Here is a 57,671-nt window from a genome sequence, read left to right as displayed (position 1 = left end):
AAAGTAAGCGGCGTACAATTAAACTACAAACTCGGCCCACGCCGCCCCGGTGATGTGGTAGCTATCTATGCCAATAACAGTAAAGCCAAAACTGATTTGGGTTGGGTACCCGGCTTAGGCATTGATGTAATGATGGACACCGCCTGGAAATGGGAATTAAAGCTCAAAAACGATGAAAATCTTTTTACCACCCAAATTGCTGGTTTAAATTAATTTTCTATTATCTTCGCCACCTCCCCAAAGTCCTCAACCCCAGGAACCACTATCCTTTTTAAAGTCGCCCGGTAAAATACTATTTATGGCAAAAAAACTTGTTTTGGCATTAAGTGCCTTTGTGATCATTATTGCGTTCTTCTCGGGGTGTAAAAAATTTGAGAAAGAAGGGCATATGCAGGAACCAGGTGTTGTAATCACTTTTGACGACGACAGGGTAGACAATTGGTTTGAATACTTACCAATGATGGACAGCCTGGGCGTAAAAGCTACCTTCTACATCTGCAAATACAATCGCTTTACAGCAGATCAGAAAAGAAAATTGGGCATCATAAGAAGCCACGGACACGAAATTGCCTTCCATACTACAAATCATTATAATATGGAAGATTATGTATATAAAAGCAGGCATACCATCGACGACCTCATGCGTTGCGAAGTAGAAGCAGGATTAAAGCTCATGAACCAGGATGGCTTTTATCCCACCACATTTGCCTATCCCTATGGCGCTCATAATGCAGTATTCGATAAAATGCTGATGCGGTATTTTAAAAGCGTAAGGGCGCTTAATGGTACACAGGACTTTTCCAAAAGCGTAGTACCCACTCAACATAACGACCTGCTTTATGGCCTGGGTATCGATAAAAGCAGCAAACGCAGCGATCCCGATATCATTAATGTATTGCAGTCTGCCAAAAATAATAACGCTTGTGTGGTTTTTGTATCTCACGACATTAACACCCCCAGTAAATTCAGCACTTCCTTACATAGGCTTATTCAAATATTTGAATTTGTAAAAAAGAACAACCTGAAATACTATACCGCATCAGAAATTTCTGACTAAATAATTCCTTGTGCAGTAATTAGCTAAAACAATGTGGGCAACTTTTTAAGTTGCCCATATTTTCAATCAAATCTTTCTTTTACTTTGCACTTCATTCTTATAAAATATTAAAAAGGTTTATTAATATGCTCAGTAAAATAGAGGTAACAGGTAACAAAGATACCCGTAGCGGTTTTGGAGATGGTATTCTGGAAGCTGCAAGAAAGAATCCCAACATCATTGCATTAACAGCCGATCTTTTGGGTTCAATGAAATTGAACGGATTTATTAAAGAATTTCCTGAACGTTTTGTGCAATGCGGTATTGCTGAAGCAAACATGATTGGTATTGCTGCTGGTTTAACTATCGGTGGTAAAATTCCTTATACTACTACCTTCGCCAACTTCTCTACCGGAAGGGTATACGATCAGATACGCCAGAGTGTTGCTTATAGTGGAAAGAACGTAAAGATCTGTGCCTCTCACGCCGGCCTTACGTTGGGCGAAGACGGTGCTACACACCAGATTTTAGAAGATATTGGCCTGATGAAAATGTTGCCGGGTATGACGGTGATAGTGCCTGCTGATTATAACCAGACTAAAGCAGCTACAAAAGCTATTGCAGATTATGAAGGACCGGTTTACCTGCGTTTTGGCCGCCCTGTATGGCCCATTTTTACTAAAGAAGAAGATTTTGTAATTGGTAAAGCACAGCAATTATCTGAAGGTACAGATGTAACCATTTTTGCCTGTGGCCACCTGGTTTGGAAAGCTATTGAGGCAGGAAAAATACTGGAAGAAAAAGGCATTAGTGTGGAAGTGATCAACATCCATACCATTAAACCATTGGATACAGAAGCGGTGTTAACTTCTATTAAAAAAACCAAATGTGCAGTTACTGCCGAAGAACATAATATTATTGGCGGATTAGGTGATAGCATTGCACAGGTAGCTGCCAAACATTTCCCCATACCCATTGAGTATGTTGGTACCAACGATACTTTTGGCGAAAGCGGAAAGCCAACTGAACTGCTTACAAAATACGGGTTAGATACACCGGATATTGTAGCTGCTGCAGAAAAAGTAATGGCACGTAAATAGGTGTCAGGACGGCTTCAAGCCGTCAGACACCTTTAAACAGGCGTCAGGACGGTTCAAAACCGTCAGAAGCCTTCCACCTGATTAAACTTTTATAGTAAAAACCAATCTTACCGATTGGTTTTTTTATTTTTACTGCCTCAAACCTTATATGGCTACACATTTAGATGACAAAGAACTGCTGCTTCAGTTTGCTGAACCGGCAACAAAGGAAAGGGCGTTTACCGCCATCATTAAAAAGTACCAGGAAAAACTATACTGGCATATCCGCCGTATGGTGGTAGAGCATGAAGATGCCAACGATGTACTGCAAAACATGTTCATCAAAGTATGGAAAGGACTGGAAAATTTCAGGGAAGATAGCCAGCTGTACACCTGGTTGTACCGGATTGCTACCAATGAGTCGCTCACTTTTATCGAACAACAGAAAAAAAGAAGTTCGGTTTCTTTGGGCGATGTGGAAAATGGCCTGAGCAACAAACTGAAAGCCAGCGAGCATTTTGATGCTAATAAACTGGAATGGAAACTACAGGTAGCTATTCAGCAGTTGCCTGAAAAACAAAAAGTTGTGTTTAGTTTGCGGTATTATGATGAGATGCCTTACGAAGAAATGAGCCGGGTTTTGGAAACCAGCGAGGGGGCCCTTAAAGCAAGCTATCACCATGCAGTAAAAAAGATTGAGGAATTTATACTGAATAATTAAACTTTTCATAACAAACAGCGTCTCAAACAGGAATGGAAAACAGCAAAGACATATGGAATGAATTAAATGCACTTAGCCCGGTAATTGCAGGGATGGAAAAAGTAAATGTGTTTACTGTTCCTGCAGGTTATTTTGAAAGCCTTGGCGCTACTGTTTTAATGAGTGTAAAGGAAGAAGAAGGGGATATTTTGGCTTCAATTAAAGCAACTTCTTCTATGCAGGTACCAGAAGGCTATTTTGAATCACTGGCCGGAAGTATTCTGAACAAGATAAAAGCAAACGATAGCGCAGCAACAGAATTAAATGAATTATCACCGCTGTTAGCTGGTATTGACAAGAGAAATGTATTTACAGTGCCACAAGGTTATTTTGAATCATTAGCCGGTAACGTTTTACATACAATAAATGCAGCCGATGATGTAGTTATAGAATTGAATGCATTATCACCAATGTTGCAGGGGCTGCAAACTAAAAATGTATTTACTGTACCGCAAGGTTATTTTGAATCATTATCAGCAGAAATTCTTACTAAAGTACAACCGCAGCAGGCTAAAGTGGTTACTATGCAAAGGCGCAGTACCAGCACTATTTTAAAATATGCAATTGCTGCAGTGTTTACAGGTGTAATGGCATTGGGGGTATATAAATTTACAAACAATAATGGCGGACCTGGTGAAGTTGCGCCTTTAACTGCTGCTAACCTTAAAGGGCTGGAAATTGCAAAGCAAAATACATTTGAAGAAGAATTTGCAAAAGTAAGTAATGACGATATCGCCAGTTTTTTGGCTAAAGATGGAGTGGATGTAGAAGCAGCTGTTGCGGTTAGCCAGATGCAGGATAAAGTAGATACTGAAGAAACAAAAAATACTGATAAAACAGAAAGCAATGAAATTGATGATTTGTTTAACCAGTTAGATAATAATACCCAGACGAATTAAATTTACAAAGATGAAAAAGATATTGTTTTTTTTAATGGTGGCATTTATGGGCATAAATACCGTTAATGCACAAACGCCAGAAGATCCGGATGCAGCAAAAAAGCAGGAAAAACTTCAGGCACTCTATGTAGCTTTTATAACAAACAAGTTGCAACTTTCCGAATCTGAAGCCCAGGCTTTCTGGCCTGTACACAACGAGTTTGACAAAGAGATCAAAGCCGTTGGGATGGATTTATCAGAATTAAAGCGGGAAGAATTAATTCTTAATATTAAAAAGAAATACGAACCCAGATTCACTAAAATATTGGCTGATCCAAAAAGAGTAGACAGGCTTTTTAAACTTAACGGAGAATTTAGGAAGAAGCTGGTGGAGCGCATGCGTAATCAGCAAAATGGTATTCCGCTAAGGCCTAAGCTAAGAAGAGGCGTTTAATTTTTAAGAGCATAATTATAATTGTAAAACTCCCGGTACGGGAGTTTTTTATTTGATTCAGGTATCATTAGTTGTAACTGCAAAATGCAAGGCTTTGCAGAAAATATTACGCCGTACTCAGGCCGTCCGTTATTAACTGCTGGCTACCCCGTTACAAGCTGGATTTTATGCTCTTTATAGCTGAAAATCAATTTCTTAAAATTATTCTGCCCTCTGCAACAATATACAGGATAAGATATCAGTTTATGTTGATAACATTAATTTGGATTAGGCATATCGAAAAACTATTTTTACCGCCATACTAACCTTCAAAACATTAAACCTGCTATGGAACTTGCTGTTCAATCCCACAACCGCTATTACTATGTAACTAACGGGCTTAAAATTATTTGCCTTGGCGTAATGCTGCTGCTTTTTACCGGAAGTTGTAATTATTTACACGATCAAAACCAGAAAGAGGAAAACGAAATGTACGATGGTCCTGAACTTGCGGCCAGGCAGGAATTTGAAAAAACAAAAGACCCTGCTACCGGAAAAGTGCCCCGGGAAAGATTATTGGCAGCGATTGAAACCACAAACGATCTTAAACAATTAAATAGCCAATCACTTATTGGAGGCTTATCCTGGATTGAAAGAGGGCCAAATAGTGATTTACCCGGCCCTTTTGGAAATGCCAGGCCAACGGGTGCCAGCACTGCCGGAAGAATCAGGGCAATGATGGTGGATTCTACCGATGCCACACATAAAACAGTTTGGGTAGGTGGTGTTGATGGCGGGCTTTGGAGAACATCCGACATTACCGCATCCCCGGCCACATGGGTATTAATTAATGATAACCTCAGTAATCTTGCCATTTCCGACATTTGCCAGGATCCCAGGCCCGGTTTTCAAAACATTATGTACTTCTGTACCGGGGAGTCTTACTTTAACATCGATGCGGTGAGAGGAAATGGGGTCTTTAAAAGTACCGATGGTGGTGCAACCTGGTCGTATTTAGCCAGTACCAGCACCTACACAAGTTGTACACGGATATTATGCGATTACCTTGGCAATATTTACCTGGCTACAAGAGGCTCAGGATTGTTACGGTCAACAGTAGCGAGTGGCGGTGCAGTATGGACAAATATCACACCAGCCGGCCTTGTATCGGATATATGCGATCTTGAGATCAGCTCAACCAGTGCAGCAGGCAGGCTTCATGTAGTGGCAGGCATTTTCAGTACCCAGGCGTATCGCTATACTGATATTCCTGTAACCGTTGCCGCCGGCACGTGGACGGCTCCCGCAGTTGCTTTTCCATCTTTTAATAACAGGGCTGAGATTTGCGTAAGCGGCAATACGCTTTATTCACTCGTTGCTGATGCCGGTAACCAGGTTCCTACCATATACAAATCTACCGACGGTGGAGCCAATTGGGCTGCCACCGGGGGGCAACCTGCTGTAGGATGGGCCAGCCAGCAAGGTTGGTATGCGCTGAGTGCTGCTATCGACCCTTCTTCAGGCGGTACAACATGTATAGTTGGGGGATTGGATACTTGGAAAACCACCAACGGCGGAACAAGCTGGACAAAAATTTCCAGCTGGGTTACCTCTACCGGGGGTTTTTATGTACATGCCGACCAGCACGATATTCAATGGTGGGACGGAGGTAATAAATTAATGTTTGGTTGTGATGGAGGTGCTTTTTTCTCATCCGATAAGGGAGTATCTATGAGTGACCGGAACAAGGGATTAAGAATTAAACAGTTTTTTTCCTGTGCTATACATCCTTCAACCACCAATTATTTCCTGGCCGGTGCACAGGATAATGGTGTGCACCAGTTCAGCAATGCGGGATTAAGCAGCACTGTTGAAGTAACGGGTGGAGATGGTGGTTACACCGCTATTGACCAGGATCAGCCCCAATACCAGTTTGGTTCTTATGTGTATAACCAATACCAGAGAAGTACCGATGGTGGTGCTACCTGGGCATCTGTAAACCTCAGCGCATCAACAGGGCAATTTATAAATCCATTCGATTATGATAATACAGCTAACATTATGTATTGTGGAGATGCAGCATCAAGTTACAGGCGCTGGACAGATCCACAAACCGGCAGTACATCCGCTGTTATAAATGTTTCCAATATGGCAGGAAGCGTTACCGCAGTAAGTGTATCACCTTACACCGCTAACCGGGTGTACTTTGGTACCAATAGTGGTAAAGTAATGCAGGTAGATGGTGCAAATACATTTGTATCCGCTTCAGCAGGTACCGATAGATCAACCGGGCTTCCGGGAGGCACTGTTTCCTGCATCAATTTTGGAACCAGCGATTTAAACCTGATGTGCTGCGAATCTAATTATGGTATCAATAATATATGGGTTTCTTCGGATGGTGGGGCAACATGGACAGCAATTGACGGCAATCTGCCGGATATGCCTGTACGCTGGTGTATGTTTTATCCCGGCAGCAATACAAAAGCATTCATTGCAACCGAAACCGGTGTATGGCAAACCGACCTGGTTAATGGCGCAAGTACAGTATGGAATGCCAATCCAACTTTCCCTTCCGTAAGAACAGATATGATAAAATACAGAAGCGCTGACCGTACCATTGCTGCAGCAACACATGGACGTGGATTGTGGACAGCAACCATTCCAACTGTTGCTACTCCGGATTTGTCATTTCAAACAGCTGCAGCATCTGCAACCGAATACACTACATTTAAAAGTGGTTGCCGTGGGTACACAGATTATACTTACTACATGGTTATTGCCAATTCACCTTCTGCTGCAGGAACAGTAACCCTGGCAGTGGCAGGCGGCGCTACTGCTACCAATGGTGTTGACTATGCAGTTACTACCAACGGAAATTTTGCAGCCCCCAGCATGACCCTCAATTTTGCCGGCGGATCTGGAACTGCACAACCCTTTACCATAAGAGTGTATGACGATGATGCAGTGGAAAGTGCCGAGTCATTTACGTTAAACTATACAGTTACCGGGGGAAATGCCCAGGCCGGTGTTGCTAACCAAACACTTGCTTTTACCATTAATGATAATGACGCAGCACCACTTACCTCTTCATCAAACACACAAACAGTGGGTACTTTAAGCAGTAATCTTGGCTCAGCACTGTTTAACAGCGCTTTGCAGAGTAAGCGGGTACAAATGCTTTATAAGGCATCTGAATTAACTTCTTTAGGCCTGGTTGCCGGTAATATTACTGCCATTCAGTTTTATATTGGTGTTAAAAACAGTACCAGGGCATTTACTAATTTAACCATAAAAATGGGAGGCACCACTACGGCTAATTTAGTAAATGGATCGGCCTTTGTTCAAAGTACAGCTATCGTAAAAAATCCATTTACGTACTCTACCGTATTAGGCTATAACAACTTTACTTTCGATGTTCCTTTTGCATGGAACGGAACAGATAATATTGCAGTAGAACTTTGTTATGATAATGGCACTGCGGATGGCACCCAGACTTCTGATCAAACCTATGGCTACTCAGATTGCGGTTCATGCCCGGCACTGGGTAATATGTTTTGGCAGGATGGTATTAATTGTTCAGGATCCTTCGGTTCGGTAAGTCTTTATTTTAATGATTTAAAACCAACAATTAAATTAACGCAAACCGTTACAGGCACACCTGTTTCCACCACCATCACCTCTAAAGTTGCCTACCTTGGCCCTAATGATGATGTACCATTCTATGATGCATCGGGCAATATCATGGCAAGGATAAAAAACAATACGGCATTCGATTATGGTTGTACAACTATTGATATCGACAGGGCAGGTACAGCCGCCACGGCTTTCTGGAATAATACGCCTGCAAATTACCTTACGAATAAATCTTTTAAGGTAACTCCAACAAATGCAAACCCAACCGGCAATTATGATATCACCTTGTATTACTCTGCTGCAGAAAAAGCGGGTTACGAAGCAGCAACGGGCCAGTCATGGACAGGTGTTTCTATGGTGAAGGCGGTAGGCCCCATCAGTGGTATAACCCCTGCTAACCAGCAGGTAAGTACTGTTACAGTAAACGGCGTGGTAACACAGGCCACATTTGGTTCGGATTATACCGTTAAAGCTACTTTCACTAATGGGTTTTCAGGATTTGCAGTAGGTAAACCCGGTGCACCTTTACCAATAACCCTGTTGTCATTTACCGGGTATGTAAAAGATAACTATGGTGTACTGGATTGGACGACCAGTAGTGAAAATAATAACAAAGGGTTTGACCTGGAGAAAAGTTATGACGGTATCAACTTTACAAAAATAGCTTTTGTTCCCGGCGCCGGTACTTCATCAACCTTACGGCAGTATCAATACCTGGATAAAACCAGGCTCAGCAACATTCAATATTACAGGTTAAAACAAATTGATTTTAATCAAAAAGAAGTGTATTCCGATATTGTGCTGCTGAAACTAACCGACAGGGATAACCTGGAATTGATAAGTGTAACCAACCCGTTCAATAATTCAATTAATATGATGTTCAGCAAACCCCTGTCAGGGTCGGTAGCTATAAAGTTATTTGACTTGGGTGGCAGGCTGATTTACTCTGATGTAAGGATGCCGGGCATTACACCATTACTTCAATTATCTGTACCGCCTTTATTTAGTGCCGGTACCTATATTCTGTCAATTGAAAACAGTAAACAACAATTTAACAGAGTTATTATAAAACAATAAGGCAATAGCGGTTTTATAAGAGGCCGGCTTAACGGGAATTGATTCCTGTTAAGCCGGTCTCTTTTATTTTGCTGTTTAAGTAAAAGTGAAGACACTCAGATAGAACGCAACATTGGTTCTGAATAAAGTAATAAAGTTTTTTGGCCGTAAAACCGCAACTGCCACCTGTAATGGGATGTTGGCAGCGTAACAAAAAAAAGGTTCAGAATTTTACTTCTGAACCTTTTGTTATAAGAGATCTATCTTGTTATTTGTATTGCGCTGATAAACCATTGGCCAGTTCAGCCACTTTCTTCAGTCCATCTTCAGGTAAATTACCTTTTTTAAAGTCGGCTAAAATTTCAGGGTATTTGTTTTCCATTTCCATTAAGAAATGTTCTTCAAAAGCCTTTACATTTTTTACAGCAACATTTTTCAATAATCCCTGTGTACCTAAATAAATGATTGCTACTTGTTTTTCTACACTGTAAGGGCTGTACTGTGCTTGTTTTAATACTTCCACATTTCTTGCACCTTTATCAATTACGTTCTTTGTAGCAGCATCAAGGTCACCACCAAATTTAGAGAAGGCTTCCAGCTCACGGTAAAGAGCCTGGTCCAGTTTAAGTGTACCAGCCACTTTTTTCATCGATTTGATCTGTGCATTACCACCCACACGGCTAACCGAGATACCTACGTTGATAGCCGGACGGATACCTGCGTTGAACAGGTTACCTTCCAGGAATATCTGTCCGTCGGTAATTGAAATTACGTTAGTAGGAATATATGCAGAAACGTCACCAGCCTGTGTTTCAATAATAGGTAAGGCAGTTAAAGAACCTCCGCCTTTTACCAGGTGTTTGATTGATGCAGGAAGGTCATTCATCTGCTGTGCGATATCATCTTTAGCAATAACTTTTGCAGCTCTTTCTAATAAACGGCTATGCAGGTAGAATACATCACCAGGATAAGCTTCACGTCCCGGTGGCCTTCTTAATAATAAAGACACCTCACGGTAAGCCACAGCCTGTTTAGAAAGATCATCATAGATGATCAGGGCTGGCCTGCCGGTATCACGGAAAAATTCCCCGATGGCAGCACCCGCAAATGGAGCGTAGAACTGTAACGGAGCAGGGTCAGAAGCAGAAGCTGCAACAATAGTAGTATAAGCCATAGCCCCGTTTTCTTCCAAAGTCTTCATAATACCGGCAATGGTAGAAGCTTTTTGTCCGATAGCTACATATATACAGTAAACAGGCTTACCTGCTGCGTAAAATTCTTTTTGATTGATGATGGTATCCACTGCAATAGCAGTTTTACCGGTCTGACGGTCACCGATGATTAACTCACGTTGTCCACGGCCAATAGGGATCATCGCATCAATAGCTTTGATACCGGTTTGTAAAGGTTCTTTCACCGGTTCACGGAAAATTACCCCCGGAGCCTTACGTTCCAGCGGCATTTCATACAATTCACCTTTAATAGGGCCTTTACCATCTATAGGTTCACCCAATGTATTAATAACACGGCCGCTCATACCTTCTCCTACTTTAATAGAAGCGATCTGGCCGGTACGTTTTACTTTATCACCTTCTTTAATTTCGCTGCTGTCACCCATCAATACCACACCCACATTATCTTCCTCAAGGTTAAGCGCAATTGCTTTTACGCCATTGTCAAATTCTACCAGCTCACCACTGCGTACATTGTTAAGGCCGTACACACGGGCAATACCATCACCCACCTGTAATACGGTTCCTACTTCTTCCAGGCTTGCAGAAGCATTGAAGTTGCTTAACTGCTGGCGAAGAATCGCCGAAATTTCATCCGGTTTAATTTCTACCATAAAATATCAATTAATGATTTATTATAAGAGCTTATTTTTTCAGGCTGCAAAGGTATGGTGTGATAGCGGGAATGTCAAAAAAAATGCTGTAATAAAAAATGCCCGGATCAAATACGGGTTTTCATTAAAAGCGGAAAAAAACAGGAATAACAGGTAAGCCAATATAATTCGGGTATAATACTATTAACCTGTACAGGTATTCAGGAGCAAGGCACAGGCCTGGCAAGGCCGGGGCAACGCCATGGTTACTCCGTAGCAAAGTCGTGGTTACTCCGTAGCAACGCCGTGGTGAAGCCGGTAGAACTTGCTGTTGCAGGCAATCCTGTTCTATAAAAAGTATAATGATACACTGCCGGCAACTGGTAACATGATCAATCATTGTAACCGGTGTTATGTAAGTTAAACAAAACCCCGGTATAAATAATATTAACCTGCAAAAATCAATGCCGGCATATCACAAAGACGCCGGAAATCCGCTTGATTTTTTTAATACGCAGTAGCAGTAAGGTTTTGCGCCGGCAGGATGAAATGTTTCTTTTCAAACAGCAAAAAATTATTGGTTCAATATACAAAATGATGTAATTTTCCATTTCTATTTTTGTTTGATAACATTTGTTTAACGCAAATTTTAAGTAGAATCCTGCCTTTTTCCCGGCAAAAACTAAAACTGTTTCAACCTGAAGATTTTAAACTATTAACTAAAACGATCACTAATTTCAAACTAACACAAACATTTATGAGAAAAATTTTCCTCTTTCTTATTCCGTTGCTGTTTAGTGTATTTTTTTCAAATGCACAATTAAACACTGCAGATGACAATGTTGCATTGCAATTGGTTAGCGCAAACAAAGCCTCGCTTGGTTTGTCCGATGCCGATCTTAGCAATGTAAAGGTGTCAAACACCTACCAGGATAATGCCTCCGGCATCAGAATGGTATACCTGCAGCAAACGTACAAAGGCATCCCGGTATACAACCAGATGCTGGTTTTAGCGTTTAAAAACAACAAGCTTATTTCCAATGCCGGTACTTTTAACCACAGCATGGAGAAATTTGCCAACGTTGCATCAGGCATTCCCGCAGTTTCTGCAGAAGGAGCTGTGCAGTCTGCTTTGTCAGACAGGAAATTAGTGCCAACCCAAATGGCAGTTCCATTGGGCAGAAAAGATAACGGTAACAAAATAGAGTTTAGTAATATGGGAATATCCCGTGAAAATATTACTGCTCAGTTATTGTGGGCACCGGTAGAGGAAACAAGAAATAATATCACCGCATTAAAAAAGATGAAGCTGGCCTGGCAGGTATATATTATACCTAAAACCACTTCAGATTACTGGTTAGTAAAAGTTGATGCAAGTGACAATAGTATTATTGGCATGGATAACCTTACCGTATATGATAACTGGGGTCGTCCGGAATTGCCACAGGAAACAGGGATCAACTATCCTGAGTTTACTAAAGATGTAACAAGGAATATATCAGGTAATAATGCTTTTGATTTTAAAAAGATCAATTCTTTAACAGAAGAATCTCCAAACAGCCCTACTATTGTTAACTCGGCCACATACAGGGTTATTCCTTTCCCTGCCGAAAGTCCGATACATCCAGGTGGTACACCGGCAACAAGAACAGATCCATGGACTGCTGCTCCGGGTAATCCAACCACTTTAAAATGGCATACTGGTGCTGCTTCTACTAACTACACCTATACCCGTGGTAATAACGTTTGGGCTTACCAGGATCAGGCTAACGCTAATACCGGTTCAGTAGCAACTTCAGCAAGCTCTACTACTACACCAGATCCTCTTACTTTTGATTTTGTACCCAACTTTACCGTTGCTCCTACACAGACAACACCGGTACAAAACCAGCAATTTAATATTACTAACCTGTTCTATTGGAATAACATTATTCATGATGTTATGTATATATATGGTTTTAACGAGGCTAGTGCTAACTTCCAGGATGATAACCAGGGAAGGGGTGGTGTTGGTAATGACCACGTAAATGCAGAAGCACAGGATGGTAGTGGTACCAACAACGCAAACTTCAGTACCCCTGCAGATGGTGGTAGCGGAAGAATGCAAATGTACCTGTGGACACTTTCCAGTCCGCAAAGAGATGGTGACGTTGATAATGGTATCATCACTCACGAACATGGCCATGGTATCAGTAACCGTTTTACCGGTGGTGGTATCGCTACTTGTTTGGGTAATGCTGAACAAATGGGTGAAGGATGGAGTGATTACTACTGTTTAATGTTTACACAGGACTGGTCAACTGCAACCCTTAACACCGGTTTCAACTCACCAAGAGGTATCGGTACTTATGCATTAAACCAGCCAATTACCGGCTTAGGTATACGTTCTCAAAAATATTGTACTGATTTTACAGTTAATAATAAAGTATACGCTGCTTCAATTCCTGCTGCTCCGCACGACAGGGGTGAAATATGGTGTGCTACTCTTTGGGATATGACATGGAATATCATTAACCAGAATGGTAGTATTAATGCCAACTTATACGATCTTGCCGGCGGCGGTGGTAATAATATAGCATTGAAACTGGTAACTGAAGGTTTAAGGTTACAGCAATGTAGCCCTGGATTTATCAGTGGCAGAAATGCAATATTACAGGCAGACCAGAACCTTTATGGTGGTCAGTATAACTGCGCCATCTGGGAAGCATTCAGAAGAAGAGGTATGGGAGCATTTGCTTCTGAGGGATCTACTAATAGCGTAACTGATCAGATTCCTGATTTTACTCCTCCGATTACTTTAGCAGCTACTCAAAATGGTACTGTTTCAGTTTCTGAAGGTCAGAATATCATTTATGCAAATAAAATAACTACCTGTTCTCCTATAGCCAATTATACAGCTACCGATACATTACCAACTAACGTTACTTATGTAAGTGGTGGTACTTATAATGCAGCAAACAGGGTGGTTAGCTTTAACGTTAGTCAGGCAGCTGGTACAACCAGTTATCCATTTACAGTTACAGCAAATGTGGGTAGTTATTTCCCTCCTGTAACATTATTGAATGAAACTGTTGCCGGTGCAACAATTCCTTCAACATGGACTACAACGGCAACACCAGGTAACGTTTGGTCTGTAGTTTCTACACAAAGCAGCAGTGCTCCAAATTCATTCTTTGTTGAAAACCTGGTAACTGCAGCTGATCAGAAATTAGAAACCACTTCAGCTATCGCTTTACCGGCTAACTCTTATCCAAGATTAACTTTTAAACATAGATATAACACAGAAGCCGGATGGGATGGCGGTGTAGTGGAAATAAGCACAAACGGCGGTGCTACATGGACTGATTTAGGTCCTAACATGACCAGTGGCGGTTATAATGGCGGCCTGGGTGCAGGTGTTGGTAACAACTTATCTGGCAGAGCTGCATTTACAGGCGCTAGTGTTGGCGCTGGTTTACCGGTTACAACTGTTATCGGCCTGGCCGCATATGCAGGTCAATCAGTAAAAATCAGGTTCAGGTTTGCATCTGATGATAATACTGCAGGTACAGGATCTCCTACAGGATGGTGGGTAGATGATATCGTTTTAGACGCTGTTGCAGCAGTTAACATGCGCACCAGCTTATTTAATGCATCAAATGTAAGGGTTTCATTTAAAGATACCGTTACATTGATCACTCCGCTTATTTTATGTTCTCCAAATATTAATTCACAACCAGTAAGTACTACGGTTTGTGCTAATTCAACTGCAAGCTTTAGTTGTGTTGCAACAGCTACAGGCGGTGTTACCTACCAATGGCAGGTAAGCACTAACGGTGGTGGTACATGGACAGATGTTCCTGGTGCTACAGCAAGTACTTATTCATTTACAGCTTTGCTGGCACAAAATGGTAACCTTTTCCGTTGCGTAGTTACAGGTTCTTGTAACCCTACGGCCACAAGTTTGTCTGCAACATTAAGTGTTGCCGCCGCATCTGTTGGTGGATCAGTTAGTCCTTCAAGCACTTCTGTTTGCGGAACTACTAACTCCGGTACAATAACTTTATCTGGTCACACAGGTGCTGTTATCCGTTGGGAATCTGCAACAGTATTGGCAGGTCCTTATACTGCAATAGCAAATACCACAACTACATTAACATTTACCAACCTTACTCAAACTACTTACTTCAGGGCAGTAGTTCAGGTACCTGGTTGTGTAGCAGTTAATTCAACAGTTGCCACAGTAACATTTAATGCATCGCTTCCATTGTCAATTGCCGCTGACCCGGGTACAACAATTTGTGCAGGCGATCCGGTAAGGTTAACAGCAAGTGAGCCAGGTGGCCCTGCAGTACCTTATACAATCACCACAACATTTGCCAACAACAATGCTTTTGGTATGGTTATTTTTAACTTTAAAAATAACAATCCATTCCCTGTTACTATTACAGGAATTGAAAGTATTGCCTCAGCCAGTGGTGCAAGTACAGCTACGCTTTACTACAAAACAACTCCAATTTCGGGTGCTCCAGGTGCAATATCTGCTGCTAACGGATGGAATGTGGCTGCAACAGGAGCCTACACTGCGGTAGCAAATACTACCACAACAACTCCACAGGTTTTCTTAACCGGTGCTACCTTAGTTATACCGGCAGGTGCAACCTATGGTCTTGGCGTAGAATCTAAAACTGCTGCCAATGTGGGTAATTTAAGATACAGTACAGTTGCTGCAGGTGTATATACTATATCTGCTGGTGGCTGCGACTTAATTACAGGTACCAATATTGGTTATGCAGGCGATATTTCACCGGCTGTATTGGGTAATACACCAAGAGGTTTTATCGGAAACGTTAACTTCACAGGTGTTTCAGTAGCTCCTATTACAACAGGTACATTCCTTTGGACTCCGGCAGCGGGCCTGAACTCTACAACAACTAACCCTGTTGCAGCTTCACCAGCCGCTACTACTACTTATACTGTGTTCCATGATAATGGTGCAGGATGTGTAAGACAAGCATCGATCACAATTAATGTTAACCAACTTCCAAAAGTTACCGCACAACCGGTTAATACTACAGTTTGTTCTGGTTTACCGGTAACATTTACAGTTGGTGCAACCGGCGCAGGTATTGCCTACCAATGGCAGGAAAGTACCAACGGCGGTGTTACATACACCAATTTAGTTAATGCAGCACCTTATTCCGGTGTTACAACAACTACATTAACTATCAGCCCCACAACCGGTGCAATGAACAATAACCGTTACCGTTGTGTAATTAGTGGAACTTGTCCTCCTAATGCCAACTCTAATGGTGCCATTTTAACTGTTGTAGCATTACCTGTGGTAACAGTTACACCAGCTTCAACTTGTGGTGGTGTGGCAGGTACTAACGGTACATTGTTAACAGCAAGTGGCGCAACCACGTACACATGGGCTCCTATAGCCGGCTTATATACAGATGCTACAGCCGTAACAGCTTATACCGGTACATCAACACCAATAGTTTATGCGGCTCCAACTGCATTTACTGCTTATACTGTATCTGGTACTAACGCAACTACCGGTTGTGTTGGAACTGCAGTGGCCCTGGTAAATTATACTCCACCAGCTCCTACAGTTACTCCCGCTTCTGTACTGATGTGCTTAGGCGATCCGGCTGTAAAACTGAAAAGTTCTTCTTCTCAATCATTTACAGGTACATTTACTTCAGGTACAGTTAATATTGTTATTCCTGACGGTCCGGCAATTCCGCCAGTACCAACAACATACCCGGCTACTACTTCAACTATTACAGTTGCAGGTATTCCGGCAGGTGCTACCATTGCCAACATCAGGGCTAAATTCAACATTACGCATGCTTATGTTGGTGATCTGGTGATGGTGTTAAAAGCTCCTAATGGCAGAATATTCAACCTGGATGCAATGCTTAATAAAACTAATAACCCGGGTGCTAATTTCACTAACACCGTTATCAGTTCTGCCGGCACTACTTTATTAAGTGCAGGTGCTGCTCCGTTTACTGCTACATTTAAACCAGATGCAGTGGGTGCAACTTTTGCCGCATTTGGCTTCACCTTCCCTGGTGGTCCTGTTGGCTTTATACCAGATGTTGCTACATTCAGTGGCTTATATTCTGTACCTAACGGTACCTGGACGCTTGCTGTATATGATGCAGGTGCTCCGGATGCAGGGGTATTAAATAACTGGTCTCTGGATATTGACTATATCGTTGGTGTACCTGCTACACCTGCCGTATGGACTCCGGCTGCAGGATTATTCTCTGATGCTTCTGCATCTACTCCTTATGTTGCTGGTACAGCTGTTGATTCAGTTTGGACAAAACCAACACCATCCGGCGTTTATACTTACCAGGCTACTGTAAAGAGTTTGCCTCCGGTTCCAAGTGTGCCTACAATGACCAACACGGCCACTACATTCTTTACTACACTTACATTTAATGTAAGAAACAATAACAATTATGCTGTTACATTAACTGATATTTCCAGTATGTGTAATGTTACAGGTGCCACCAACGTAGCTGCTTACTATAAAACAACAGCAGTGAATGGTTTGCCTGGCGCAATTACTACTGCTAATGGATGGAATCAGTTTGGTACGGGTACTATTACTTCAATAGGCTTCCCTAACGTTCAGCCATTCTTATCAGGTCTTACTTTAGTGATACCAGCCAATACTACCTACGGTATATTGGTGAGTGCAGCACTTCCTTCAGGAACAGGTAACCTGGTATTCAGTAATACCGGCACCCAACTTATCGGGTCTGCAGGTGGTTGCGATATTATTACCGGGTCTAACATTGGTTATACCGGTCCGGCAGTTCCGGGTGCTCCAACATTTAACCCTTACTACTTCATTGGTAGTATAAGTGTTGTACCAAATGTTACTGCTTGTACATCTCCATCAAGAACAGTGGTTGTTACGGTTAACCAACCTGTGGCGTTCACAACTCAACCTGTTGATGCAGCAGTTTGTACCGACAAAGTGGCCAGCTTTACAGCAGTTGCTACAGGCTCTTCAATTACACATAACTGGAGAGTAAGTACCGACAATGGTAATACATGGACCGATGTTGCTAACGGTGGTGTTTATGCAGGTGCTAAAACCACTACATTAACTATCACAGCTCCGCCGGTTTCTATGAGCGGATACCTGTACAAAGATTCAGTTAGCACAACACCATGTGCGCCGCTGTCATCTGTAAGGGCAAGATTAATAGTTAACCCATTACCAACAGTGGTACTATCAGCTTCTCCTTATAAGAAACTGTTCCCTGGTTTAACCACAACATTATTCTCTACAGTTACGCCGGCAGCAGCTACGTACACCTGGTTGAGGAATGGTGTTCAGGTACCGGGCGCATCAGCTAGTTCTTACCTGGTTACAGTTGACGCATTGGGTGACTATACTTTAAGAGTTACCGATATCAACGGATGTACCAATTTATCAAACCAGGTATCAATTACCGACTCTGCAAGTGGAAGGGTATTCATCTATCCTACACCAAACGGAGGATTGTTCCAGGTGAGGTACTACAGCATTATCAATAACACCAATTTACCACGTGGCATCAATGTTTACGATGCAAGAGGTAAAAGGGTTCTTACACAGTCTTATTCTATCTCTGCTCCTTATGCAAGGATGGATGTTGATTTGAGGAATCATGGTACTGGTGTTTATTGGATTGAAGTAGTAGATGTGGTAGGAAACCGTTTAGCAATGGGCAGAACGGAAGTTTTAAGATAGTCAACACATCTTAGTTAATAATTTTAAGTCCTCCCCAACTTTGTTGGGGGGGACTTTTTTTTATTCCGTTTTTGCAATTTTGGCAGTTATTTAAATGGGAATACTTTTTGACTAGCTAAAAGATAAAATCTATAAAAATGACACTGGGAATAATATTTATTTCTGTTGTATTTATGGTAATTGGTATGGCGGTTCAGTACAAGCTTAAAAGTAAATTTGCTGAATATGCAAAAGTACCTACCAGCACAGGAATGAGTGGAAAAGAGATTGCAGAAAAAATGCTTAAGCAAAATGGGATATATGATGTACAGGTGGTTTCTGTGGATGGTTTTTTATCAGATCACTATAACCCACTTAATAAAACGGTTAACCTTAGCCCCGACGTATTTGAAGGTAGAAACGTAGCCGCCGCATCGGTAGCAGCACATGAATGTGGCCATGCAGTGCAGCATGCAACAGCTTATTCTATGCTTATGTTGAGGAGCAGGCTGGTACCTGCAGTGCAGATCAGCAGTACTTTGTCGCAGTGGGTAATAATTGCAGGGCTTGGAATGTTTGGTTTTGGAGGTGGTAATACTACTGTTTTATTAATTGGCATTATCCTGTTTGCAGTAAGTACTTTGTTTTCACTGATTACATTACCTGTGGAATTTGATGCCTCTGCCAGGGCACTCAAATGGCTTGAAGCCTCCAACATTACCACAGCAGGCGAACATGATAAAGCTAAAGACGCATTGAAGTGGGCAGCACTCACCTATGTGGTTGCAGCCTTAGCTTCTATTGCCATGCTGGTGCAGTATATATTAATTTATCAGTCACGAAGCAGGGATTAAAAAGGGAGTTTGTATATAATCACTAATAACTATCAACTATATTTGTAACAACAATTAATCTAAAGCATATGAATTTTGGAAAAGAGTTTGAAAAATTTGCTGTAAAGCATAAAGGAATAAGCAGTAATGCATTGGATGGCTATATCAAACATAATGTAACCAACCTTACTCCTAATATTATTGAAGAGCGCCCGATGAACGTGGCTGTAATGGATGTATACAGCAGGTTGATGATGGATAGGATAATTTTCCTGGGATACCCTATTAGTGACGAAGTGGCAAACATTGTAACGGCACAGCTGCTTTTTTTGGAAAGCACTGACAGAACACGTGATATACAGATGTACATCAACAGCCCCGGCGGTAGTGTATATGCAGGCCTTGGTATGTATGATACCATGCAGTTTATTACGCCGGATATAGCTACAATATGCACAGGTATGGCGGCCAGTATGGGACAAGTATTGTTATGCGCAGGAGCAAAAGGAAAACGTACTGCACTTAAGCATAGCCGTATTATGATGCATCAGCCTAGTGCCGGCGCAGGCGGGCAGGCAACAGATATTGAAATTACTGTAAACGAAGTAAAAAAAATTAAACAGGAATTGTACGAAATAACTGCCTTCCATACCGGTCAGCCGGTTGAAAAAGTTGCGCTGGACAGTAACAGGGATTACTGGATGACGAGTGCCGAGGCCAAAGAGTACGGTATGGTAGATGAAGTACTGGTAATGAATCCAAGAAAGCAGAAAAAGGATAAATAATGCTGCGTACAATGTTGTAAGTACAGAACCAGGGTTTTATTAACTAACCTCTAAACACTAAACATCTAAACTTATTAAAAATGAATTTATACAACAGAACAATAAGAAACGAAGACGAAGAAGAAACACCAAAAGAATTGCCGGAAAACCCGATGGAGAAAATGATGAGTGGCTGGCAGTTTGATAAAAAATTTATTGAACAACGTAAGATATTTTTATGGGGTGTGGTAGATGATAAAAGTGCTAAAGATATTACTGCAAGATTGCTCTATCTTGAAGCTATTGATCCGGGAAAAGAGATCACCTTTTATATCAACAGCCCGGGCGGCATGGTGGTAAGCGGAATGGTAATTTATGATACCATGCAAATGATCAGCTCGCCGGTAAGTACCGTATGTATGGGTATGGCGGCAAGCATGGGTAGTATATTACTGAGTGGGGGCACAAAAGGACGTCGTTTTATTTTTCCTCATGGAGAAGTAATGATACACCAGCCGAGCGGCGGTGGACAGGGTACTAGTGCAGACCTGGAAATTATGGCAGAGCAGATTAGAAAGACCAAGCTGATGGGAGCCGAAATATTAGCAAAGAATTGCGGACAAACAGTTGAAAAAGTAATGAAAGACTTTGACAGGGATTACTGGATGGATGCCAAAGAATCTATTGCTTATGGCATTGTAGATGGCGTTATGGATAAATTATAATAACCTGGTAATATTTTCAGCACAACTGCTCCATAATTTATGGAGCAGTTTGCGTTTAGGTAAATGAATAAGTGGTAAAGCGCAAACAGTAAACTCTAAATTGTATTTTTACATTATGCAGTTCAACGAAATTATAAATGCAAAACTGAGCCAGGTAACTGATCGTCCTTTAATGAAGAAGGATATTTTTCCTGTAAGTGAAGGTTTGCAGGGCTACCTGCGCAATTATGGCAGAGATATTAAATTGCCGATTGTTTATAAAGATCTGTTGAACTATCGTTACGCCACTTCACTAAAAGATAAAAACGGAAAATTCACTCATTGGGAAAATGCAGTGTATGATCTGAAGGAAATGGAGTTTTTAAAAGAAGGATTGATAAAAACTTATGCCATTCTTAAAACAGAAGGCAACCTGAGCTTTATTAAACACCTGGATGTGGAACGTATTGACTTTTGTGAATTTGGTAACAGCGTACCATTCAGGATAAGGATTAAAAATAAAGTAAATGATAACTACGATCATTATTATGTAAAAGCTGCAGATGCATCCCGTATCTATGGTTTGGAACTGGAGCATTTGCTTTCTCCCAACCGCATTACTTTCCTGCATCATAAAAATACTTTGGTAGAAGAACATATACCCGGCATACCCGGAGATATTTTTTTGCAGGATTATATGCACTTACCTGAAACTAATAAGATACGCATTGCAAAAGAATTTGTAAAGTTCAACGAACGCTGCTTTGCAAGATTACTGGGAGACATGCGTAGCTATAATTTTGTGGTAGATATTACTCCCGATATTGAAGATTATCAATATCGCCTTAGGGCTATTGATTTTGACCAGCAGTGTTACGAAGGTAAGAAGAACCTTTACCTGCCGCAGTTTTACAAAGAGAATTTTGAATATGTGGAACTGGTATTAAAAAGCCTTAGCCCAGATGTGATTGAGCAATACCAAACCGAGGAAAGAACCACCATGGCATACCGGGTAATTGCCGGCCGTAAGCAGTTAATGGAATTGCTGAATATTATGATAAAGGACGAGTTATCAGAAAATTATAAAGTAAAAATTTTAAGAGATGAATTGAATGAGCATTTTCAGAATAACTATTTCTCCAAATGCAAAACCATGGGATCTATAGTGAAAAGGCAATTAAAGCAAATGCTGCAAAAGCACCTGAAACAAGTGCAGGGATTTTAAAGTGCAGTATTTTTTTGCTTTCTGAGTTAATATTGAATTCAATTTGCTGATCCCTAACCAAAAGCAGCTGTACCATCCTTGTTAATCTGTGTAACCTGCCTGCCGGTAGGCAGGTCCGTGGCAAAACTCAAGCAACATTTTTCAGCATAATATTGTCCTCACATTAGCGTTCTAATTAATGCTTTTGTATCTTTGTATTTCAATAACATTAGCAAAAGCTAATAACACATAGCAATAATGGCAAAACAACAAACTCTACATTGTTCTTTTTGCGGCCGCAGCCGTGATGAGGTTAAGATATTAATTGCCGGCCAGGATGGCCATATTTGCGAAAATTGTGTGGAGCATGCGGAAGAAATCATTGAACAGGAATTAGGAAGCAATGCCGAAAGCAAATTATCGCACACACCTACTCATAAACTGATTGTAAAAAAACCAATCGAAATAAAAAATTTCCTGGATGAATATGTAATAGGACAGGATGATGCAAAAAAAATTTTAGCAGTTGCAGTTTATAATCATTACAAAAGATTAAATCAAAAAATTGATAATGATGTAGAGATTGAAAAAAGTAACATCATTATGGTGGGTGAAACCGGTACAGGAAAAACATTACTGGCAAAATCAATTGCCCGTATGTTGAATGTGCCTTTTGCAATTGTTGATGCTACAGTTTTTACAGAAGCTGGTTATGTGGGCGAAGATGTGGAAAGTATGCTGAGTCGTTTATTACAGGCTTGTAATTACGACGTAACTGCAGCTGAAAAAGGAATTGTATTTATTGATGAGATTGATAAAATTGCCCGTAAAAGTGATAACCCTTCTATTACCAGGGATGTTAGCGGCGAAGGTGTACAACAAGGCTTATTAAAATTACTGGAAGGAACAGAGGTATTGGTACCACCACAGGGCGGACGTAAACATCCGGAACAAAAACTGATCAAAGTAAATACACAGAATATTTTATTTATCTGCGGTGGTGCTTTTGACGGTGTAGATAAAATTATTGCACGCCGTGTTAACACCAATGCTATCGGGTTTAATGTAAATAAAGAATTACAGGAATACCAGCACGATAACCTCTTGCATTTTGTAAATGCAGTTGATCTGAAACATTTTGGATTAATACCCGAATTGTTGGGCCGTTTACCAGTAGTAACTTATTTAAACCCATTAGATGCTGCAACCTTACGCAGCATATTAACGGAGCCTAAAAACGCTTTAGTAAAACAATTTACCCGCTTATTTGATATAGAAGGTATTGAATTAAAATTTGAGCCTGCGGTATACGATTTTATGGTTGAAAAAGCCCTGGAATATAAATTAGGAGCCCGTGGCTTACGCAGCATTTGCGAAAGCATTTTAACCGATGCCATGTATGAACTCCCTTCTCAAAAAGTAAAAACCTTTGAAGTTTCTCTGGAATATGCCCAGCGTAAATTCAGTACCAGCAAGCTGAGTATGTTGAAGGTAGCCTAAATAATGAATAATTAATAATCAGTAATTAATAACTGAAAGCCTGAGTAATAGACCCAGGCTTTTTAATCCATTGAACTAACTAATTAACCAAATAACTAGTTAACTAATAAACCATTCTTTCTCCCCAACTTTCAAACAAACCCAATTCATTTTAGGTGGTTGTTAATTTTCAATTTATTTTTACGCTTTGTGACTGGTCTGAGACAAATCTAAAATCATAAATTTAAAATCATAAATCGGAAATGGTTGACGTAATATTAGGCCTGCAATGGGGCGACGAAGGAAAGGGAAAAATAGTGGATTATTTTGCTAAAAATTATGATGTGGTAGCCAGGTTCCAGGGTGGGCCTAATGCAGGGCACACTTTGTATGTAGATGGTAAAAAAATTGTGCTGCACCAGATACCAAGTGGTATCTTTCACGAAGAAAAAACCAATTTAATTGGTAATGGCGTTGTATTAGATGCCGTTACACTTAAAAGAGAATGCGAAAATGTGGCTGCTTTTGGAGTAGATTACAAAAAGAACATGTATATCAGCGAAAGGGCGCATTTAATTCTACCTACCCACCGTGCTATTGATAAAGCCAGTGAGTTAAGTAAAGGCAATGAAAAGATAGGCAGTACATTAAAGGGCATTGGACCTGCTTATATGGATAAAACAGGCCGCAATGGATTAAGAGTAGGCAATTTATTAGATAAGAGTTTTACAACAGAATATATTAAACTACGTTTAAAGCACCAGAAAATATTGGAGAGCTTTAATTTTCAGGAAGATATCAGTGCGTGGGAAGAAGAATTTTTTGAAGCGATTGAATTTTTAAAGGAGTTTAAAATTGTAAACGGTGAATATTTCATTAACGATAAAATTCAGAAAGGACAAAGAGTTTTAGCGGAAGGGGCACAGGGAAGTATGCTGGATGTTGACTTTGGAACATTTCCTTTTGTAACAAGCAGCAGTACCATATCCGCTGGTGTCTGTACTGGATTGGGTGTTGCACCGCAAAAGATCAAAGAAGTATTCGGAGTATCTAAAGCATATTGCACAAGAGTGGGCAGCGGGCCGTTTCCAACCGAATTAAACGACGAAACAGGCGAACTGATACGTAAGACGGGTAGTGAGTTTGGAGCTACCACAGGAAGGCCAAGGCGTTGTGGCTGGATTGACCTGGTGGCATTGCAATTTGCCTGCATGATCAATGGGGTTACACAAATAATAATGACAAAGGCAGATATTTTAGATAACTTAGATGAATTGAAAGTTTGTAACAGTTATCTGGTTAATGGAGAAGAGAAGAATTATATACCTTTTCAAATGAATAAAGTAAATATTGAACCGGTATATAAAAGTTTTGAAGGATGGAAAACTGATATCACTGCAATGCATGATTTTAGTGAACTTCCACAGCAAATGAAAAACTATATTGACTACCTTAATACGTTTTTAAAAGTACCGGTAAAATACATTAGTAATGGTCCGGGTAAAGAGCAAATTATAATAGCTTAAAAAAAATATTTAAAAAAGTAGCCAATATTTTTGGCTATTTAAAAAACTCGTACAAATTTTACAGTAACAACCTGTTTAATTTATGGCAATAAAATCCGAAAAAGACAAAAAGGCGCCTGCAAAGAAAACTGCAGTTCCCGAAATTACATCCGCAAAAAAATCTTCTCCAAAGAAAAAAGATGATGATGACGATGATGATGATGATTTTGATGAGGAAGAAGATGTAAAACCTGCTAAAGGCAAAGGTGCATCAAAAAAGAAATCAAGCGATGATGATGATGACGATGATGATGTGGAAGTAGAAGACGATTGGGAGAAACCCGAAGAAGATGATAACTGGGATCCTGACTTTGATGAATTTGATGTTCCTAAATCAAAATCAAAGAAACCTGCAGGCGGTGCTAAAAAAACCGGCAAGGGCGATGATGATGATTTTAAACTGGATGATGATTTTAAAGATCTGGGTCTTGATGACTTAGGTGGCGGAGGCTTTGATGATGATGATGATTTCTAGAGCTGTTTAAAAAAAGTAGTGAATAAAAATTCCCAAACTTTTTCGTTAAATAATTTTACCGAATTCAGAATACAAATGTTGAACTGGGCTAACCGGTTCAACATTTTTTGTTTACTGGATAACCAGCATTATAATTTTACTACCCCGGCTTTTGAATGCCTGCTTGCTGCAGGAAGCAAAAAAAATATTACTGCCCATGCCGGGAATGCGTTTGAAAGTTTACAGCATTTTTATAATGAAAACAAAGGCTGGCTGTTTGGGCATTTAGGATACGATCTTAAAAATGAAACCGAAAAATTACATTCCCGAAACTATGATGGGATTGGGTTTGAGGATATGCATTTTTTTGTTCCTGAAATTGTACTGCAGTTGTCAGAAACACAGGTAACTATATTTACCGATGGCAATGCAACAGAAATAATTGAAGCCATACAGCAGGAGCCATCAACTATTACACAAAATACTCCCGCTGCTATTGCTGTTACCAATAGAATTGCAAAAGAAGATTACATCAGCATCATACAAAAATTACGGCAGCATATTTTACGTGGCGATTGTTACGAGATTAATTTTTGCCAGGAATTTTTTGCCGCCGATGCGGTAATTGATCCATTATACGTTTATCATAAACTGATACAACTTTCGCCCAACCCTTTTGCAGCATTGTATAAAATAAACGAACGGTTTTGCATCTGCGCAAGCCCCGAAAGATATGTAAAGAAAGAAGGGAACAAAATAATTTCTCAACCAATTAAAGGAACCAGCAAAAGAGACTTGTTGAGTAAAGAGCATGATTTACAAAACAAAAATTATCTGTCACAAAATGAAAAAGAGAAAAGCGAAAATGTGATGGTGGTTGACCTGGTAAGAAATGATCTGAGCAAAGTATGCAAACAAGGTACCGTAAAGGTAGAAGAACTTTTTGGAGTGTATAGTTTTCCACAGGTACACCAAATGATAAGTACAATTAGCGGTGAAATAAAAGATAATATCAGCTGGATTGATATCATCAAAGCAACTTTCCCCATGGGGTCAATGACAGGTGCCCCCAAAAAAAGTGTGATGGAATTAATTGAGCAATACGAACAGACGAGGAGAGGGCTGTTTTCCGGATCTATCGGTTATATAAATCCGGAAGGGGATTTTGATTTTAATGTAGTGATAAGAAGCATGTTTTATAATGCGTCTAACCGTTACCTTTCTTTCCAGGCAGGCGGCGGCATTACTTTTTACAGCGATGCAGAAAAGGAATATGAAGAAAGCTTATTGAAGGCTGTAGCAATGATGAAAGTACTGGAGTAATTACTTCGCTTTTTTCTTTTTGGCAGGTTTTGTTGTTTTTACCTCGGGATAAAAAGTCTGGTTGCTGGAAATATTATCATCAGCTAATAAAACCTGTACACACTCATTTAAAATAGTATACTTATTTACAAGAAATACCTGCATCTTATCCTGCGGTAAGCGCAGGTCGTAATTGCCATTATTAGCCATCATGTTATCAAAATCAGGATTAAAATGATTGAACTGAATAATATCCATTGTTAAATTCTTGGCAATGATCAGTGAGTTGTATTTACCTGATATGGTTTGTGTAGCAGTAGTTTTTAATTCTTCAGGAGTAAGTTGTGGCTTAGTATCAAATGGATTTGCACCACCACCTGCATCAATTTGCATCCCCGGATTTTGATTGGTCATGGTAGTAATACCACCTCCGCCTTCCATGATATAATGGGTGGCTATAAAACGCTTCACATAAGTCCTGGATTCTTCCGGTAAATAATATTGCAGTTGCCAGAAATTTCTGCTGCCACTTTTTTTGATAGCGCTGTATACTCTTCCTGGTCCGCCATTATAAGCAGCCATTACTAACAGCCAATCATGCAACTGTTTGTAAAGACTCAGTAAATATCTGGAAGCAGCGTGAGTGCTTTTAAAATAATCCCTGCGCTCATCATAATAACCATTAACTACAAGACCGTAATCCCTGGCGGTATAAGGCATAAACTGCCATGGGCCGCCTGCCCCTTTATAACTAGTAGCACCGGTACTAAGGTTAGATTCTATTACAGCAATATATTTCAGCTCCCTGGGCAAACCATATTGCATTAATATGCCTTCAATCAAATTAAAATAAGGCTGGCCCCAACCTTTCATTTTAGTGAGGTAATTGCCATGAGATTTCATGTAATCCTGTATAAAACCTGTAGCACTTGGGTTTACCTGCGAAGAGTAAGACAAGGATGGATTATAACTGTACTTAGAAAATAAATTTTTAAAACCATACCTGGTAACCTGGCTGAAGTATTCCGCTTTATCTTTTCCAGGTATCGTTTTTGTTTTTACAACTTCTTCAATCAGTGCATCTTCTTTCTTTTCATCTTCAACAGTGGTATCACTTACAGGAAGTTGTTCCTGTTCCAGAAAATTATAATTGGCGCTACCCGCCTTAGCTTTTGGTAAAAGCAAACAAACAGTAACGAGTAGTATAATTATTCTTTTCATTAGTTATTAAGATGCGGATACATTTTATAATGTTGCATCAAATGCTCCGACAATTGCAGCAAAGTTAGTTCATCTGTTTTTGCTGTCATAATCTGCAGGCCAAAAGGCATGCTATTACTGTGTTTAAACAGCGGTATAGAAATACCAGGCAACCCGGTTAAATTAGCAAAAACGGTATAGATATCTGCCAGGTACATCGCAATAGGATCCTCGGTTTTTTCTCCAAATGTAAAAGCTGTAGTGGGGCTTGTAGGCAGTATAACAGCATCATACTCAGCAAAAATAGCTTTGGTTTTATCTGTTAAAAGCCTGCGTACCTGTTGGGCTTTGCTAAAGTAAGCATCGTAATAACCAGCGCTTAATACAAAAGTACCCAGCATTATACGCCGTTGCACTTCTTTGCCAAATCCTTCACTCCTGGTGTGTTTATAAAAGTCTGTTAAATCTTTTATACTGCTATTGCTGCGGTAGCCATAACGTACGCCGTCAAAACGGCTAAGGTTACTGCTGGCTTCTGCAGTGGTTAATACATAGTAAGCTGGTACCACAAAATCTAACAGGTCAAAATCAATTTCAGTTACCTGGTGGCCATCTGATTTCAATTTATCAATAAGCGATAAAATATTTTCTTTAATTTCTTTATCAAGAGAAGGGTGGTGTAATGCTTCTTTAAAATAAGCAATTCTGTATTTCTTATCTGCCTGTTCATTGTTTATTACCCATTGCCAATTACGCTGTGTTAATGCAGTACTATCATAGTCATCAGCACCACTCATTACTTCTAACAATAAAGCGGCATCATCAACGGTGTTGCTGAAAATACCTATCTGATCAAAGGAAGAAGCATAAGCTATCAAGCCATACCTTGAAATACGGCCATAAGTGGGCTTAATACCCACGATGCCACAAAAGTCGGCAGGTTGCCTTACAGAACCACCAGTGTCACTTCCTAAGCTTGCCATGCATAAGCCAGCCTGTACTGCTACTGCACTCCCTCCCGAAGAACCTCCGGGAACTTTAGTCTCGTCTGCAGCATTTAATACATTGCCATACACCGAATTTTCATTAGTACTCCCCATTGCAAATTCATCGCAGTTGCAACTGCCAATGATAATAGCATCTTCATCTAATAAGCGCTGTACTGCCGTTGCAGAATAGATGCTGGTGAAGCCTTCTAATATTTTTGAGGCAGCGGTAACTTTATGATCTTTGTAGCAGATAACATCTTTAATAGCCACAACAACACCATGTAATTTTTTTAAAGCGGCACCGGTTTTTCTTTTAGCATCCAGCTCTTTTGCCTTAACCAAAGCTTCTTCGGCAAATACTTCCACAAATGCATTCAGCTGTTTATTAGATTCTATTTTCCCGATATAATCATTTACAACATCGGTGCAATTAGTCTTACTTTGCAAAAGTGCAGTATGATAGTCTTTTATATTTTTGAAATCTGGCATTGAACTGGTATTGTCCGATAAGTATTATGCAATCGGCTGAAGTGATTAATACATCTGATTGCATTAAACACTTCAGCCGAAAATATTTTAAATAATAAACAGCAATTATGCTAAAGCATTATTGAGATGCTTTCTGCTGTTCTAATTGTTGCCTTAGCTGCCTGATCTCTTCGTCTTTATCTTTTTCTTTCATTCCTTCTTCTATTTCGCTTTTTACATTGGCTTTTGCATCGTTAAATTCACGCATGCCTTTACCAATACCCCTCATTAATTCCGGGATCTTTTTTCCGCCAAACATCAGCAATACAACAACAATTATCAATATCCATTCTCCTCCGCCTGGAAGGGAGAATAAAAAGATGGCATTCATAAGTGATACTATCATAATAAAAATTTAGACAGCAAAGATAAACCAAATATTTACTTATTGTAGTAAATACCTGAAGATTATTAACCGTAGGTTAACAGGATTTTAAAGCTGAAAAAAAATTAACGAAGGTAGTTTTTACCGCACCTGGCTTTGCCGTTGGCAGCTTGTTCTACAGTAATACTTCTTGAGCAGGAAACAAATAAAGAAATTGCAATGATTGCGACTAGAGATAATACAATACTTCTCATGGTAAAAGGGATTTACGGTTTAAAAATAAAGTCAGTAAAACTTCAGGGGTAAATAGTTAGATCAGAGGTATTGTAATTTGTATTTTAATTAACAAGAATCATACCAAACTACGCCAATCCTCATAAAAAAAGCAAAAATCAACTAAGATTTTTGCTTTTTTAAATATTTATCAGGCTGCCTTATTTAGCAACAGCTCTTCTTTTTTCCTGTATACGGGCACTTTTACCGCTTCTGTCACGCAGGTAGTACAATTTAGCACGGTTAACTTTACCTACTTTGTTTAACACAATACTTTCGATATTTGGAGAGTAGATAGGGAACAAACGTTCAACACCTACACCATCGCTCATTTTACGTACTGTAAAAGAAGCGGTTGCTCCGGTACCCTGACGTTTAATCACATCGCCTTTAAAGCTCTGGATACGCTCTTTGGTACCTTCCACAATTTTATAATTAACAGTGATGTTATCACCTGCTTTAAACTTCGGGAGCGTTGGTATGGTTGTCAACTGCTCATGAACAAATGCTACTGCGTTCATAATTCTTATTTTTTACGGACGGCAAAGGTAGGGGAAAAAGTTGAAAGTTGATGGTTGAAAGTTGAAAGTTTTTTTATTCACGCCTATTTTATTTATCAGCCAACAAAAAATCCGGCTAGCTTAGTGCCGGATTTTTTGTTATGATTTGATTGTAAAGCCGTTAACTTTCTACTATGCATTACCTCGCCACATTCACCGATCTTTTTTCCCTGATAACAGTTACTTTGATCTGTCCCGGGAAAGTCATTTCAGTTTGTATTTTCTGGGCTATTTCAAAACTTAATTTATCACTATCGCCATCGGTTACTTTATCCGCCTCTACAATTACCCTCAGTTCACGACCAGCTTGTATAGCATAAGCTTTTTCAACACCGGTATAGCCCATCGCCATATTTTCCAGGTCTTTAATACGCTGAATGTACTGCTGCATGATCTCACGCCTTGCACCCGGCCTTGCACCACTTATTGCATCACAAGCCTGTATGATAGGAGAGATAACATATTGCATTTCCATTTCATCGTGGTGAGCACCGATAGCATTAACCACAGCCGGATTTTCACCATATTTTTCAGCCAGTTTAGCACCTAACAAGGCATGGCTTAATTCAGTTTCTTCGTCGGGTACTTTACCAATATCGTGTAACAAACCGGCACGTTTAGCCAGCTTAGGGTTCATACCTAATTCAGATGCCATAATAGCACATAAATTAGCTGTTTCCCTGCTATGCATCAATAGATTTTGGCCATAAGAAGAACGGAAACGCATGCGGCCTACCATTCTTATCAGTTCTTTATGCAAGCCATGTACGCCCAGTTCCATTGCAGTACGTTCGCCTATTTCCATTACCTGGTCATCGATCTGCTTTTTGGTTTTTTCCACCACTTCCTCAATACGGGCAGGGTGAATACGGCCATCGGCAACTAAACGTTGTAAAGATAAACGGGCAATTTCTCTGCGTAAAGGATCAAACGAAGACAAAACGATTGCTTCAGGAGTATCATCAACAATCAGATCCACACCTGTTGCGGCTTCAATGGCACGGATATTTCTACCCTCACGGCCAATGATGGAACCTTTAATTTCATCACTTTCCAAATTGAAAACAGTGATGGAGTTTTCAATGGCCACTTCGGCAGCAGTACGCTGTATGGTTTGAATAACAATTTTACGGGCTTCTTTACCGGCTTTTAATTTAGCATCTTCAATAATTTCCTGCTGAATGGCAATAGCTTTGGTTTGCGCTTCTTGCTTAAGGCTTTCAATTAATTGCGCTTTGGCATCTTCTGCGGTAAGTCCGGCTACTTTCTCCAGGCGGCGGATATGCTCTTCCTGGTGCTTTTCCAGTTCGGTACGTTTCTGGTTTACCACTTCAATCTGGCGGTTAAGCGTTTCCTTAATGCCTTCATTTTCCTTGATCTGTTTTTCCAGGTTCTGATCTTTTTGATTGAGGGATTGCTCTTTCTGTTTGATACGGCTTTCCCCTTCAATGATCTTTTGATTACGTTGCAATACCTCTTTATCATGCTCTGCCTTAAGCTGCACAAATTTTTCCTTAGCTTCTAAAAGCTTTTCTTTTTTAAGGTTTTCAGCCTGTAACTGGCCGTCTGCAACAATCTTTTGAGCCTGAATCTCAGCTTCTTCTACTTGTTTTTTGGTGTTTTTGGCAAAAACTACCTTACCCAGAACAAGTCCGATTATAAGGGCAGCTATACCAATGATGATGTAAATTATGGTCGGTTCCATTGAAATTTTTTGTTTTAAAGCGGTTCACAATCTTATAATTCCTCTCTAAGCCCATAAAAATAAATGAGATAGTTAGTTGGCGAAGATACAAATTAGTTTGGAGTTAAAGACAGCATTTGCGGCTTGCTTGCACTTTTTACTGTATATGTAATGGCGGGCTGTTTTTATAAGGCCTTATCCAGCTGTTCTTCCATTTTTAGCAGGGCTGTAGTTACTTCTTTTTCAAGGCCCGGATTACTACCTGCAGAAGACTCTGTGGCATACCAGATAAGCACCATGGCAATATAGTCCTGCATATCTTTTCCAGAGAAATTGGTTTTAAACTCAATGATCTTATCATTGATGGTTTTTAGTGTACGGCGTACCGCTTCCTCATCGGCAGCCTTTGTTTTTATCCGGTAGGTTCTGTCGCCGATTACAATATTTATGGGTATTAACTCTTGCATAATTAAAATTAATGTATTATTTTGTAGCTCTTACCAAAGAAACCACCAATTTTCCTAAAGCAAAACGCAAAAACACCGCATTACTTTTTTAATTAAGGTATTGTATTGGTATCGTTACCCCTTTAAGACTGCAGCTTTTACCAATCAGGAAAATTAAACAGTTTAAACCATGTTTGCCAAAATTAAAGAGGCCTTTTTTACCGATTCACTAACTATTGAATGGAACAGGGTGATTTCCGATCCTTTAAAGTTTGTTTTAAAGAATGATAAAGGGGAAGTTTGTTCTACGCTTGAAACCACCCAACCTCAAAATCAAAAATATTTTAACTGGCGTGGGTTGAATGACCTGCCTTACGGAAGATATTTTTTAGAATTGAGTAATATTGAAGGCGATCAGTTAGTGAAACTTGTAAAAAGGGTATAAGCTACTCACTCAGCAAGCCAATACATTTGTCAATTTCTTTGATGTATTGGTTAATATGCTTTTCAAAAGCTTTTTTATCTGAAGCATTCATCTGCCCGGTAGATGCCTTTAGTATATCTGCCTGTTGCTGCAGCGTGGCAATTGTTTGTGTGTTCTGATCTTTTGTTTCCTGCAATTCTTTTATCAGCCTGCTTTGCCTTTCGTTGTCTTTAAGCAATTGGTTATACTGCCTCAATAGTTTTTGAAGCTTATCGTTAATGCGTTTAATATTTGATTCTAATTCTGCCATATACGTTCTTTCAGGGTCAGAACGGTTTTAAGTCCGGCCCTTTATATCACAGGTATCAGACGGTTTGAAACCGTCAAGACACATGGATTACTTCCTTATTTCTGCATTCAATTCCTTTTCATACGCACCTATGATCTTATTCATCATCGCATCAATCTCACTATCGGTCATTGTTTTTTCTTCATCTAAAAAAGTAAAACTTACGGCCATTGATTTTTTATTAGCGCCCAGTTTTTCGCTTTCAAAAACATCAAACAAACTTACATTTTTAAGTTTATTTAGTTTAGCAGCAAAAGTTGTTTTTTCAATTTGCTGGTAAGCAATGCTTTTATCCACCACAATGGCCAGGTCTCTTTGTACCGCTGGGAATTTAGAAATTTCTTTAAAGCTGATACTGTTCTTTTTATTCAGCTGCATTAATTTATCCCAGTTAATATCTGCAATAAAAACAGGTTGTTTACAATCGAATTGCTCGGCCGTTTTCTTATTCACTTCACCAATAGTTGCTACCGGTTCATTTTTAATTTTTACTTCAACGGCATTATTTAATTTTTCATTTGCAGTAACAGCAAAGTCATTGATCGATAATCCTGTTATCCCTGCAATTTTTTCCACCACAGCTTTTACAAAATAAAAATCTGCTTTTTGCACTTTGTTGTTCCAGCCTGCCTCGGTTTTAGCACCGGTTGCAAATAAACATAAATGATTGTTTTCTGCATAGCTGCCCACACCATCTGTAGAATAGGTTTTACCAAATTCAAAAAAGCGGATATTATTATTCTTACGGTTTAAGTTATGAGCAATCGTTTCCAGCCCTGTTTCCAGCATAGAAGGCCGCATTACATTCAGCTCTTCACTCAGGTTATTGATCATCTTTACAGTGCTTTGTAAAGTTGTTTCAGTAAAATAAGCGCTGTTGGTAATACTGTTGGTGAATATCTCGTTAAAGCCAAGACCAACCAAATAAGTAGCTACTTTTTCCTGGTAAGCAGTCTGATGCGCCAGTGTTTCCACAGCAGGTGCAATAGTGATCATCTGCGGAATTTCCACATTATCCAAACCGTCGATACGCATAATTTCTTCTACCAGGTCTGCTGCAATAGTAATATCTGGTTTGCTGAAAGGTACTTTCACCCACATTTCATCCATGCCTTCTTTTATCATTTCAAAACCAAGGCTGGTTAAAATGTTTTTTATAGTATCGCCATGATAATTTTTACCACTTAATTTTTTAAGGTAATGATATTTAAGGGCTACTTCGGTCTTTTGTTTTGGCGTTGGGTATACATCAATGATATCGCTTGCAATTTGTCCGCCGGCAATTTCTTTTATCATTATGGCAGCTCTCTTCAACACATTTACAGTATTACTGATGTCAACACCTTTTTCAAATCTTGTAGCAGCATCGGTACGCAGGCCATGCCTGAAGGATGTTTTACGAATAGTGATCGGATTGAACCAGGCACTCTCTAAAAATATATTTTTGGTGCCGGCAGTTACACCACTATGTAAACCACCAAATACACCACCAATACACATTGGGGCTTCTGCATTACATATCATCAGGTCTTCGGCAGACAATTTTCTTTCTTTATCATCTAATGTAACAAAAGCTGTTCCCTCGGCTACATTTTTAATGATCACTTTTTTACCAATTACCTGGTCGGCATCAAAAGCATGTAATGGCTGGCCGGTTTCATGCAAGATAAAATTGGTAATGTCTACAATATTATTGATGGGCCTTAAGCCAATACTTTTTAGTTTTTGTTGCAACCATTTAGGGCTTTCGGCAATGGTAACACCTTGTATGCTTACACCGCTGTAACGCTGGCAGGCTATGGCATTTTCAATCAACACTTCCATTTGCAAACCCTGGTGATCTACCTTAAAATTATTTTTAAAAGGCGATTTTACAGTAGTATCTTTTTTATTGTGGTGGCTCAGGTAGGCACACACATCTTTGGCAACCCCTAGGTGGCTCATAGCGTCCATGCGGTTGGGTGTTAAACCAATTTCAAAAATAATATCGCTGTAGGTATTAAAATATTCAGCGGCAGGAGTGCCTACTTTAGCATCGGCAGGTAAAATCAAAATACCTGCATGGCTTTGTCCCAATCCAATCTCATCTTCGGCGCAGATCATACCATGGCTTTCGCTGCCACGGATCTTTGCTTTCTTCATGGTCAATGGTTCGCCGGTACTCGGGTATATGGTGGTACCGATTGTTGCTACAATTACTTTTTGCCCGGCAGCAACATTGGGTGCACCACAAACAATCTGCAAAGGGTCGCCGCTGCCAATATTTACTTTGGTAAGCGATAATTTATCAGCATCAGGATGTTTTTCGCATTCCAGCACTTCGCCAATCACCAGGCCTTTTAATCCGCCTTTAACTTCTTCAAATGGCTCCATGGTTTCCACTTCCAGGCCAATAGAAGTAAGAATCTTACTTAATTTCTCCGGTTCAATTTTCTCAGGCAGATATTCACTCAGCCAGTTGTAACTAATCGTCATTTATCTGTATGTTTTCTTATGTATTGTTTACAAAGATAATCGATTGAATAGAAGTACACATAATCATAATCTAACCAATGCGCTTGAAAATAACAAAACACAAAAAAATATAATGGTGCAGAAAAAGAAATTTGGAGATTACCAAATTGTTAATAAAACAGAGATGGTTGGCAAGTTTATTGATTTTTAGATTGTTAATTTGATGGGGATAAGCCGTGGATAAGCTAAATTTGCTGTTAATGGAGTGTGGGAAAACTATTTAAAAGGGTGAAAATGGAGTATGTGCATAAAAATGAGCACGTGTTTAATGTGTATTTGAATTTATCTTAGCCGCCCTGCAAAAAATAAATAACTCCAACAAGCAAGCGAATATGGAACTTACTAACTATAATAAAGATAAAAAACTACGCCGTAAAGCAATACCCGATGTAAGCTCTATGATGTATGGCAAAGTGCCACCACAAGCCAAAGAACTGGAAGAGGCTGTATTAGGGGCCATTATGCTGGAAAAAAGTGCATTTGATACCGTTGTGGAGATACTAAAACCAGAATGTTTTTATGTAGATGCCAACCAGAAAATTTACAGGGCAATGCAAGGGCTGGCTATAAAAAGTTTACCCATAGATTTGTTAACCGTGGTAGAAGAGCTAAAATTCAGGGAAGAACTGGATGCTGTGGGCGGGCCTTATTATGTAACCAAACTCACTAATTCGGTAGTATCCTCTGCCAATATTGATGCTCATAGCAGGATCGTATTGCAAAAGTTTATCCAGAGGGAATTGATACGCATCAGTGGTGAAATTTTAGGCGATGCCTATGAAGACAGTACCGATGTGTTTGATATGCTGGATGAAGCAGAAGGCAAATTATTTGAAATTACCAATAATCACTTACGTAAGAATTTTGATACCATCGATGCTGTTTTGGTAAAAACCATTCAGCGTATTGAAGATATGCGTAACCGTGATGAGGATATTACCGGTGTACCTACAGGGTTTCCTTCGCTGGATAAATTAACTTATGGCTGGCAAAAAACGGATTTGATCATTTTGGCAGCAAGGCCATCTGTGGGTAAAACGGCCTTTGCATTAAACCTTGCCAGGAGTGCGGCTGTGCCCGCTGATCCTAAAAAAGCAATTCCCATTGCATTTTTTAGCCTGGAGATGAGTAGCAGCCAGCTGGTGCAACGTATATTAAGTGCCGAGAGTGAAATATGGCTGGAGAAAATATCGAGAGGAAAACTGGAAGAGCATGAAATGAAGCAGCTGTATAAAAAAGGGATTGAGACTTTATCTAAAGCACCAATATTTATTGATGATACCGCAGCGCTGAATATTTTTGAGCTGAGAGCGAAATGCCGTCGTTTAAAAAACAAACACAATATTGGACTGATCATTATAGATTACCTGCAATTGATGAGTGGGGCAGGCGATAATAAAAATGGTAACAGGGAACAGGAGATCAGTAAAATATCAAGAGATTTAAAAGGATTGGCAAAAGAATTACAAGTGCCGATCATTGCCTTGTCTCAGTTAAGTCGTGAAGTGGAAAAAAGAAAAGAAGGAAACAAAATTCCGCAGTTGAGTGATTTAAGGGAATCGGGTGCGATTGAGCAAGATGCGGATATGGTAATGTTCCTCTACCGTCCGGAGTATTATGATATTACCAGCAACGAAATGGGCGAAAGTAACAAAGGCGAAACTTATGTAAAGATAGCCAAGCATCGTAACGGTAGTTTGGATACAGTTAAATTAAGGGCCATGTTACACATTCAAAAATTTGTGGAAGATGAAACCGGCAGCGATGGTTTTGGCGGTGGATCTGCGCCTTCGGGTGGCGGTGGTAGCTGGAAACCTGTATCGGGCCTGGATAATGGCGGTGATGGTGCTAAACTGTACATACAGAAAGGCAGCAAGATGAATGACGGAGAGTTTGATGATGAAGCACCTTTTTAATAATGGATAAATTTATAATGAATAATTAATAATGGAGAAATACAATTCTCCATTTTTAATTTGACTAAGTTTGAATTACCGTTTTTAATGAAGTGGTAATCAGAAAAGGAGTACAATTATAAAAAAATCTAAAATCTTAAATCCGAAATCAAAAATTGCATTATGGCATTGCCGTTTTTTTATAAAGAAGATATTGATCTTACAACAACACAAGTGGTGCTGGATGAAGATACCAGCAAACATATAGTGCAAGTGTTGCGTATGAAAACCGGCGAAAAACTGCAGCTCACCAATGGCAAAGGCAATTTATTTACTGCCGAAATAAAGGATGATAACCGGAAAAAGTGTGTAGTAACAATTATAAACAAATCCGAAATTAAAAATCCGAAACCGAAGATCACCATTGCTATTTCTTTAGTTAAAAACAACACCCGCCTGGAGTGGTTTTTAGAAAAAGCAACTGAGATAGGTGTTACTGAAATCATTCCGTTGATTTGTGAAAGGACAGAAAAGACTGCTTTTAAATTTGACAGGATGAAAAGTATTTTGGTAAGTGCCATGTTGCAAAGCCAGCAAGCCTGGCTGCCTGTTTTGCATGAGCCGGTAAAATTTGTAACACTGGTCAATCAAGCAAAACAAGAACAAAAATTTATTGCGCATTGCGAAGATGAGAATAATAAAGTATCGCTTACCTCTAAACTTATCCTGAGCGAAGCCGAAGGGCTAAACCCCTCTACTTATCCTGAGCGAAGCCGAAGGGCTAAACTAATTTTAATTGGACCTGAGGGAGATTTTACAACTACTGAAATTGAGGTAGCACTTAAAAATAATTTTACTCCGGTGGCGTTGGGAGAAACAAGATTACGTACAGAAACAGCAGGTATTGTTGCTGCAACATTACTTTGTATCAGTACTACTTAAACCAGTTTTTTCTCTCTTGCCAATTTTAATAACTGCTGCGTAGAATTTACATTTAATTTTTGCATTAAATTTTTGCGGTGTGTTTCCACGGTGTAATGGCTGATGAATAATTTTTCTGCAATTTGCGGACCGTTTAAACCTTCTTCTAATAATTGTAGCAATTCTTTTTCTCTACGGGTTAATGCAGGTAATCCGTTTAATGCAGTGGACACAGAAGAGAATTGCTCCAGTACTCTTTCATTAGCAGCTTTGCTTAAAAATATTTTGCCATCCATTACTTTATCAATGGCTTCCAGTAATTCACTGCGTTCCATATTTTTTAATAAATAGCCATTGGCACCACGGTGTAATAATTGCGTAATTATAGAAGCATCATTGGCAGAAGTAAGGCCCAGTATTTTACTGTATTTATTTTTTGTTCTTATCTTATCACATAGCTGCAGTCCGTCAATATCGGGAAGGCTAATGTCAAGCAGAATTATTTCCGGTTCGTTCGTTTCTAAAAATGCTAACGCCTCAACACCATTCTTTGCTTTACCAACAATGGATAAATAGCTGGCATCTTTCAGCATCATTTGTATGCCATCTGTTACCAGCGGATGATCGTCTATAATAAGTATGTTTATCATTTTAATTAGTAATACGCTTTTCTAAACCCTAAACTCCTAAACCCTAAACATTAAATTCCATCACCACAGTCGTTCCAACTTTCTCCCTGCTATCAATTGCAATAGTGCCTTGTAAATAATTAACCCTGCTTTTAATAATTTCCAGGCCACTATGGTTTTTATCATCAATTTGATGCTGGTTAAATCCAATACCGTTATCTTCTACTGTTACCATCAGTCTTCTGCCATCACGGTTAAATTGTACAATTGCTTCTGTTGCCTGTGCATGTTTGATGATGTTGCTTAGCAGTTCCTGTACAATACGGTACAGCATAATTTCTATGGAAGCATTCAGGCGCTCTTCCATGCCATAGGATTGTAATTTTACCTGCATCAATTTGCCCGAGCTGATATTACTGCACATATCCTGTATAGCAGGTACCAATCCTAATTTTGCCAGCACTTCGGGCATCATGTTATGTGCGATGCGGCGTACTTCTTCGCTGGCGGTATCAATCAACTCGTAACTTTTATTAAACAATGCGCTTTCTTTTAATTTCTGCTGCTCATGCTCCAACGTGCTAAAGTACATTTTCATCGTACTGAATAAACCTCCCAGCCCATCATGCAGATCTTTTGCAATGCGTGTGCGTTCCGCCTCCTGGCCATTAACCATACTTTGTAAAGAGATTACCTGTTGCTGCCCTTCTAAAAATTTTATTTGTTCTTTTTGAATATCCTGTTCTTTTAATGCCAGTATTTTTTTGTTGTTACTGTTGCGGTACATCAAACCAAGTATCAGCATCATTGCAGCAGCACTTAAACCACCAATTAATAAAAACCTGTTGCGTTTAACTGCAGCTAATTCTTTTTCAGCATTGGCAATTTTTAATTCTGCAATTTCTTTTTCCTTTTTCTGCGACTGGTATTTGCTTTCTAAAGACAAGGTTGTTTTTTGCGTGGCTTCATTGGTGGCACTGTCTGCATAAATTTTATATTGCTCAGCATATTCCAACGCTTTTTTATAATCTCCTTTGGCTTCAGCAGTTTTTTTTAAAGTATTAAATGTGCTGGCTGCCACTTTAATATGGTTTACTGCTAAAGCGATGGTATTGGCCTCTGTTGCAAAACGGTTTGCTTCAGTATAATTTTTTATTTTTAAATAAATAACAGCAAGATTGTCTCCTGCTTCTGCTTTTAAATAACTGTTGTTATTGCTATCGGCATATTGATACGATAAAAGATAAGCAGCCAGGGCTTTATCATAATTGCCTGTTTGGTCATAGTAAAATCCTTCCGAACTGGCAGTAAGCATTTTCACAACAATATTGTCAAAGTTTTTGCAAAGAAAAACAGCGCTGTCTAAATAGGGTTTTGCATTAGCTGTTTGCTTAAGCGTTACATAAGCATCTGCAATGGCTGAATGTAATAAAATTTTATACCGTTGCTCGTCAGGATAGTTGGTAAACAGTAAAGCTTTTTTTGCATAGGTAACGGCTTTTTCAAATTGATTTTCTCCTACAAGTGCACCATAAATATTATAATAGATCTTAGGAAGTACTTTAATCAATGCCGAGTCGGTTGATCTCTCCGCTATAGCGGCACTTTGAAATGCATACGTCATCGAACTATTATATTCAGCCTGGTACCGGTACAGCATTGATAAGGTATTATAGCAATTGGCTAACAAAAAAGAATCTTTCGATTGCAATGCTGCGGTTTCTGCCAGTGAAATATAATGTTTTGCACTGTCGTATTTAAAAAGATTGGTACAGGCAAGCCCCATACTGTATTGAGCTTTAGCAAGCCCTTTAGTATCATTTATTTTTTTCGCTAATGCTATTGCCTGCTGTGCATACTTATAGGTAGAATCGAACAAGCCTGCATTAAAAAAATTACGCTGAATTGCTTGCAATGCTTTTACCGAACTGGTATCGGGGATTTGTTTATGGGCAATAGCAAAGAGGCTGTCTTGTATTTTCTTGTCTTGCCCAAACGAGTTAAACTGGCATAATAAGCATATCAAAAACAATATATTACCACCTGCTTTTCTCAATGCATAAATTTTTATAAAATTAAGTCTATAATCTGCATTTTGTTACTACCTGAATTCAGGTATTTTTTAAGCGTTTAAATACTGCCATTCAGGTATTGTATGTGGTAACGCATTTTTTCATTTTTACAATATCAACTTTACTAAATATTTATTGTTATGAAAAAGTTTTTACTATTGGGGAGTACCCTTTTGTTGTCATTAAGTATAATGGCTCAAACACCAGTAGCTTATTATCCGTTTAGCGGCAATGCTAATGATGCTATTGGTACATTAAATGGTACTGTAAATGGAGCCTCTCTTACCACAGACAGATTTGGTAATGCCAATAGTGCTTATAGTTTTGATGGTGTGAATGATGCTATAAGCTTTACTGCTTTACCTATGAACAATACTGATAATTTTACCCTCATAGCATGGGTTAATCCTGCATTGTTTGATCCTGCAAATCAATTTAATAAAATGATTATTAGCCTTGGCCCTGGTAATAATGGATATAATATGGGTATGGGAAATAATAGCGGCAGTGGCAGCGGTAACGAATTGGGTGGTTTGTACAACCTGGTAACATGGTTGCACAGCGGTTCTTTTTTCAGCACTGTAAATACCTGGTACCATGTGGCATTAGTAAGAGAAAATGGGGTTACAAAATTTTATATGAATGCAGTGCTGGCACCTAATACAAACAGTAGTACACCATTTGCACCAACAACAGCCTTTCAAATTGGCGGGCAGGATTTTGACCCCGCACATTATTGGAATGGAAAAATTGATGAAGTAAAAATTTACAATGTGGCATTAACAGCGGTACAGATACAGCAAGAATATGCAACAAGCAGCCAGATACAAAAACCCGGCAGTGGTAATGCCATTAGTTTTGACGGATTTGATGATGGTATAGAAGTAACCCATAATACTGTATTAAATTTCCCCGGAAACCTTACTGTTGATACCTGGATAAAAATTGCTCCAACACAAAACAACGCAATCAATCCTGATAATTCTATTATTGAAAAATGGGGAGGCAGCAGTGGTTCAATAGGTTATCCGTTTGTAATAAGGTTTTATAAAGCAACACATTCAGTTGGCTTTGCAAGGTATAATGGTGTTAGCAGCGCCGGTGTGGATGGTGTTACAATTGTGGATGATAATAAATGGCATCATGTAGCTGCTGTAAAAAATGGCACCACCTTAAGTTTATATATTGATGGTGTTTTACAGGGCACAGTAACCGATTTGGCAGACCTAACCAATATAAACAACACACAAAGCCTGAATATTGGTACACGTGGCCCCATTGCCGTAACCCCTAATAATATAACAGGCAGTATTGATGAAATAAGAATTTGGAATGTAGGAATGACACAAGCTGAAATACGTGACCGTATGTGCCACAAAATAACCAGTGCCGATGCTTTATACAGTAACCTGGTGGCATATTATAATTTTGACGAAAGCACAGGTACTACTGTTTTTGATGGTAGTACTAATGCCAATAACGGAGCAATGGCAAATAACCCGGCAAGGGTTACAAGCGGTGCAGCCATTGGTAATGCAAGTAGTCATGATTATGTAAATGCTATTAAAACAACAACTATCAGCCATGCAACCGGTGAAAGTTTTACCGTAACATCATCATCAGGCAATCCTGACGGTATTCAGGTGTATCGTGTAGATGAACAACCCAATACACTAACCGGTGCAACCGGGGTTGGTAGCAATGATAAATACTTTGGTGTGTTTCAAGTTGGTGGTACGTCACCACAATACACTGCCGTTTATAATTATACAGGTAACCCGGGGGTAAATATTGGTAACGAAAATCAATTACGTTTAAATAAAAGAACAGATAATGCTGCAACAACCTGGAGTATGCTTACAGATATACCTAATGAAGCAGCCAATACTATTACGGTTACAGGCGAGAGTACAGAATATATTTTAGGAAAACTGGGTGCTCCTTTACCATTAAATCTTATTTCATTTACGGGGGCAAAACAAAATGGTACAGTGCAACTAAACTGGACAACTAATAATGAAATCAACACAGCACAATTTGTAATAGAAAGAAGTAATGGTAAAGTAGCTTTTGCAGCTATTGGTACAGTACAGCCTTTAAATATAAGTACTGGTGGTAATTATAAGTTGAGTGATAATACGGCTTTTGTAAATGATGCGGTACAATACTACAGGCTTAAGATAATTGATAACAATGGCCGCTTTGTGTATAGCAATATTATCAGGCTAAGCAACGGTTCAACTATTGGTGTAACTGTTTTTCCTAATCCTGCAAAAGTTGCTATTGCAATCAGCAGTAGCAAAAAACAGGATGCTGTAATTATAAACACAGCCGGACAGGTAATTAATAAAATACAATTGCTTAATGGCAGCCAAATAATTAATGTTGCCAACTGGCCTTCAGGTATTTATTTTATAAAAACTGAAGCTGAAGTGATAAAACTGATCAAAGAGTAAAGCGTTAATTCTGTATAATATAAGAAAAGGGCTTCCAAAAACGGAAGCCCTTTTTCTTATAAATTATTATCTTCTTCTTTATCTATAGTAGGTGTTCTCAATTCAACCGGTTTTTTACTTCGTTTGCGTAATTGAAGATTTAATACTTCCACGCCTAAGGAAAATGCCATGGCAAAATATACATAGCCGTGCGGTATTTCAAATTTCTCTACATGCACACCATCTACAATTAATGTAAATGCAATTAATATTAAAAATGAAAGTGCCAGCATTTTAAAAGTAGGATGCTGGTTAATGAACTTGCTTATTCTTCTTGCAAATACAAACATTACCAGCATGGAAATTATTACTGCTGCAAAACGCACCACCTGCAACTTACTCATACCAACAGAAGTAATAATGCCATCTACACTAAAAATAAAATCCACCAACACTATCTGGCGGATGATTGCCGCCAAACTTACGCCGGTTTTTTTGTGTTCAATTACTTCATTGGGGTCTTCTCCTTCTAATTTATTGTGAATTTCTAAAGTGGTATTCACCAATAAAAATAAACCGCCACCTACCATAATAATGTCCTGCAGGCTCACGCCATGTTCCCATAACTTAAACAATTCTTTCTCGCCATTGAGTAAATTGCCTAGAACATATAATAAAGCAATACGCATTACCATACCTACAATCATCCATGCAGTACTTGCGGTTTTCTTTTCTTTTTCAGTTTTTAACTTGCCTAAAATAATCGACACAAAAATTACATTGTCAATACCCAGCATTATTTCCATCAGGGTTAATGCCAGTAAACCTGTTAATCCTGATGTGGTAAATAATTGATTTAATTCTTCCATTACTTAATGTTTATAATCCTTTACAAATATTTTTTACAATAGCCGGACCCTCGTAGATGAAACCTGTCCACACCTGTACAAGGGAAGCTCCTGCTTCCATTTTCTCTCTTGCATCAACAGCTGTAAATATACCACCGCTTGCAATGATAGGAATTTGCCCGTTAGTTTTTTGATGAATGTACTGTACCACTTCGGTACTTCTTTTTTGCACGGGTAATCCGCTTAAACCACCAGCACCAATTTTTGTGAGTAGTGAGTGGTGAGTCGTGAGTTGCTCACGGCTGATGGTAGTGTTGGTTGCAACAAGGCCGTCTAACTTTATTTCTAGAGCAAGATCAACTACATCGTCTAATTGTTCGTTGGTTAAATCGGGGGCTATTTTTAGTAATATCGGTTTAGGGTTTAGGTGTTTAGAGTTTAGTTGCTGAAGATTGCTAAGGATTTTTTTCAAAGCATCTTTTTCCTGCAATTCTCTTAAGCCCGGTGTATTAGGGCTGCTCACATTCACCACAAAATAATCTACATAATCATACAAAGCAGTAAAACAAATTTCATAATCCTTCCAGGCATCTTCATTGGGAGTGATTTTGTTTTTGCCGATATTACCACCGATGACGATTGTAGATTTTAGATTGCCGATTGCAGATTGTTTTTTGTGCCAGGCTTTTAATCTTTCTACAACTGCTGTAACCCCGTCGTTATTAAAACCCATGCGATTGATCAGTGCCTTATCTTTTGGTAAGCGGAACAAACGGGGCTTATCATTGCCGGCCTGCGGTTTGGGGGTTACGGTGCCAATTTCCACAAAACCAAAACCCAATGCTTCCAGTTCGTTAAGGTATTTGGCATTTTTATCAAAACCGGCACCTAATCCCACCGGATTTGAGAATTGAATGCCCGTTAACAAAGCCTGATGCCCCCCTTGCGGCTTGAAGCTAGCGGCTAAAAGCTTCTTAACTCCCGGTATCCTGCAAAGCAGCCTCAAGCCATTCATTGAAAAATAATGCACCCGCTCAGGGTCAAAAATGAATAAAAACGAACGTAGTAATTTGTACATGTGGGCGCAAAAATAAGTAGGACTTTTCAGTTTTTTGTTTTCAATCAGAAATTATACCTTTGGTATATAAAGTTGCATAAACAACTAATTTGGATTGATTGCTTTTTTTCGTTGCGAATACAACTGAGCAATTGACCCTCAACAATTAAACATAACTATTTCAACATGCAAGAAGCATATATTGTAGCAGGATACAGAACTGCTATCACTAAAAGTAAAAAAGGTGGATTCAGGTTTACCCGTCCTGATGACCTGGCCATTGATGTGATTAAAGGATTACTGGCAAGCGTGCCGCAACTGGACGTAAAATGTGTGGATGATGTGATTGTGGGCAATGCTGTGCCGGAAGCAGAGCAAGGCTTACAGGTAGCCAGGATGATCTCTGCAAAAGCAGTAGGCATTCATGCGCCGGGTATTACCATCAACCGTTATTGCGCCAGTGGCCTGGAAAGTATTGCTATGGCAACTGCTAAAATAAGAACCGGTATGGCAGAATGTATTATTGCCGGGGGTACCGAAAGCATGAGCATGGTGCCAACTGCAGGATGGAAAACGGTGCCTTCTTATTCAATTGTAAAGGATGAACCCGATTTTTACCTGAGTATGGGTTTAACTGCTGAAGCAGTAGCAAAAGAATATAATGTTTCTAGAGAAGACCAGGATGCATTCAGTTATAACAGCCATTTAAAAGCAGGTAACGCCATTACATCAGGATTTTTTAAATCCGGTATTCTCCCAATAAACGTTGAAGAAGTTTATTTGGATGAAAAAGGCAAGAAACAAAAAAGAAGTAAAGTAGTGGATACCGACGAAGGTGTAAGAGCGGATACATCAATTGAAGGTTTGGCAAAATTGAAACCTGCATTTGCTGCCGGTGGTTGTGTTACGGCAGGCAACAGTTCTCAAACCAGCGATGGTGCAGCTTTTGTAATTGTAATGAGTGAAAGGATGATCAATGAACTGGGATTAAAACCAATAGCACGTTTGGTGAATTGTGCCAGTGCCGGTGTTCATCCACGTATAATGGGTGTGGGGCCAATTGAAGCCGTGCCAAAAGTTTTAAAACAGGCAGGCATGAGTTTGGCAGACATTGATTTATTTGAATTGAATGAAGCTTTTGCATCACAAGCACTTGCAGTGATAAGAACATTAGAATTGAACCCTGATGAAGTAAATATCAATGGTGGTGCCATTGCATTGGGCCATCCGTTGGGTTGTACCGGTTGTAAGCTTACTATTCAATTGGTGAATGATATGAAGCGGTTGAATAAAAAATATGGTATAGTTACAGCTTGTGTTGGTGGCGGACAGGGTATTGCAGGGATCATTGAAAATATCGATTGACGATCTATTTAAATACCCATCCTTTTTGCTTCAGAAAATTTTTGCAATTAACGCAAAAATCTTTTTCATCATTGGTAGGATTACGTCCTTCTGCATCTCTCATAAAACAGGATTTCACTTCACAATGAGGTAAACCTTGTGTATGTCCTAATTCATGAATGGCTACCTTAAACAGTTGCATCAATTTTTCAGTTTTAGATAAACGAAAAGTAGATGCAATACAGGCTTTGCCGGGGCAAAATCCCAGGCCCATCACACCCCAGTCTGCAACAGAGTCTTTTGTGGTGCTGATGTCCTTACTGGTTAAACCAATTATTACATGTTCATTTGTAACAAGTGCGTTAAGAAACTTAATCAGTGAATCGGCTCTGTACCTGTTGCGTAAGGGAAAAAAAGCCAATTGTGGAAGAGGAACCGGATTTTTTAAAGTAACATTCGGATAAACATTTTTGATTTCATTAAAAACATATTCTGTTTCTGCTGTAGCCATATCAGTAAATGGCTGCACATCAATTGTAATGGATTGTTGCTTTTCTTTTTTAAATGAAGTAGAATGCTGGCACGAAATGTTCAGCAGAACCATGAGTACACAAAAAGGTTTTACTACCTTAAACATTATACAGCTAAAATAAAATTAATTATCTCAACACTTCCCTGCTGATGACTAACTTTTGTATTTCACTTGTTCCTTCGCCAATGGTACACAGTTTACTATCCCTGTAAAATTTCTCTACCGGAAAATCTTTAGTGTAACCGTAACCGCCAAATATCTGCACTGCATCCGTACTCACTTTTACCGCTACTTCACTGGCATAATATTTTGCCATGGCTGCTTCTTTTGTCATTGGCAGGCCATTCATTTTTAAATAGCAGGCCTGGTTAATTAATAATTCGGCAGCAGCAATTTCTGTAGCCATATCTGCTAATTTAAAACTGATACCCTGGAAGTTTGCAATAGGCTGATCGAATTGGTGGCGTTCCTGTGCATATTGTAACGAAGCTTCGTAAGCACCTTTGGCAATACCTAAGCTTAATGCAGCAATAGAAATTCTTCCACCATCTAATACTTTCATGCTTTGTTTAAATCCTGCTCCAACATTTCCCAAACGGTTTGCATCCGGTATGCGGCAATTATCAAATATCATTTCGGCAGTTTCGCTTGCACGCATGCCTAATTTATTTTCTTTTTTGCCGGCACTGAAACCAGGTGTACCCCGTTCCACCACAAATGCTGTGGAATTATCTTTTGCTCTCGGTTCTCCGGTACGGCAAACTACAACAGCCACATCACCACTTTTACCATGAGTGATCCAGCATTTAGTGCCATTCAATACCCAGTCGTCACCATCTTTTACAGCAGTGGTTTTCATATTGCCGGCATCACTGCCTGTGTTGGCTTCAGTTAAACCCCAGGCACCTAAATATTCTGCAGTGGCTAATTGGGGTAGATATTTTTTCTTTTGTTCATCGTTACCAAATGCTAAAATATGGCCGGTGCACAATGAATTATGTGCAGCTAATGATAAGCCAATTGAACCGCATACCTTGGCAATTTCCTGGATGGCCACATTGTATTCAAAATAACCCATACCGCTGCCGCCATACTCTTCCGGTACAAATACACCCATCAATCCCAGCTTACCCATTTCTTTAAAAATGTGCAGCGGAAATTCCTGGCTTTCATCCCATTCCATTAAATGTGGTTTAATGTATTGCAGGGCAAAATCTTTTGCCGTTTGTGCCACCTGTTGGGTTAATTCGCTTTGCTTAAAATTCATAGTACTACAATCTTTGAAATACAAACTTAAGGAATTTAAAATACTAACGGGTGTTAGCCTTTTTATTGAACAGTAAGATAAGGGGCAGCTTTACTATAAACCTCTTCCGTAACCAGCATTATGTTTTTAATATCTGCTACTGAAGAGAAATTACCATGCTGTGCTCTGTACTGTACAATAGCATTGGCAATATTGTACCGGATGTAGGGATGTGCTTTCAATTCATCAACTGTAGCGGTGTTAATATTAAGTTGCTTAATGCCTGAATTACTAATTGATAATCTTGCTTTTATTTTTTGGAAAGTGCTATCGGGCAAACCAAAAGTTTCACCTACCTGTTCTGGTTTATAAAAACCACCCAGCTTATCCCTGAAGTTGATAATACGCTGTGCCAGTTTACTGCCGATACCTGGCAATGCAATAAAGGCGGAGGTGTCAGCATTGTTGACATCAATAATTGAAGGTGAGTTTTTAGGCTTATCATAGGTTTTTGCTTCATAAGTTTTTTGAGGATAAGTATTTTCTTTTGGCGCAATCTGAATATAGGGAATCATGCGTTGCACTTCATCAGGATGCAGGCCCCATATCTTACTGATATCTTCAGGCTTATAAAAATGCCCGCCCTTGTTTACATAATTCTGAATAATAGCAATCGTTTTATCTTTTACACCCAATCTTTGCCAATCAGCAGTGGTGGCTGTATTGGGGTCAAAATAAAAAAGCTCGCCTTTATTTTTTGTGTTATAATTATTTTCAGCAGGCTGATAATAATTGGGATAGTTATCTTCATCAAAATTCTTTTTTACATATTGATTAGCGGTGTCCTGTTGTTTTATTTTAAGCGTTGCAATTTCTTTTTCAAAAACGGTAGAATCAACAGTTTTTGATTTAATAAATAATGGATATAAGAACGGTAATAACGTAAAAACAATAATTAAAAACAGCAGTATAAAAATGCCGGTGCGTTCTTTTTTAGTAAACGAGAAGTAAGAAGATAAAAGTTGTTTCCACATAAGCTAATAGTATTAATGACACAAAAGTTTGTACCGGTAATACTATTAAGTGGAAATTATTCGAAAGAAAGTTGCATGCCATCCCAGGCTAATGCAATACCAGCTGGTAAATCGGCACTCACTTCTTCGTGCCTGCCTAACTGGTGGCTGATGTGAGTAAAATAAGCTTTGGGTATTTTAAGCTCCTGCACTTCGGCAATGGCTTCATCTAAAGTATAATGAGAAATATGTTTTTCTTTACGCAATGCATTCAATACTATGACATCACTGCCCTTTATTTTTTCTTTTTCATTCTCCTCAATCCTGTTAGCATCGGTAATGTAAGTAAACTTACCAAATCTGAAACCCAGTACCGGCATTTTATGATGCCATACTGAAATTGGAATTACTGGAATATCGCCAATGTAGAAAGGCTCGCCATTAATGGTATTTAAACTGATCTCCGGTATGCCGGGATATTTTTTATCAGAGAATGCGTAGGCAAATTCTCTTTTAATAGCTTCTTCTGTAAGTGAATTGGCAAAAACCTGCATGGCTTTTTTCTGAAAATAATTAAAAGGCCTTACATCATCCAGCCCGGCAACATGATCTTTGTGTGGATGCGTAAACAGTATAGCATCTAACGTTTTTACTTCAGCCCTCAGCATCTGGTACCTGAAATCGGGAGTAGTGTCTACAACAATGGTTGTGGTATCACTTTGTACTAAAATACTACTGCGTAAACGTTTATCTTTTTTATCGGGAGAGGTACAGACATAACAACTGCAAGCTACCATGGGGACACCGCTACTGGTGCCGGTACCAAGAAATGTTATTTGTAAAGGGGGACAATGCACTTTGCAAAAATAGGGATTTGGAACAGGGCAAAAGCTTTAAGCTACAAGTTTCAAGGGATTATCCCTTAATTCTGAACAATTATCAAATAATAAATCTTATTGAAATAGTAAGTAGCCCCTTGTAGCTTGTGGCTTGCAGCTGATTATTTGCTTGCCTCAGCAGCCATTACTTCTTCATACATCTTCTGGCTTTCGTGTGTGAGTGCATCAAAATTGATCTCTAATTGAGGCATCAGATCAACAAGGGTATTTATCCTGCCTTCTGTTTGAAAGAATTTATTGAGTACGATAACTTTTTTAGCCTGTAAAATACAATAGCCACTCTGGAAGTTTCCTCTTTCGTAACGGATTACATAACCGGCTTCCTCTGCAATTCTCTCTATTTTATCTAATATGTTTGATGTGTATTTCATTCCCGTGAATCGTCAGTTGTGAATCGTGAATTTTAAACACTACAAAAATAAAGCAGTAATGAGCTTAACGTGGCTTTACTTATCAACAAACGTTGATAAAAATTTACAGACTACCTGATACTCTCAGCAGGCTATCTGATTAAAAAACTCTTTGTAAGCCTCTTTAAGGGTTTCGGGCTGTATTATTTATTCGTCATCCTTATCACCGGCACAATCATTTCTTCCAGGCTTACTCCGCCATGCTGAAAAGTATTCTTATAATAATTTACAAAGTGATTGTAATTGTTAGGGTAACATAAAAAAAGATCGCCTTTAGCAAAAATGAAACTGGAGTTTACATTGGGAACCGGAAGGCCAGCTTCTCTCGGGTCCCTGTATGCCAATACATCTTTTGTTTCATAGTTGAGGTTACGGCCATGTTTATAGCGCAGGTTGGCCGTGGTTTGTTTATCGCCAATTACTTTAGCTGGCGTTTTTACTCTTACACTGCCATGATCTGTAGCTACGATCATCGTTAATTTTTTATCGGCAATTTTTTTAAGTGCTGCATGCAAAGGCGAATGCGTAAACCAGCTTTCAGTAATACTTCTGTAACTTGTTTCATCACCTGCTAATTCTTTCAACACTTCCATTTCAGTACGGGCATGGCTCAGCATATCTACAAAATTGTACACAATGATATTAATATCGTTTTGCAGCATATTATGAATATTGTCTACTAATTTTTGCCCGTCGTGGTTATTGGTGATCTTGGTGTAGGAATATTTAAGATCACTTTTTCCTAGTCTTTTTAATTGTGCTTTAAAGAAATCTTCTTCAAACATATTTTTTCCTCCCTCTTCGTCATCGTTTTTCCACTGTACCGGAAATTGTTTTTCTATATCTACCGGAAGCAAACCTGCAAAGATGGCATTACGGGCATATTGAGTAGCTGTGGGTAAAATCGAATAAAAAGTTTCTTCTTCATGAATGCGGAAGCTTTCTGCAAAAATCGGCTGAATGGTTTTCCATTGGTCGAAACGTAAATTATCTATCAGTACAAAAAATAAAGGAGTGCCTTTTTCCAGATGCGGAAACACTTTAAACTTCATTAAAGTATTACTCATGATTGGAGCGGCAGTACTTTTAGGTCCTACCCAGGAGGCATAATTTTTAGAAATAAACTTAAAAAAATCATTATTAGCCTCTGCCTTTTGCGATTGAAATATTTCCTGCATTTCAGGACTATCACTTTTCTTCATTTCCAGCTCCCAGAAAACTAATTTTTTATAAATATCCATCCAGGCATTGTAATCAGGATTATCACTTAATGCCATAAACAAACTGCGAAACTCCTGCTGATAGGCAGAAGTGGTTTTTTCGGCTACCAGTCTTTTGTTGTCAATAAGTTTTTTCAAACTCAGCCATACCTGGTTGGGATTTACCGGCTTAATTAAATAATCACTTATTTGCGAACCAATGGCTTCATCCATCAAATTCTCTGCTTCATTTTTAGTAATGAGTACAACGGGTAAATTGCTGTTCACTTCTTTTATCTGCTGCAATGTTTGCAAGCCGGTTAACCCCGGCATACTTTCATCCATCAACACTACATCTACAATATTGTCTTTTACAAATTCAATAGCATCAAAGCCATTGGTTTTGGTTTGCACCTCGTAACCTTTATTTTCTAAAAACATGATCTGAGAAGTCAGGCTGTCGATCTCATCATCTACCCAAAGAATTTTTGCTATGCTCATATAAATAGTTGATAGTTGATAGCTGATAGTTGAAAGTTGATAATGCTGCATTTAGCTTTACTATGAACCATGAACTATAAGCCATGAACTGGTTTAAGCAAATTTAATTTTTTATATCAATGATGGAGTGCTTTATTTAGCTTTGTACATCTTTTAACAAATAGCAATGTTGAATAGAAACAATACTGATTATTTTCATCTAACATCTGTCAACTAAAAAATGTCTTTTCGCAAAATAATAAACGATCCCGTGTATGGTTTTATTACCATTGATGACGAGCTGATCTACCAAATCATTGCCCATCCTTATTACCAGCGCCTGCGCCGTATCAACCAAATGGCAATGGCGTACCTGGTTTATCCCGGAGCCGTACATACAAGATTACATCATTCTTTAGGCGCTTATCATTTAATGAGCAACGCTTTAAATGAATTAAAGAGCAAAGGTGTTGAAATAAATGGGGCAGAAGAACAGGCAGCAAAAATTGCAATTCTTTTGCATGATGTGGGGCATGGGCCTTTCAGCCATGCATTGGAACATGTACTGGTAGAAGGTATGCACCACGAAGAAATTTCATTGCTGATCATGCAAGAGCTGAACCTTCAGCTGGATGGTAAACTGCAATTGGCAATAGATATATTTAAGGGCACTCATCCTAAAAAATTCTTACACCAGCTCATCAGTGGCCAGCTGGATGTGGACAGGATGGATTATTTAACAAGAGATAGTTTTTTTAGTGGTGTAAATGAAGGTGTGATTGCATACGACCGTATCTTAAAAATGCTTACGGTACATAATGGCGAATTAATGGTGGAAGAGAAAGGCATTTATTCTATTGAAAAATTTTTAGTGGCACGCCGCCTTATGTACTGGCAGGTGTACCTGCATAAAACAGTGAATTGTGCCGAACAAATGCTGCAGCGCATTGTTAAAAGGGCTAAGCAGATAAATGTTGCTACTCCGGGCCCATTGCATAAACTGATTAATGCACCTGATACAAAGATTACCATTGAGGAATTTTGCGGATTAGACGATTATGACCTGCATGCCGCCATAAAAGCCTGGAGTGTGCATGAAGATAAAGTACTGTCGATATTATGCAAAGGCATTATTAACCGCCAGCTTTTAAAAACAAAATATTTTGGAGACCCGGTAGATAAAAATTTGCTGAACGAAAAGTCGGCAGCTGCACAAACTAAATATAACTTAACGGAAGAAGAGGCAGGCTGGTTGGTTTTTACAGGCGAAGCTGCAAGCAGTACTTATAATTTCGATAACGAACATATTTACATTTTGTTTAAGGATGGTGCTGTTAAAGACATATCAGAAGTGGATAATGCCCTCATCAATCAAAATATGAGGGGTAAGGTTAAAAAATATTACATTTGTTACTTAAGATAGCTACAAGTTATCAGCCTCAAGCTGCAAGAATAATACCGCTACTTGAAGCTTGTGGCTTGCAGCTCAAAACTCATTTATGCAATTCTCTGCAACACAAATAGCCATGATAATTGGCGGAAAAGTAGAAGGCAATGGCGATATCGCTGTAGCTTCTTTTGGTAAAATAGAAGAAGCCAAAGAAGGGCAACTGGCTTTTTTAGCCAATCCCAAATACGAAGAATTTTTGTACAGCACCAAGGCATCTATTATCATCATCAATGAAACTCAGGAATTAAAACAACCTGTTACTGCAACATTAATTAAAGTACCTGATGCCTATACTTCTTTTGCGGTTTTACTAGACAAATACCAACAAATACAAAGGCAACAGCTAAGTGGTATTCAGCAACCGGTGTATATTGATGCAACAGCAAAAACAGGCGAGAATGTTTTTATAGGTGCTTTTGCTTATTTAGGGCAAAATGTTATTGTAGCTGACGGTGCCAAAATTTACCCGAATGTTTTCCTGGGTAATAATGTTATTGTTGGCGAAAACACCATTATTCATCCGGGGGTAAAAATTTACCACGATTGTGTGATTGGCAAAAACGTAGTGATACATGCAGGCACGGTTATTGGAAGTGATGGCTTTGGATTTGCTCCCCAGGCAGATGGCACTTTTAAAAAAGTACCACAGATAGGCAACGTAATTATAGAAGATGGTGTGGAAATTGGGGCTAATGCTACTATTGACAGGGCCACTATCGGCAGCACTTTAATTAAATCCGGTGCCAAGCTGGATAACCTGTTACAAATAGCTCATAATGTGGAAGTGGGTAATAATACTGTAATTGCAGCGCAGAGTGGCGTAAGTGGTAGTACAAAAATCGGGAATAATGTAATGATAGGCGGGCAGGCTGGAATAGTTGGACATATCAATATTGGCGATGGTGCAAAAATTAATGCACAAAGTGGTGTAAGTAAATCGCTTGAAGCTGGTAAGGCTGTTACCGGTTCGCCGGCACACGATTATACCGCTGCCTTACGTAGCCAGGCTGCCAGCCGTAAATTGCCCGATATGGAAAAACGTATACAGGAATTAGAAAAACAAATAGCTGCTTTAAGAGAAAAAAAAGAAATTCTATAAAGCTTTTTATTTTTTTGCCAACGATTTTGCTGCTTTTGTAATCTATTAATTTGTAAAACATACGTATTACAAATTAAAACCCGGTTAGTTATTCAGGTAGATACCCGGGTTATTTTATTAATCAGTATCAACTAAATATTACATTGAATTTTTTACGTTATTTTTTTTTAGCAGCATTTATCTTTTTTACAGCACAACTTAATGCACAAAGCCTCAGCTTTAAAGGTGTTATACAGGATGCTCATACTAAAGAACCGGTAAGTTATGCATCAATATATTTTGCAAGGTCGGGTGTGGGAAAGACTTCTGATAGTGCCGGTAATTTTTCTTTTTACATCAGCAAATTTTCAAAAGACACCTTGGTGGTAACCTATGTTGGGTACGAAACTTATAAAGTGCCTGTTAACGACTCTGTAAATAACAAAACAATCGTGATACAGTTGCAACGTGGTGCAGCAACCAATGGAGTAACAGTAAAGTCAAAAATTAATAAGGGGTTGTATTTGTGGAAGAAGATCATGAGCAAAAAGAAACAGTACAATCGCTACAATTTGCCCAATTTTGGTTACGAGGCTTATAATAAATTAGAGATTGATATTAAAAATTTTAAGGCGGACAAAGCAAAGAAAAATTTTCTGCTGAAACCTTTCTCTTTTATTTTCGATAATATAGATAGCACTTCCGAAAAAGAACCTTTTTTGCCTGCCTACCTTTTAGAAAGTGTGAGTGATTACGCTTTTCAAAAAAATACCAAAAAATATTTTGAGAACATTAAAGCCAGTAATACCAAGGGCTTTACCAATGAAAGCATCAGTAAGCTGATGGGAGTAATGAACCAGAATGTAAATGTGTATGGCAATTATGTGAATGTGATGGATAAGGATTTTATTGGCCCGTTCAATGAAAATGCAGATATATACTATAACTTTTCTGTGCCTGATACGCAGCTGATCGGGGGAAAAAAAGTATTTCACTTTGTTTTTTCACCCAAACATGCAGGGCAAAATACTTTTGAAGGTGATGCCTGGGTTATATCACAAACCTACCAGATACAGAAAATAAGTTTATACCTTGGTAAAGATGCTAATATCAATTATATCGACCGCATCAGTGTATTCCAGGAATTTATTCCCATCAACGATAGTGTGTATTTTTTAAACAGGGATAAATTTTTTGCCGATTTTAAAATACTCGGTAAACAATCGCTCACTTTTATCGGGAGAAAAACAACATCCTACCGCAACATTATTATTAACAGCGATTCTATCACTGATTTATTTAAGCAACAACCGATTGAAGAAGTAGTAAAAACTTCTCCGGGTAGTAATTTAAAAACAGATTCGGTATGGAATGTGTTGCGGCATGATACTTTATCCACCAATGAAAAAGCGATCTATGCTACTGTAGATAAACTCCTGCAAATGCCCAAATTTCAGCGTTTGCAAAACACGTTGAAATTTATCGGCACCGGGTATAAACAATTAACCAATTACGAGATCGGCCCCTGGTTCAATTGGATAAGCAGTAATAGTTGGGAAGGCATTCGCACCCGTTTTGACCTGGGCACTACCACAGGCTTCAATAAACATATCTACCTGCATACTTATTTAGCATATGGCTTTAAAGATAAAAAATTTAAAGGGCAGGCAGAAGCTTTCTGGATTGTAAAAAGAGATCCTAAACGTTTTCGTTTACACCTTTCTTATTATAATGATATTGATAATGGTATCAACCAGATTGGTGACGTAGGCCAGGATAATATTTTTTCTTTAGCTATCCGCAAACCCAATACCACAAGAAAATTTATCCAGTTGCAGGATGTGAGGTTTGAAATATTTAATGAACTGGGCAAAGGATTTTCTACTGAATGGTTTATTTCTCACCGGCAATACACACCGCTGAAAAATTTGCCTTTTAAAGAAAGCTTTGTTGTAAATGAAGGCCTGCCATTATCCAGTTTTGAAGTAGCATTGAAATTGCGTTTTGCTTACCTGGAGCAATTTGTAGAAGGTGATTATTTCCGTTACTCATTAGGTACAAAATATCCTATTGCTGAACTCATGTTAACGAAAGGGTTTTCAGGTGTTTTAAACAGCGCTTACAATTATACCAGGATAGGATT

44 protein-coding genes (2 of these 44 running past the window's edge) are annotated in these 57,671 nt (G+C 39.1%); 24 read left to right on the top strand and 20 right to left on the bottom strand.

Going from position 1 to position 57,671, the window contains the following annotated elements:
- The 7 genes from galE to ACQ334_RS09110 all read left to right on the top strand — a co-directional run.
- Positions 1–213: the end of a UDP-glucose 4-epimerase GalE gene (gene galE, locus ACQ334_RS09140; protein WP_430987890.1), read on the top strand. Its footprint begins 843 nt before the window's first position; the window shows 213 of its 1,056 coding nt (coding positions 844–1,056); its start codon lies off the left edge, out of view; it ends in the stop codon at positions 211–213.
- 85 nt (positions 214–298) lie between these two features.
- Positions 299–1,057, top strand: a complete 759-nt coding sequence (locus tag ACQ334_RS09135) for a polysaccharide deacetylase family protein (protein ID WP_430987889.1) — start codon at positions 299–301, stop codon at positions 1,055–1,057.
- Between the two features lie 125 nt (positions 1,058–1,182).
- Positions 1,183–2,136, top strand: coding sequence for a transketolase family protein (locus ACQ334_RS09130; protein ID WP_430987888.1), 954 nt, complete (start codon positions 1,183–1,185; stop codon positions 2,134–2,136).
- 148 nt (positions 2,137–2,284) lie between these two features.
- Positions 2,285–2,836: an RNA polymerase sigma factor gene (locus ACQ334_RS09125; protein WP_430987887.1), complete on the top strand. Its 552-nt coding sequence runs from the start codon at positions 2,285–2,287 to the stop codon at positions 2,834–2,836.
- 32 nt (positions 2,837–2,868) lie between these two features.
- Positions 2,869–3,774 (top strand): hypothetical protein, encoded by a 906-nt coding sequence (locus ACQ334_RS09120; RefSeq protein WP_430987886.1) that lies wholly within the window; start codon positions 2,869–2,871, stop codon positions 3,772–3,774.
- Between the two features lie 10 nt (positions 3,775–3,784).
- Positions 3,785–4,207 carry a hypothetical protein gene (locus tag ACQ334_RS09115; protein WP_430987885.1) on the top strand — a complete coding sequence of 141 codons (423 nt, stop codon included), beginning with the start codon at positions 3,785–3,787 and terminating at the stop codon, positions 4,205–4,207.
- A gap of 327 nt (positions 4,208–4,534) precedes the next feature.
- A complete protein-coding gene (locus tag ACQ334_RS09110) occupies positions 4,535–8,896 on the top strand; it encodes a hypothetical protein (protein ID WP_430987884.1) in 4,362 nt (1,453 codons plus the stop codon).
- A 247-nt stretch (positions 8,897–9,143) separates the two neighbouring features.
- On the opposite strand, the gene atpA is transcribed toward ACQ334_RS09110, so the two are convergent.
- On the bottom strand, positions 9,144–10,721 hold the full coding sequence (gene atpA / locus ACQ334_RS09105) for a F0F1 ATP synthase subunit alpha (protein WP_430987883.1): 1,578 nt from the start codon (positions 10,719–10,721) through the stop codon (positions 9,144–9,146).
- A 736-nt stretch (positions 10,722–11,457) separates the two neighbouring features.
- On the opposite strand from atpA, the gene ACQ334_RS09100 reads away from it, so the two are divergent.
- From ACQ334_RS09100 to ACQ334_RS09060, 9 genes are all read left to right on the top strand, one after another.
- Positions 11,458–18,444: a M36 family metallopeptidase gene (locus tag ACQ334_RS09100; RefSeq protein WP_430987882.1), complete on the top strand. Its 6,987-nt coding sequence runs from the start codon at positions 11,458–11,460 to the stop codon at positions 18,442–18,444.
- A gap of 137 nt (positions 18,445–18,581) precedes the next feature.
- The gene (locus ACQ334_RS09095) at positions 18,582–19,277 is read left to right on the top strand and encodes a zinc metallopeptidase (RefSeq protein ID WP_430987881.1); all 696 of its coding nucleotides are present in this window, start codon (positions 18,582–18,584) and stop codon (positions 19,275–19,277) included.
- Between the two features lie 68 nt (positions 19,278–19,345).
- On the top strand, positions 19,346–20,041 hold the full coding sequence (locus ACQ334_RS09090; protein ID WP_430987880.1) for a ClpP family protease: 696 nt from the start codon (positions 19,346–19,348) through the stop codon (positions 20,039–20,041).
- An 80-nt stretch (positions 20,042–20,121) separates the two neighbouring features.
- Positions 20,122–20,745 carry a ClpP family protease gene (locus tag ACQ334_RS09085; protein ID WP_430987879.1) on the top strand — a complete coding sequence of 208 codons (624 nt, stop codon included), beginning with the start codon at positions 20,122–20,124 and terminating at the stop codon, positions 20,743–20,745.
- A gap of 115 nt (positions 20,746–20,860) precedes the next feature.
- The gene (locus ACQ334_RS09080) at positions 20,861–21,949 is read left to right on the top strand and encodes a hypothetical protein (RefSeq protein ID WP_430987878.1); all 1,089 of its coding nucleotides are present in this window, start codon (positions 20,861–20,863) and stop codon (positions 21,947–21,949) included.
- 237 nt (positions 21,950–22,186) lie between these two features.
- Positions 22,187–23,428 (top strand): ATP-dependent Clp protease ATP-binding subunit ClpX, encoded by a 1,242-nt coding sequence (clpX, locus tag ACQ334_RS09075; RefSeq protein ID WP_430987877.1) that lies wholly within the window; start codon positions 22,187–22,189, stop codon positions 23,426–23,428.
- Between the two features lie 242 nt (positions 23,429–23,670).
- Positions 23,671–24,933 (top strand): adenylosuccinate synthase, encoded by a 1,263-nt coding sequence (locus ACQ334_RS09070; RefSeq protein ID WP_430987876.1) that lies wholly within the window; start codon positions 23,671–23,673, stop codon positions 24,931–24,933.
- Positions 24,934–25,015: 82 nt separating this feature from the next.
- Positions 25,016–25,447 carry a hypothetical protein gene (locus tag ACQ334_RS09065; RefSeq protein WP_430987875.1) on the top strand — a complete coding sequence of 144 codons (432 nt, stop codon included), beginning with the start codon at positions 25,016–25,018 and terminating at the stop codon, positions 25,445–25,447.
- Positions 25,448–25,465: 18 nt separating this feature from the next.
- Complete coding sequence (locus ACQ334_RS09060; protein WP_430987874.1) at positions 25,466–26,749, top strand: anthranilate synthase component I family protein; 1,284 nt, start codon at positions 25,466–25,468, stop codon at positions 26,747–26,749.
- Here the strand turns inward: ACQ334_RS09060 and ACQ334_RS09055 are convergent, their stop codons facing one another.
- The 7 genes from ACQ334_RS09055 to ACQ334_RS09025 form a co-directional block, all read right to left on the bottom strand.
- Positions 26,750–27,949, bottom strand: a complete 1,200-nt coding sequence (locus ACQ334_RS09055) for a lytic transglycosylase domain-containing protein (RefSeq protein ID WP_430987873.1) — start codon at positions 27,947–27,949, stop codon at positions 26,750–26,752.
- Positions 27,949–29,406, bottom strand: coding sequence for an Asp-tRNA(Asn)/Glu-tRNA(Gln) amidotransferase subunit GatA (gene gatA, locus ACQ334_RS09050; protein ID WP_430987872.1), 1,458 nt, complete (start codon positions 29,404–29,406; stop codon positions 27,949–27,951). Before gatA ends, ACQ334_RS09055 begins: the two co-directional genes overlap by 1 nt.
- 118 nt (positions 29,407–29,524) lie before the next feature.
- On the bottom strand, positions 29,525–29,791 hold the full coding sequence (locus ACQ334_RS09045) for a Sec-independent protein translocase subunit TatA/TatB (RefSeq protein WP_430987871.1): 267 nt from the start codon (positions 29,789–29,791) through the stop codon (positions 29,525–29,527).
- A gap of 104 nt (positions 29,792–29,895) precedes the next feature.
- Positions 29,896–30,024 carry a hypothetical protein gene (locus tag ACQ334_RS09040; protein WP_430987870.1) on the bottom strand — a complete coding sequence of 43 codons (129 nt, stop codon included), beginning with the start codon at positions 30,022–30,024 and terminating at the stop codon, positions 29,896–29,898.
- A gap of 180 nt (positions 30,025–30,204) precedes the next feature.
- The gene (gene rplS / locus ACQ334_RS09035; RefSeq protein ID WP_430987869.1) at positions 30,205–30,564 is read right to left on the bottom strand and encodes a 50S ribosomal protein L19; all 360 of its coding nucleotides are present in this window, start codon (positions 30,562–30,564) and stop codon (positions 30,205–30,207) included.
- A gap of 178 nt (positions 30,565–30,742) precedes the next feature.
- A complete protein-coding gene (gene rny / locus ACQ334_RS09030) occupies positions 30,743–32,308 on the bottom strand; it encodes a ribonuclease Y (RefSeq protein WP_430987868.1) in 1,566 nt (521 codons plus the stop codon).
- Positions 32,309–32,472: 164 nt separating this feature from the next.
- The gene (locus tag ACQ334_RS09025) at positions 32,473–32,754 is read right to left on the bottom strand and encodes a cell division protein ZapA (protein ID WP_430987867.1); all 282 of its coding nucleotides are present in this window, start codon (positions 32,752–32,754) and stop codon (positions 32,473–32,475) included.
- A gap of 169 nt (positions 32,755–32,923) precedes the next feature.
- Between ACQ334_RS09025 and ACQ334_RS09020 the strand changes: the two genes are divergently transcribed.
- Positions 32,924–33,178 (top strand): hypothetical protein, encoded by a 255-nt coding sequence (locus ACQ334_RS09020; protein ID WP_430987866.1) that lies wholly within the window; start codon positions 32,924–32,926, stop codon positions 33,176–33,178.
- A gap of 1 nt (position 33,179) precedes the next feature.
- On the opposite strand, the gene ACQ334_RS09015 is transcribed toward ACQ334_RS09020, so the two are convergent.
- Positions 33,180–33,467 (bottom strand): hypothetical protein, encoded by a 288-nt coding sequence (locus tag ACQ334_RS09015; protein ID WP_430987865.1) that lies wholly within the window; start codon positions 33,465–33,467, stop codon positions 33,180–33,182.
- Between the two features lie 87 nt (positions 33,468–33,554).
- Positions 33,555–35,981 (bottom strand): phenylalanine--tRNA ligase subunit beta, encoded by a 2,427-nt coding sequence (gene pheT, locus ACQ334_RS09010; protein ID WP_430987864.1) that lies wholly within the window; start codon positions 35,979–35,981, stop codon positions 33,555–33,557.
- 371 nt (positions 35,982–36,352) lie between these two features.
- Between pheT and dnaB the strand changes: the two genes are divergently transcribed.
- Entirely contained in the window at positions 36,353–37,936 is a 1,584-nt protein-coding gene (gene dnaB / locus ACQ334_RS09005) for a replicative DNA helicase (protein WP_430987863.1), read from the top strand.
- Positions 37,937–38,098: 162 nt separating this feature from the next.
- Positions 38,099–38,857, top strand: coding sequence for an RsmE family RNA methyltransferase (locus ACQ334_RS09000; protein WP_430987862.1), 759 nt, complete (start codon positions 38,099–38,101; stop codon positions 38,855–38,857).
- Here the strand turns inward: ACQ334_RS09000 and ACQ334_RS08995 are convergent.
- Both ACQ334_RS08995 and ACQ334_RS08990 read right to left on the bottom strand, forming a co-directional pair.
- Positions 38,854–39,486 (bottom strand): response regulator, encoded by a 633-nt coding sequence (locus tag ACQ334_RS08995; RefSeq protein WP_430987861.1) that lies wholly within the window; start codon positions 39,484–39,486, stop codon positions 38,854–38,856. The genes ACQ334_RS09000 and ACQ334_RS08995 overlap by 4 nt on opposite strands.
- Before the next feature lie 43 nt (positions 39,487–39,529).
- The gene (locus tag ACQ334_RS08990) at positions 39,530–41,521 is read right to left on the bottom strand and encodes a tetratricopeptide repeat-containing sensor histidine kinase (RefSeq protein ID WP_430987860.1); all 1,992 of its coding nucleotides are present in this window, start codon (positions 41,519–41,521) and stop codon (positions 39,530–39,532) included.
- Between the two features lie 156 nt (positions 41,522–41,677).
- Between ACQ334_RS08990 and ACQ334_RS08985 the strand changes: the two genes are divergently transcribed.
- On the top strand, positions 41,678–43,993 hold the full coding sequence (locus ACQ334_RS08985) for a LamG-like jellyroll fold domain-containing protein (protein ID WP_430987859.1): 2,316 nt from the start codon (positions 41,678–41,680) through the stop codon (positions 43,991–43,993).
- A gap of 56 nt (positions 43,994–44,049) precedes the next feature.
- On the opposite strand, the gene ACQ334_RS08980 is transcribed toward ACQ334_RS08985, so the two are convergent.
- A complete protein-coding gene (locus ACQ334_RS08980) occupies positions 44,050–44,841 on the bottom strand; it encodes a TerC family protein (protein ID WP_430987858.1) in 792 nt (263 codons plus the stop codon).
- A 10-nt stretch (positions 44,842–44,851) separates the two neighbouring features.
- Complete coding sequence (locus ACQ334_RS08975; protein WP_430987857.1) at positions 44,852–45,898, bottom strand: quinone-dependent dihydroorotate dehydrogenase; 1,047 nt, start codon at positions 45,896–45,898, stop codon at positions 44,852–44,854.
- 165 nt (positions 45,899–46,063) lie between these two features.
- Here ACQ334_RS08975 and ACQ334_RS08970 point away from each other — a divergent pair, with 165 nt between their 5' ends.
- Positions 46,064–47,242 carry an acetyl-CoA C-acyltransferase gene (locus ACQ334_RS08970; RefSeq protein ID WP_430987856.1) on the top strand — a complete coding sequence of 393 codons (1,179 nt, stop codon included), beginning with the start codon at positions 46,064–46,066 and terminating at the stop codon, positions 47,240–47,242.
- 4 nt (positions 47,243–47,246) lie between these two features.
- Here ACQ334_RS08970 and ACQ334_RS08965 read toward each other — a convergent pair whose 3' ends face one another.
- From ACQ334_RS08965 to ACQ334_RS08940, 6 genes are all read right to left on the bottom strand, one after another.
- Positions 47,247–47,825, bottom strand: a complete 579-nt coding sequence (locus ACQ334_RS08965; protein ID WP_430987855.1) for a matrixin family metalloprotease — start codon at positions 47,823–47,825, stop codon at positions 47,247–47,249.
- Positions 47,826–47,880: 55 nt separating this feature from the next.
- The gene (locus tag ACQ334_RS08960; protein ID WP_430987854.1) at positions 47,881–49,020 is read right to left on the bottom strand and encodes an acyl-CoA dehydrogenase; all 1,140 of its coding nucleotides are present in this window, start codon (positions 49,018–49,020) and stop codon (positions 47,881–47,883) included.
- 62 nt (positions 49,021–49,082) lie between these two features.
- A complete protein-coding gene (locus tag ACQ334_RS08955; RefSeq protein WP_430987853.1) occupies positions 49,083–50,033 on the bottom strand; it encodes a ComEA family DNA-binding protein in 951 nt (316 codons plus the stop codon).
- 56 nt (positions 50,034–50,089) lie between these two features.
- Entirely contained in the window at positions 50,090–50,869 is a 780-nt protein-coding gene (locus ACQ334_RS08950) for an MBL fold metallo-hydrolase (protein ID WP_430987852.1), read from the bottom strand.
- A gap of 143 nt (positions 50,870–51,012) precedes the next feature.
- The gene (locus ACQ334_RS08945) at positions 51,013–51,282 is read right to left on the bottom strand and encodes a hypothetical protein (RefSeq protein ID WP_430987851.1); all 270 of its coding nucleotides are present in this window, start codon (positions 51,280–51,282) and stop codon (positions 51,013–51,015) included.
- A gap of 182 nt (positions 51,283–51,464) precedes the next feature.
- Positions 51,465–53,021, bottom strand: a complete 1,557-nt coding sequence (locus tag ACQ334_RS08940; RefSeq protein WP_430987850.1) for a response regulator — start codon at positions 53,019–53,021, stop codon at positions 51,465–51,467.
- A gap of 220 nt (positions 53,022–53,241) precedes the next feature.
- Between ACQ334_RS08940 and ACQ334_RS08935 the strand changes: the two genes are divergently transcribed.
- The 3 genes from ACQ334_RS08935 to ACQ334_RS08925 form a co-directional block, all read left to right on the top strand.
- The gene (locus ACQ334_RS08935; RefSeq protein WP_430987849.1) at positions 53,242–54,423 is read left to right on the top strand and encodes an HD domain-containing protein; all 1,182 of its coding nucleotides are present in this window, start codon (positions 53,242–53,244) and stop codon (positions 54,421–54,423) included.
- A gap of 76 nt (positions 54,424–54,499) precedes the next feature.
- Positions 54,500–55,549 (top strand): UDP-3-O-(3-hydroxymyristoyl)glucosamine N-acyltransferase, encoded by a 1,050-nt coding sequence (gene lpxD, locus ACQ334_RS08930; RefSeq protein WP_430987848.1) that lies wholly within the window; start codon positions 54,500–54,502, stop codon positions 55,547–55,549.
- 143 nt (positions 55,550–55,692) lie between these two features.
- Positions 55,693–57,671 carry the 5' portion of a DUF5686 family protein gene (locus ACQ334_RS08925; protein WP_430987847.1) on the top strand. The gene runs 502 nt beyond the window's last position, so only the first 1,979 of its 2,481 coding nucleotides appear in the window; its start codon is at positions 55,693–55,695; its stop codon lies beyond the right edge, outside the window.

The organism is Ferruginibacter sp. SUN106 (assembly GCF_050611765.1).
GTDB lineage: Bacteria > Bacteroidota > Bacteroidia > Chitinophagales > Chitinophagaceae > Ferruginibacter.
The sequence above is the reverse complement of the archived record's forward strand: the minus strand, read 5'-3'. Positions and strand labels throughout refer to the sequence as shown.

Excerpts from the sequence above, each read along its gene's own strand:
- ACQ334_RS09095 (WP_430987881.1), top strand. The coding sequence starts at position 18,582 with ATGACACTGGGAATAATATTTATTTCTGTTGTATTTATGGTAATTGGT.
- ACQ334_RS08995 (WP_430987861.1), bottom strand. The coding sequence starts at position 39,486 with ATGATAAACATACTTATTATAGACGATCATCCGCTGGTAACAGATGGC.
- ACQ334_RS09045 (WP_430987871.1), bottom strand. The coding sequence starts at position 29,791 with ATGATAGTATCACTTATGAATGCCATCTTTTTATTCTCCCTTCCAGGC.
- atpA (WP_430987883.1), bottom strand. The coding sequence starts at position 10,721 with ATGGTAGAAATTAAACCGGATGAAATTTCGGCGATTCTTCGCCAGCAG.
- ACQ334_RS09000 (WP_430987862.1), top strand. The coding sequence starts at position 38,099 with ATGGCATTGCCGTTTTTTTATAAAGAAGATATTGATCTTACAACAACA.
- gatA (WP_430987872.1), bottom strand. The coding sequence starts at position 29,406 with ATGCCAGATTTCAAAAATATAAAAGACTATCATACTGCACTTTTGCAA.
- ACQ334_RS09025 (WP_430987867.1), bottom strand. The coding sequence starts at position 32,754 with ATGCAAGAGTTAATACCCATAAATATTGTAATCGGCGACAGAACCTAC.
- ACQ334_RS08945 (WP_430987851.1), bottom strand. The coding sequence starts at position 51,282 with ATGAAATACACATCAAACATATTAGATAAAATAGAGAGAATTGCAGAG.
- pheT (WP_430987864.1), bottom strand. The coding sequence starts at position 35,981 with ATGACGATTAGTTACAACTGGCTGAGTGAATATCTGCCTGAGAAAATT.
- rplS (WP_430987869.1), bottom strand. The coding sequence starts at position 30,564 with ATGAACGCAGTAGCATTTGTTCATGAGCAGTTGACAACCATACCAACG.
- ACQ334_RS08965 (WP_430987855.1), bottom strand. The coding sequence starts at position 47,825 with ATGGTTCTGCTGAACATTTCGTGCCAGCATTCTACTTCATTTAAAAAA.
- ACQ334_RS08940 (WP_430987850.1), bottom strand. The coding sequence starts at position 53,021 with ATGAGCATAGCAAAAATTCTTTGGGTAGATGATGAGATCGACAGCCTG.
- ACQ334_RS09125 (WP_430987887.1), top strand. The coding sequence starts at position 2,285 with ATGGCTACACATTTAGATGACAAAGAACTGCTGCTTCAGTTTGCTGAA.
- ACQ334_RS09085 (WP_430987879.1), top strand. The coding sequence starts at position 20,122 with ATGAATTTATACAACAGAACAATAAGAAACGAAGACGAAGAAGAAACA.
- ACQ334_RS09135 (WP_430987889.1), top strand. The coding sequence starts at position 299 with ATGGCAAAAAAACTTGTTTTGGCATTAAGTGCCTTTGTGATCATTATT.
- dnaB (WP_430987863.1), top strand. The coding sequence starts at position 36,353 with ATGGAACTTACTAACTATAATAAAGATAAAAAACTACGCCGTAAAGCA.
- ACQ334_RS09015 (WP_430987865.1), bottom strand. The coding sequence starts at position 33,467 with ATGGCAGAATTAGAATCAAATATTAAACGCATTAACGATAAGCTTCAA.
- ACQ334_RS08985 (WP_430987859.1), top strand. The coding sequence starts at position 41,678 with ATGAAAAAGTTTTTACTATTGGGGAGTACCCTTTTGTTGTCATTAAGT.
- ACQ334_RS09040 (WP_430987870.1), bottom strand. The coding sequence starts at position 30,024 with ATGAGAAGTATTGTATTATCTCTAGTCGCAATCATTGCAATTTCTTTA.
- lpxD (WP_430987848.1), top strand. The coding sequence starts at position 54,500 with ATGCAATTCTCTGCAACACAAATAGCCATGATAATTGGCGGAAAAGTA.
- ACQ334_RS09110 (WP_430987884.1), top strand. The coding sequence starts at position 4,535 with ATGGAACTTGCTGTTCAATCCCACAACCGCTATTACTATGTAACTAAC.
- ACQ334_RS08960 (WP_430987854.1), bottom strand. The coding sequence starts at position 49,020 with ATGAATTTTAAGCAAAGCGAATTAACCCAACAGGTGGCACAAACGGCA.
- ACQ334_RS09115 (WP_430987885.1), top strand. The coding sequence starts at position 3,785 with ATGAAAAAGATATTGTTTTTTTTAATGGTGGCATTTATGGGCATAAAT.
- ACQ334_RS09020 (WP_430987866.1), top strand. The coding sequence starts at position 32,924 with ATGTTTGCCAAAATTAAAGAGGCCTTTTTTACCGATTCACTAACTATT.
- ACQ334_RS08970 (WP_430987856.1), top strand. The coding sequence starts at position 46,064 with ATGCAAGAAGCATATATTGTAGCAGGATACAGAACTGCTATCACTAAA.
- ACQ334_RS08975 (WP_430987857.1), bottom strand. The coding sequence starts at position 45,898 with ATGTACAAATTACTACGTTCGTTTTTATTCATTTTTGACCCTGAGCGG.
- clpX (WP_430987877.1), top strand. The coding sequence starts at position 22,187 with ATGGCAAAACAACAAACTCTACATTGTTCTTTTTGCGGCCGCAGCCGT.
- ACQ334_RS08980 (WP_430987858.1), bottom strand. The coding sequence starts at position 44,841 with ATGGAAGAATTAAATCAATTATTTACCACATCAGGATTAACAGGTTTA.
- ACQ334_RS09065 (WP_430987875.1), top strand. The coding sequence starts at position 25,016 with ATGGCAATAAAATCCGAAAAAGACAAAAAGGCGCCTGCAAAGAAAACT.
- ACQ334_RS09120 (WP_430987886.1), top strand. The coding sequence starts at position 2,869 with ATGGAAAACAGCAAAGACATATGGAATGAATTAAATGCACTTAGCCCG.
- ACQ334_RS09090 (WP_430987880.1), top strand. The coding sequence starts at position 19,346 with ATGAATTTTGGAAAAGAGTTTGAAAAATTTGCTGTAAAGCATAAAGGA.
- ACQ334_RS09070 (WP_430987876.1), top strand. The coding sequence starts at position 23,671 with ATGGTTGACGTAATATTAGGCCTGCAATGGGGCGACGAAGGAAAGGGA.
- ACQ334_RS08955 (WP_430987853.1), bottom strand. The coding sequence starts at position 50,033 with ATGTGGAAACAACTTTTATCTTCTTACTTCTCGTTTACTAAAAAAGAA.
- ACQ334_RS09100 (WP_430987882.1), top strand. The coding sequence starts at position 11,458 with ATGAGAAAAATTTTCCTCTTTCTTATTCCGTTGCTGTTTAGTGTATTT.
- ACQ334_RS09130 (WP_430987888.1), top strand. The coding sequence starts at position 1,183 with ATGCTCAGTAAAATAGAGGTAACAGGTAACAAAGATACCCGTAGCGGT.
- rny (WP_430987868.1), bottom strand. The coding sequence starts at position 32,308 with ATGGAACCGACCATAATTTACATCATCATTGGTATAGCTGCCCTTATA.
- ACQ334_RS08935 (WP_430987849.1), top strand. The coding sequence starts at position 53,242 with ATGTCTTTTCGCAAAATAATAAACGATCCCGTGTATGGTTTTATTACC.
- ACQ334_RS09055 (WP_430987873.1), bottom strand. The coding sequence starts at position 27,949 with ATGAAAAGAATAATTATACTACTCGTTACTGTTTGTTTGCTTTTACCA.
- ACQ334_RS09080 (WP_430987878.1), top strand. The coding sequence starts at position 20,861 with ATGCAGTTCAACGAAATTATAAATGCAAAACTGAGCCAGGTAACTGAT.